Source organism: Streptomyces sp. NPDC058683, assembly GCF_042716195.1.
GTDB lineage: Bacteria > Actinomycetota > Actinomycetes > Streptomycetales > Streptomycetaceae > Streptomyces.
Genome location: NZ_JBHXSK010000043.1, coordinates 1 through 57671 on the forward strand (window position 1 = coordinate 1; position 57671 = coordinate 57671).

The 57671-nt window shown below is 71.1% G+C and carries 44 protein-coding genes and 3 pseudogenes; 23 read left to right on the forward strand and 24 right to left on the reverse strand.

Features of this window, described 5'->3' with window-relative positions:
• The 3 genes from ACFWXC_RS37540 to ACFWXC_RS37550 form a co-directional block, all read left to right on the forward strand.
• The coding region (locus ACFWXC_RS37540; RefSeq protein WP_384485971.1) for an SDR family NAD(P)-dependent oxidoreductase at nucleotides 1-5760 on the forward strand (5760 nt) is incomplete at its 5' end.
• Nucleotides 5757-7148: an MFS transporter gene (locus ACFWXC_RS37545; RefSeq protein ID WP_384485973.1), complete on the forward strand. Its 1392-nt coding sequence runs from the start codon at nucleotides 5757-5759 to the stop codon at nucleotides 7146-7148. The genes ACFWXC_RS37540 and ACFWXC_RS37545, both read left to right, overlap by 4 nt.
• A gap of 55 nt (nucleotides 7149-7203) precedes the next feature.
• Nucleotides 7204-8742 carry a cytochrome P450 gene (locus ACFWXC_RS37550; RefSeq protein ID WP_384485975.1) on the forward strand — a complete coding sequence of 513 codons (1539 nt, stop codon included), beginning with the start codon at nucleotides 7204-7206 and terminating at the stop codon, nucleotides 8740-8742.
• Nucleotides 8743-8930: 188 nt separating this feature from the next.
• Here ACFWXC_RS37550 and ACFWXC_RS37555 read toward each other — a convergent pair whose 3' ends face one another.
• Together ACFWXC_RS37555 and ACFWXC_RS37560 are read right to left on the reverse strand one after the other, a co-directional pair.
• Entirely contained in the window at nucleotides 8931-9320 is a 390-nt protein-coding gene (locus tag ACFWXC_RS37555; RefSeq protein ID WP_384485977.1) for a nuclear transport factor 2 family protein, read from the reverse strand.
• 87 nt (nucleotides 9321-9407) lie between these two features.
• Nucleotides 9408-9953, reverse strand: a complete 546-nt coding sequence (locus ACFWXC_RS37560; RefSeq protein WP_384485979.1) for a hypothetical protein — start codon at nucleotides 9951-9953, stop codon at nucleotides 9408-9410.
• A gap of 1040 nt (nucleotides 9954-10993) precedes the next feature.
• Here ACFWXC_RS37560 and ACFWXC_RS37565 point away from each other — a divergent pair.
• Nucleotides 10994-12169 (forward strand): acyltransferase, encoded by a 1176-nt coding sequence (locus tag ACFWXC_RS37565; protein ID WP_384485981.1) that lies wholly within the window; start codon nucleotides 10994-10996, stop codon nucleotides 12167-12169.
• Nucleotides 12170-12243: 74 nt separating this feature from the next.
• Here the strand turns inward: ACFWXC_RS37565 and ACFWXC_RS37570 are convergent, their stop codons facing one another.
• The 6 genes and pseudogenes from ACFWXC_RS37570 to ACFWXC_RS37595 form a co-directional block, all read right to left on the reverse strand.
• A complete protein-coding gene (locus ACFWXC_RS37570) occupies nucleotides 12244-12726 on the reverse strand; it encodes a GNAT family N-acetyltransferase (RefSeq protein WP_384485983.1) in 483 nt (160 codons plus the stop codon).
• Nucleotides 12727-12792: 66 nt separating this feature from the next.
• Nucleotides 12793-13377 (reverse strand): annotated as a pseudogene (locus tag ACFWXC_RS37575) (transposase family protein); the annotation flags it as partial.
• Nucleotides 13378-13441: 64 nt separating this feature from the next.
• On the reverse strand, nucleotides 13442-13978 hold the full coding sequence (locus ACFWXC_RS37580; protein WP_384485985.1) for a VOC family protein: 537 nt from the start codon (nucleotides 13976-13978) through the stop codon (nucleotides 13442-13444).
• Between the two features lie 110 nt (nucleotides 13979-14088).
• Nucleotides 14089-14361: a GNAT family N-acetyltransferase gene (locus tag ACFWXC_RS37585; protein ID WP_384486129.1), complete on the reverse strand. Its 273-nt coding sequence runs from the start codon at nucleotides 14359-14361 to the stop codon at nucleotides 14089-14091.
• 57 nt (nucleotides 14362-14418) lie between these two features.
• The gene (locus ACFWXC_RS37590; protein WP_384485987.1) at nucleotides 14419-15348 is read right to left on the reverse strand and encodes an ADP-ribosylglycohydrolase family protein; all 930 of its coding nucleotides are present in this window, start codon (nucleotides 15346-15348) and stop codon (nucleotides 14419-14421) included.
• A 252-nt stretch (nucleotides 15349-15600) separates the two neighbouring features.
• Nucleotides 15601-16230 carry a TetR/AcrR family transcriptional regulator gene (locus ACFWXC_RS37595; RefSeq protein ID WP_384485989.1) on the reverse strand — a complete coding sequence of 210 codons (630 nt, stop codon included), beginning with the start codon at nucleotides 16228-16230 and terminating at the stop codon, nucleotides 15601-15603.
• Between the two features lie 108 nt (nucleotides 16231-16338).
• Between ACFWXC_RS37595 and ACFWXC_RS37600 the strand changes: the two genes are divergently transcribed.
• The 3 genes and pseudogenes from ACFWXC_RS37600 (at nucleotide 16339) to ACFWXC_RS37610 (ending at nucleotide 19285) form a co-directional block, all read left to right on the forward strand.
• A complete protein-coding gene (locus ACFWXC_RS37600) occupies nucleotides 16339-17334 on the forward strand; it encodes an NADP-dependent oxidoreductase (protein WP_384485991.1) in 996 nt (331 codons plus the stop codon).
• 284 nt (nucleotides 17335-17618) lie between these two features.
• A pseudogene (locus ACFWXC_RS37605) lies at nucleotides 17619-17905 on the forward strand (transposase); the annotation flags it as partial.
• 474 nt (nucleotides 17906-18379) lie between these two features.
• Nucleotides 18380-19285 (forward strand): oxidoreductase, encoded by a 906-nt coding sequence (locus ACFWXC_RS37610; protein WP_384485993.1) that lies wholly within the window; start codon nucleotides 18380-18382, stop codon nucleotides 19283-19285.
• Between the two features lie 95 nt (nucleotides 19286-19380).
• Here the strand turns inward: ACFWXC_RS37610 and ACFWXC_RS37615 are convergent, their stop codons facing one another.
• Nucleotides 19381-20325 (reverse strand): LysR family transcriptional regulator, encoded by a 945-nt coding sequence (locus ACFWXC_RS37615; RefSeq protein WP_384485995.1) that lies wholly within the window; start codon nucleotides 20323-20325, stop codon nucleotides 19381-19383.
• A gap of 100 nt (nucleotides 20326-20425) precedes the next feature.
• Here ACFWXC_RS37615 and ACFWXC_RS37620 point away from each other — a divergent pair, with 100 nt between their 5' ends.
• Entirely contained in the window at nucleotides 20426-21448 is a 1023-nt protein-coding gene (locus tag ACFWXC_RS37620; RefSeq protein WP_384485997.1) for an NADP-dependent oxidoreductase, read from the forward strand.
• Nucleotides 21449-22173: 725 nt separating this feature from the next.
• Complete coding sequence (locus ACFWXC_RS37625) at nucleotides 22174-22884, forward strand: hypothetical protein (RefSeq protein ID WP_384485999.1); 711 nt, start codon at nucleotides 22174-22176, stop codon at nucleotides 22882-22884.
• A 171-nt stretch (nucleotides 22885-23055) separates the two neighbouring features.
• Here ACFWXC_RS37625 and ACFWXC_RS37630 read toward each other — a convergent pair whose 3' ends face one another.
• From ACFWXC_RS37630 to ACFWXC_RS37655, 6 genes are all read right to left on the reverse strand, one after another.
• Entirely contained in the window at nucleotides 23056-24276 is a 1221-nt protein-coding gene (locus ACFWXC_RS37630) for a metallophosphoesterase (protein WP_384486001.1), read from the reverse strand.
• A gap of 405 nt (nucleotides 24277-24681) precedes the next feature.
• Nucleotides 24682-25095 carry a cytidine deaminase gene (locus ACFWXC_RS37635; RefSeq protein ID WP_384486003.1) on the reverse strand — a complete coding sequence of 138 codons (414 nt, stop codon included), beginning with the start codon at nucleotides 25093-25095 and terminating at the stop codon, nucleotides 24682-24684.
• Between the two features lie 257 nt (nucleotides 25096-25352).
• Nucleotides 25353-25769 carry a DUF2809 domain-containing protein gene (locus tag ACFWXC_RS37640; protein ID WP_384486005.1) on the reverse strand — a complete coding sequence of 139 codons (417 nt, stop codon included), beginning with the start codon at nucleotides 25767-25769 and terminating at the stop codon, nucleotides 25353-25355.
• Nucleotides 25770-26231: 462 nt separating this feature from the next.
• The gene (locus tag ACFWXC_RS37645; protein WP_384486007.1) at nucleotides 26232-26651 is read right to left on the reverse strand and encodes a hypothetical protein; all 420 of its coding nucleotides are present in this window, start codon (nucleotides 26649-26651) and stop codon (nucleotides 26232-26234) included.
• 221 nt (nucleotides 26652-26872) lie between these two features.
• Complete coding sequence (locus tag ACFWXC_RS37650) at nucleotides 26873-27079, reverse strand: hypothetical protein (protein WP_384486009.1); 207 nt, start codon at nucleotides 27077-27079, stop codon at nucleotides 26873-26875.
• 62 nt (nucleotides 27080-27141) lie between these two features.
• Entirely contained in the window at nucleotides 27142-27519 is a 378-nt protein-coding gene (locus ACFWXC_RS37655) for a hypothetical protein (RefSeq protein ID WP_384486011.1), read from the reverse strand.
• A 261-nt stretch (nucleotides 27520-27780) separates the two neighbouring features.
• Here ACFWXC_RS37655 and ACFWXC_RS37660 point away from each other — a divergent pair, with 261 nt between their 5' ends.
• The gene (locus tag ACFWXC_RS37660) at nucleotides 27781-28734 is read left to right on the forward strand and encodes a hypothetical protein (protein ID WP_384486013.1); all 954 of its coding nucleotides are present in this window, start codon (nucleotides 27781-27783) and stop codon (nucleotides 28732-28734) included.
• 1379 nt (nucleotides 28735-30113) lie between these two features.
• Here ACFWXC_RS37660 and ACFWXC_RS37665 read toward each other — a convergent pair.
• Nucleotides 30114-30872, reverse strand: coding sequence for a nuclear transport factor 2 family protein (locus tag ACFWXC_RS37665; protein WP_384486015.1), 759 nt, complete (start codon nucleotides 30870-30872; stop codon nucleotides 30114-30116).
• 96 nt (nucleotides 30873-30968) lie between these two features.
• On the opposite strand from ACFWXC_RS37665, the gene ACFWXC_RS37670 reads away from it, so the two are divergent.
• Nucleotides 30969-31862 (forward strand): AraC family transcriptional regulator, encoded by an 894-nt coding sequence (locus ACFWXC_RS37670; RefSeq protein ID WP_384486017.1) that lies wholly within the window; start codon nucleotides 30969-30971, stop codon nucleotides 31860-31862.
• Between the two features lie 78 nt (nucleotides 31863-31940).
• Here the strand turns inward: ACFWXC_RS37670 and ACFWXC_RS37675 are convergent, their stop codons facing one another.
• Nucleotides 31941-32807, reverse strand: a complete 867-nt coding sequence (locus ACFWXC_RS37675) for an NAD-dependent protein deacetylase of SIR2 family (RefSeq protein WP_384486019.1) — start codon at nucleotides 32805-32807, stop codon at nucleotides 31941-31943.
• Between the two features lie 35 nt (nucleotides 32808-32842).
• Between ACFWXC_RS37675 and ACFWXC_RS37680 the strand changes: the two genes are divergently transcribed.
• Nucleotides 32843-33769 carry a helix-turn-helix domain-containing protein gene (locus ACFWXC_RS37680; RefSeq protein WP_384486021.1) on the forward strand — a complete coding sequence of 309 codons (927 nt, stop codon included), beginning with the start codon at nucleotides 32843-32845 and terminating at the stop codon, nucleotides 33767-33769.
• Here ACFWXC_RS37680 and ACFWXC_RS37685 read toward each other — a convergent pair.
• From ACFWXC_RS37685 to ACFWXC_RS37705, 5 genes are all read right to left on the reverse strand, one after another.
• Nucleotides 33757-35217, reverse strand: a complete 1461-nt coding sequence (locus ACFWXC_RS37685; protein WP_384486023.1) for an aldehyde dehydrogenase family protein — start codon at nucleotides 35215-35217, stop codon at nucleotides 33757-33759. The two genes, ACFWXC_RS37680 and ACFWXC_RS37685, sit on opposite strands and share 13 nt — an antisense overlap.
• An 88-nt stretch (nucleotides 35218-35305) precedes the next feature.
• Nucleotides 35306-36334, reverse strand: coding sequence for a protein-ADP-ribose hydrolase (locus ACFWXC_RS37690; protein WP_384486025.1), 1029 nt, complete (start codon nucleotides 36332-36334; stop codon nucleotides 35306-35308).
• Between the two features lie 22 nt (nucleotides 36335-36356).
• On the reverse strand, nucleotides 36357-36965 hold the full coding sequence (locus ACFWXC_RS37695) for an ester cyclase (protein ID WP_384486027.1): 609 nt from the start codon (nucleotides 36963-36965) through the stop codon (nucleotides 36357-36359).
• Between the two features lie 208 nt (nucleotides 36966-37173).
• Nucleotides 37174-38289 (reverse strand): NAD(P)-dependent alcohol dehydrogenase, encoded by a 1116-nt coding sequence (locus ACFWXC_RS37700; RefSeq protein ID WP_384486029.1) that lies wholly within the window; start codon nucleotides 38287-38289, stop codon nucleotides 37174-37176.
• Between the two features lie 463 nt (nucleotides 38290-38752).
• Nucleotides 38753-41536: an AAA family ATPase gene (locus ACFWXC_RS37705; protein ID WP_384486031.1), complete on the reverse strand. Its 2784-nt coding sequence runs from the start codon at nucleotides 41534-41536 to the stop codon at nucleotides 38753-38755.
• A 159-nt stretch (nucleotides 41537-41695) separates the two neighbouring features.
• On the opposite strand from ACFWXC_RS37705, the gene ACFWXC_RS37710 reads away from it, so the two are divergent.
• The 9 genes from ACFWXC_RS37710 to ACFWXC_RS37750 all read left to right on the forward strand — a co-directional run bounded on the left by ACFWXC_RS37710 (nucleotide 41696) and on the right by ACFWXC_RS37750 (nucleotide 54402).
• Nucleotides 41696-44476, forward strand: coding sequence for an AAA family ATPase (locus ACFWXC_RS37710; protein WP_384486033.1), 2781 nt, complete (start codon nucleotides 41696-41698; stop codon nucleotides 44474-44476).
• A gap of 31 nt (nucleotides 44477-44507) precedes the next feature.
• Nucleotides 44508-45473 carry an alpha/beta hydrolase gene (locus tag ACFWXC_RS37715; protein WP_384486035.1) on the forward strand — a complete coding sequence of 322 codons (966 nt, stop codon included), beginning with the start codon at nucleotides 44508-44510 and terminating at the stop codon, nucleotides 45471-45473.
• Between the two features lie 73 nt (nucleotides 45474-45546).
• Nucleotides 45547-46575: a helix-turn-helix domain-containing protein gene (locus ACFWXC_RS37720; protein WP_384486037.1), complete on the forward strand. Its 1029-nt coding sequence runs from the start codon at nucleotides 45547-45549 to the stop codon at nucleotides 46573-46575.
• Nucleotides 46569-47540 (forward strand): helix-turn-helix domain-containing protein, encoded by a 972-nt coding sequence (locus ACFWXC_RS37725; RefSeq protein WP_384486039.1) that lies wholly within the window; start codon nucleotides 46569-46571, stop codon nucleotides 47538-47540. The genes ACFWXC_RS37720 and ACFWXC_RS37725 overlap by 7 nt, the downstream gene beginning before the upstream one ends.
• Nucleotides 47541-47632: 92 nt before the next feature.
• Nucleotides 47633-48535, forward strand: coding sequence for a glyoxalase (locus ACFWXC_RS37730; protein ID WP_384486041.1), 903 nt, complete (start codon nucleotides 47633-47635; stop codon nucleotides 48533-48535).
• A 21-nt stretch (nucleotides 48536-48556) separates the two neighbouring features.
• Entirely contained in the window at nucleotides 48557-49918 is a 1362-nt protein-coding gene (locus ACFWXC_RS37735; protein WP_384486043.1) for a cytochrome ubiquinol oxidase subunit I, read from the forward strand.
• Nucleotides 49911-51197, forward strand: a complete 1287-nt coding sequence (locus ACFWXC_RS37740) for a cytochrome d ubiquinol oxidase subunit II (protein WP_384486045.1) — start codon at nucleotides 49911-49913, stop codon at nucleotides 51195-51197. Before ACFWXC_RS37735 ends, ACFWXC_RS37740 begins: the two co-directional genes overlap by 8 nt.
• Nucleotides 51194-52909, forward strand: coding sequence for an ATP-binding cassette domain-containing protein (locus ACFWXC_RS37745; RefSeq protein ID WP_384486046.1), 1716 nt, complete (start codon nucleotides 51194-51196; stop codon nucleotides 52907-52909). The genes ACFWXC_RS37740 and ACFWXC_RS37745 overlap by 4 nt, the downstream gene beginning before the upstream one ends.
• Entirely contained in the window at nucleotides 52906-54402 is a 1497-nt protein-coding gene (locus ACFWXC_RS37750) for an ATP-binding cassette domain-containing protein (RefSeq protein ID WP_384486048.1), read from the forward strand. Before ACFWXC_RS37745 ends, ACFWXC_RS37750 begins: the two co-directional genes overlap by 4 nt.
• Nucleotides 54403-54511: 109 nt before the next feature.
• On the opposite strand, the gene ACFWXC_RS37755 is transcribed toward ACFWXC_RS37750, so the two are convergent.
• Nucleotides 54512-55015 (reverse strand): MaoC family dehydratase, encoded by a 504-nt coding sequence (locus ACFWXC_RS37755; RefSeq protein WP_384486050.1) that lies wholly within the window; start codon nucleotides 55013-55015, stop codon nucleotides 54512-54514.
• 28 nt (nucleotides 55016-55043) lie between these two features.
• Nucleotides 55044-56015, reverse strand: a complete 972-nt coding sequence (locus tag ACFWXC_RS37760) for a hypothetical protein (RefSeq protein WP_384486052.1) — start codon at nucleotides 56013-56015, stop codon at nucleotides 55044-55046.
• A 121-nt stretch (nucleotides 56016-56136) separates the two neighbouring features.
• On the opposite strand from ACFWXC_RS37760, the pseudogene ACFWXC_RS37765 reads away from it, so the two are divergent.
• Together ACFWXC_RS37765 and ACFWXC_RS37770 are read left to right on the forward strand one after the other, a co-directional pair.
• Nucleotides 56137-56908, forward strand: a pseudogene (locus ACFWXC_RS37765) (CE1758 family FMN-dependent luciferase-like monooxygenase); the annotation flags it as partial.
• On the forward strand, nucleotides 56905-57552 hold the full coding sequence (locus ACFWXC_RS37770; protein WP_384486054.1) for an FMN reductase: 648 nt from the start codon (nucleotides 56905-56907) through the stop codon (nucleotides 57550-57552). The pseudogene ACFWXC_RS37765 and the gene ACFWXC_RS37770, both read left to right, overlap by 4 nt.
• Nucleotides 57553-57671: the final 119 nt, after the last annotated feature.

Genomic DNA, 57671 nt, shown 5'->3' on the forward strand with positions numbered 1-57671 from the left:
TCGGGTCGGGTTGCTTACAGTCTGGGGCTTGAGGGTCCGGCGGTGTCGGTGGATACCGCGTGTTCGTCGTCGCTGGTGGCCATGCACATGGCGTCCCAGGCACTCCGCTCGGGCGAATGCTCGCTTGCGCTGGTGGGCGGCGTGACGGTGATGGCAGGTCCGTTCCTGCTGATGGAGTTCAGTCGGCAGCGTGGGCTGTCGCCCGACGGACGCTGTAAGTCGTACGCGGCCGGAGCGGACGGTACCGGATTCTCCGACGGCCTCGGACTTGTCGTCCTGGAGCGGTTGTCGGATGCGCGTCGCAACGGTCATCGGATTCTTGGTGTTGTCCGGGGCAGTGCGGTGAATCAGGACGGTGCGAGTAATGGTCTGACGGCGCCGAACGGTCCTTCGCAGGAGCGGGTGATTCGGCAGGCGCTCGCCAACGCCGGGTTGAGCCCTGCCGATGTCGATGCGGTGGAGGGTCATGGCACGGGCACGAAGCTGGGTGACCCGATCGAGGCTCAGGCGTTGTTGGCGACGTATGGGCAGGAGCGGGCTGAGAACGATCCGCTGCGGTTGGGGTCCATCAAGTCGAACATCGGGCATACGTCGGCGGCGGCTGGTGTCGCCGGTGTGATCAAGATGGTCATGGCGATGCGGCACGAGAAGTTGCCTGCCACGTTGAACGTTGATGCGCCGTCGCCGCATGTTGACTGGGAGGCCGGCCAGGTCAAGCTGCTGACGGAGGCGGAGGAGTGGCCTGCGGGTGAGCGGCCGCGACGTGCTGGAGTGTCCTCCTTCGGAGTCAGCGGCACGAACGCCCACCTCATTCTGGAAGAGGCTCCAGAAGGTCCTGCGGAGTCGGCCGCGGAAGTGAGCGTGCTAGGCCGGCCGGCTGCGGTGCTGCTGTCGGCCAAGGGTGAAATGGCGCTGCGGGAGCAGGCCGAACGGCTGCACACCCACCTCCAGGACCACCGCGACCTCGGTCTCCTCGATGTTGCTTTCTCGACGGCGATGACCCGGGCGCAACTGGATCGGCGCGCCGCGGTAGTGGCGTCCGACCGGGACGGGTTGCTGGCTGGACTTGCCGCTCTGGCCGGCGGTGAAATCGCGGCCGGGGTGCTGGAAGGGCGTGTGGGTGCGGGGCGTACGGCGTTCTTGTTCACGGGGCAGGGGGCGCAGCGGGCCCGGATGGGTGTGGAACTCGCCGGCGTCTATCCGGAGTTCGCGCGGGCGTTGGATGAAGTGTGTGCGGAGCTGGATCCGCGGTTGGGTCGTTCGCTGCGGGGTCTGCTGGCCGCCGAGGACGGCTCTGCGGATGCGAAGTTGTTGAATGCGACGGAGTTCACGCAGGCGGCGTTGTTCGCGGTCGAGGTGGCGCTGTTCAGGTTGGTGGAGTCTCTCGGGGTGCGTCCGGATTATCTGATCGGGCATTCGGTGGGTGAGCTGGTGGCTGCCCATGTGGCGGGAGTGCTGTCGCTGGCGGATGCCTGTGCCCTGGTGGTGGCGCGTGGCCGGTTGATGGGTGCGTTGCCTGCCGGTGGTGGGATGGCTGCGGTGCAGGCGACGGAGGAGGAGGTGGCCGGGGAGCTGGCCGGGTTCGAGGACCGGCTGGGGATCGCGGCCGTCAACGGTCCCCGCTCGGTCGTGGTCTCCGGGGATCTGGACGCGCTCGATGAGTGGTTGCCGCGGTGGCAGGGCCGTAAGACGAGCCGGCTGCGGGTGAGTCACGCCTTCCACTCGCATCGGATGGAGCCGATGCTGGCAGAGTTCCGTGCCATAGCCGAGGGACTGACGTTCAGCGCTCCCCGGATCCCGGTGGTGTCGAACGTAACCGGTGCTCTGGTGTCGGCGGAGCTGGCCGACCCCGGCTACTGGGTGGATCACGTCCGGCAGGCCGTGCGGTTCACGGACGGGGTTCGTACCCTCCAGGCCGAGGGTGTGACCCGGTTCCTGGAACTCGGTCCGGATGGCGTGCTGACGGCGTTGGCGCGTCAGTCGCTGGATGAGGACACCACGGCGCTGTTCGCGACCGCATTGCGCGCCCGTAAGCCGGAGGGGGAGACGCTCGCCGCGTTTCTCGCGCAGGCGCACACAGCCGGTGTGCCGGTGGATTGGTCGGCGTTCTACGCGGGCACGGGCGCCCGGCGCGTCCCCCTGCCGACCTACGCCTTCCAACGCGAGCGGTACTGGTTGACCCCCGGCGCCGGAGTCGGTGACGCGGCTGCTGCCGGACTTGGCAGGCTCGACCACCCACTGCTCGCTGCCGCTGTCCAGGTGGGGGAGCGGGACGAGTGGCTGTTCACCGGGCGCATGTCGCAGGACAGTGCGCCCTGGGTGCAGGACCACGTCGTGCTCGGCATGGTGATCGTGCCTGGCACCGCGCTGGTCGAACTGGCCGTCGCGGCCGGGCAGCACGCAGGCAGCCCAGTGCTCGAAGAGATCGTCATGGAGGCGCCGCTGATCTTTGAGGACAGCGCGGCGGTGCAGTTGCAGGTCACTGTTGGCGAGCCCGATGAGGACGGCCGCCGTGCGGTCGCGCTCTACTCCCGCCCGGAGAAGCGGGGTGAGGGCGAGCGGTCCGAGGCGGTGTGTCACGCGCGGGGCATGCTCGTGCCGGAGACGCAGCCGTTGGCCTCGGTGCTGCCGGTGGAGTGGCCGCCGCCGGGTGCCGAGCCGGTTGCTGCCGAGGCGTTGTACGCGCGTCTGGCGGACGCCGGATACGACTACGGGCCGGTGTTCCAGGGGCTGCGGGCGGCCTGGCGCGATGGTAAGCACATCTACGCCGAGGTCGCGCTTCCCGAGGAACACGCCGAGTCCGCCCGGGGCTTCGGTATCCACCCGGCACTCTTCGACGCCTCACTCCACGGCGGACTCGACTGGCTCGACAATGGGGAGGAGGGGTTCTCGGCAGGGCTGCCCTTCTCCTGGTCCGGCATTCGGCTCGGGAACGGCGGTGCCTCGCGGGTACGGGTGCGGATCGGATCCGCGGGCGAATCAGCGCTGCGGATCGACATCGCCGACGAGCAGGGCGAGCCGGTTGCGAGCGTAGGGAAGCTGGCCTTCCGCCCTGTCGACCAGGCGCAGCTCGCGAGTGTCCAGAGGCCGGGGAACAGTTCGTTGTTCACGGTGGACTGGACCACCCTCCCCACACCGCCCGCGACTCCCGTAAAGATCGCGGTGTTGGGTGAGGCGGGGCACGCCGATCTGGACGTGCTGGAGGGGGCGTTGGTCGATGGTGCCCCGGTGCCGGATCTGGTGCTGGCCGAGGTGGAAGGGGCGGCGGGTACTCCGTTGACCGTGGCCACAGGGATGCTGGGGCTGCTGCAGCGGTGGCTGGCGAGTGACCGGTTGGCTGATGCGCGGCTGGTGGTGGTGACGAGGAACGCGATCGCCGTCGGTGATGAGGTTCCTGATCTGGTGCTGGCGCCGGTGTGGGGTTTGGTGCGTAGTGCGCAGTCGGAGCATCCGGGCCGGATCACACTGGTCGACCTCGACGGTGACGGTGACGTGCCCGACTGGAGCGCGCTGGCTGCTCTCGACGAGCCTCAACTCGCTGTCCGTCAGGGCAGGTTCCTGGCGCCGAGGCTGTCCCGGGCGTCCTCGGCCCTGGTCGAGGCCCCGGTACTGGACCCCGGCGGCACGGTCCTGATCACCGGAGGCACCGGCGGACTGGGCGCGGTCTTCGCCCGGCATCTGGCCGAACACCACGGCGCCAGGCGGCTGCTGCTGGTGAGCCGGCGCGGCCCGGACGCCCCCGGAGCCACCGAGCTCGTACACCACCTGGCGGGGTTGGGTTGCGAGGCCCGTGCCGTGGCCTGTGACGTGTCCGACCGCGGCCAGTTGGCTGCCTTGATCGGCTCCCTCGCCCATCCGCTCACGGCTGTGGTTCATGCGGCCGGTGTCCTGGACGACGGTGTGATCACCTCCCTCACCCCCGCGCAGCTCGAACGCGTCATGCGGCCCAAGGTGGACGCGGCCCTGCACCTGCATGAGCTGACTGCGGACATGGACCTGTCGGCGTTCGTGCTGTTCTCCTCCGTCGCCGCTCTGATCGGCAGCCCTGGCCAGGGCAACTACGCGGCGGCCAATGCCGTGCTCGACGCGCTGGCCGCGCAGCGTCGTGCTGCCGGCCTGCCGGCGACCTCGCTGGCCTGGGGTCTGTGGGCGGACGCGACGGGGATGACCGGGGAGCTGGACGAGGCGGAGCTGGCGCGGTTGGAGCGGATGGGGGTCGGCGCGCTGCCGACCGCCCTCGGCCTGGAGCTGTTCGACGAAGCCCGGCGGCGCGACGCGGCCCTGCTCGTGCCGGTGCAGTTGGACCTCGCTGCCCTGCGCGCGCAGGCCCGATCGGGCCTGCTGCCGCCACTTCTGCGCGGCCTGGTCCGTGTGCCGGCACGACGTACGGACGGGACGGCCGGTGGTTCGCTCGCGCAGCGGCTGGCCGACGTCCCGCGGACGGGCTGGGAGCGGGTCGCGGTCGATCTCGTGCGCGGTCAGGTGGCGGCCGTACTCGGCCATGCCACACCCGAGGCGATCGAACCCGAACGCGCCTTCAAGGAGCTGGGCTTCGACTCGCTCGCCGCCGTGGACCTGCGGAACCGGCTTACCCAGGCAACCGGTGTACGGCTCCCGTCCACGCTCGTCTTCGACCATCCGTCGCCCGCCGCCGTCGCACGGTTCCTGCTGACGGAGGTCGGCGAGGCACCGGCCCGTGGCGCGGCGCACCAGAAGTCCGCGGTGGCCGCACCCGTCGATCCCGTGGCCGGCGGAACGCTCAGTGCGCTGTTGCGCCACGCCCACGCCGCGGGTTCGATCGTCGCGGCGGTACCGCTGCTGACCGAGGCGTCCAGGTTCCGGCCGTCCTTCGCGTCGGCCGCCGAACTCGGCGGCAGCGACGGGTACGTCGTACAACTCGCCCAGGCCAGTGGTGGCAGAGGGCTGCCGAAGCTCGTCTGTGTGCCGTCCTTCGTGGTCGGTTCCGGTCCGCACCAGTTCATGCGGTTCGCCGACCACTTCGACGGGGAACGGGACGTATACGTCTGTTCGCTGCCGGGATTCCGCGGCGACGAAGCCGCGCCGGGGTCCTGGAACGCCGCGATCGAGGTCCTCGCGGACGCGATCCGGCGGACCGTCGGCAACGACCCGTTCGTCCTGGTCGGGTACTCGATCGGCGGTGTCATCGCGCACTCCCTCGCCGCCCGGTTCGAGAACGAGGGCGTGACGCCTGCGGGCGTGGTCATGATCGACACACCCACGCCCGAGGGCGAGGAGGAGACCAACCGGGTCTTCTCCCTGGTGATGACGGAAATCCTTGAGCGCGATCACGAGGCCATCGCCATCGACGACGCCAACTGGCTCGCCATGGGCACCTACATGCGCCTCCTCGCCGAGCACGACGCAGCCCGGATCACCGCCCGCTCCCTCCTGATCCGCGCGGGCGAACCGCTCGGCCGGCGGAGTGAGAGCGGCGGAGCAGACGCGCGCGGCGGAGCAGACGTAAGCGGCGGAGCGGATGTAAGCGGCGAAGAAGATGCGAGCCGTGAAGGGGACGCGAGCCGTCAAGGGGACGCGAGCCGTCAAGGGGACGCGAGCCGTCAAGGGGACGCGAGCCGCGAACGAGAAGCGAGCCGCGAGGGAGATGTCGGCGCGGCCGACGGCTGGCCCGCTTGGGAGGTGGGCGACGACCAAGTGGTGATCGCCGCCGACCATTTCGAGCTGATCGAGTCCGCGGCATCCGCGACCGCGGACGCAACTGAGAGGTGGCTTGACGCATGAGTTCGACCGCGCCCCGGCGAGGACTGCAGATCGCCGTGGTCCTCACCGGCGTCTTCGTGTCGTCGCTGGATCTGTTCATCGTGAACATCGCGTTCCCGGACCTGGGCCGCTCGTTCCCGTCGGCGACCCTGAGCGATCTGTCGTGGGTGCTCAGCGCGTACGCGATCACCTTCGCGGCCCTGCTCATGCCGGCCGGCCGCTGGGCCGACCGCTCCGGACGCAAGAAGGCGTATCTGAGCGGCCTCGTGGTGTTCACGGTGGCGTCGGCCGCCTGCGCGGCCGCGCCCTCGCTGGGGCTGCTGGTCGCCGCGCGGGTTCTGCAGGCGATCGGCGGCGCCATGATGCTGCCGAGTTCGCTCGGTCTGATGCTGCCGCTCTTCCCACCGGAGCGGCGCGGTGCGGCGATCGGGCTGTGGTCGGCGATGGGCGGCGCGGCCGCGGCGGCGGGCCCGCCCATCGGCGGGCTGCTCGTGGAGGCCGACTGGCGCTGGGTGTTCCTCGTCAACCTCCCCATCGGCGTCGCCACGGTGTTCCTCGGCTGGTGGATGCTGCAGGAGATTCGGGAGGAGTCGCGTCAGGTTCCCGACGCGCTCGGCGCTCTGGTGCTCGCCGGGACCATCGCGGCGGTCGTCGCGGCGATCGTGCAGGGCGAGGACTGGGGGTGGGGCGGGGCCCGGGTGCTGGGCCTGTTCGCTCTGGGCCTGCTGGGTGCCTGGTACAGCCTGCGGCGTGCCTTCCGGCATCCCACGCCCGTCATCGAGCCGGCCATCCTGCGGCTGCGGGCCGTGGCCTTCGCCGACCTCGCGACGCTGCTGTTCTTCGCCGGGTTCGGAGCGATGATCCTCGGGTCGACGCTGTTCCTGACGGAGGTCTGGCACCATTCGGTGCTGCGGGCCGGCCTGGAGATCACACCCGGTCCGGTGATGGCCGCCGTCTTCGCCGTTCCCGGTGGCCTGCTCACGACCCGGTACGGGGCGCGTGTCGTCGGCCTGGCCGGCAGTGTGCTGTTCGCGGTCGGCGGCGTCTGGTGGGGGGTGGCGACCGGCGGCACCCCGGACTACGTCGCCGACTTCCTCCCGGCGGGCATCATCGCGGGGATCGGCTCCGGTCTGGTGCTGCCGAGTCTGTCCGGGGCGGCCACGCTGCCGCTGCCGCCCGAACGCTTCGCCACCGGCACCGCGATGCTCTCGATGTGCCGTCAGGTCGGGCTCGCGCTGGGTGTCGCCGCCGTCGCGGCCGTGCTCGGTGCCCGGCCGGACGTCTCCGCCTTCCACACCACGTGGCTGTTCATGGCGGCGTGCGGGCTCGCGGGCGGAGTCACGTTGCTGGCGATCGGCGCCGAACGGCGCCCGGTGGCGGCGTACACGCTCGCTGAGGCACGCGAATGAGAGGGCCCGAGGAACGTCCGCGGCCTGAACCGACCATATGGTGTTCGAGAAAAGGATGACAGAGATGGATGTGTCCAAGTCGAGTTCGGGCCAGGCCGGTCAGCCCGAGGCGGAGGGCTGCCCGGTCGACCACACCGCGCTCGCCGCGGCCTCCGCAACCTCCGGGGCTACCGGAGCCTCCGAGGCTTCCGGCGCCGAGCGTCCGGCCGAGCCGGCCGCCCCGCACCAGCGGGCCGCCATGCCGGCCACCGCGCTGCCGGGGCCGCGGATCCCCGCGCCGTTGCAGATCATCAAGTACTGGAAGCGCCCGGCCGATTACGTGGAGCGCTGCCAGGACCAGTACGGCGGCCGGTTCGCGCTGCGCATCCGCGTGCCGCCCAAACCGCTGTACGTGCTCTCGGACCCCGAGGACATCAAGCAGATGTTTCTGGCGCCCGCCGATGTCCTGCACACCGGCACCGGCTCCTCCACCATCGAGAAATTCACCGGCCAGTCGGGTCTCGCCTGGCTGGACGAGGACGAGCACAAGGTCCGGCGCAAGCTCCTCATGCCGAGCTTCCACGGCAAGGCGCTCCAGCGCGTCGGGACCTCGATCGACGAGATGGCCGTACGAGAGGTGGCGTTGTGGCCGCGCGGCCGCGACATGCCGCTGCACCCGCACATCCATCGCTTCACCCTGCATGTGATCCGTGAGGTGATCTTCGGGTCCAAGGTGCCGCGGCAGTGGGACGAGCTGATCGAGGTGCTGATCGGGATGATGCGGTTCAACAACCGTATCGGCTCGGCCATGATGATCCACAAGATGCCGCCCGCGGCGGTCAAGGTGCTCAGGGCCATACGGCCGCTGGGCTTCCACGACTTCCTCACGCTCCGGGAGCGAGCGGACGCACTGATCGCCGAGGCCGTCGACGAGCGCCGCGCCTCGGGCGATCCCGGCGACGACATGCTCGCGGTGATGCTCGGCATCACCCATGAGGACGGCTCGCCGCTGACGCACCGGGAACTGCGCGACGAGATGATGACCATCTTCCTTGCCGGCACCGAGACGACGGCCGCTGCCATCGCCTGGTCGTTCGAGTTCCTGAGCCGGGAGCCGGCGGCGCTGGAGAAGCTGGTCGCCGAGATCGACGCCGGCGAGGGCGACGAGTACCTGACGGCGACGGTCCACGAGGTGCTGCGGATGAAGCCGTCGATTCCGCAGATCATCCCCCGTACGGTCATGAAGCCGATCGAGATCGGCGGTGTGCGCTTCGAGCCCGGGATGCTCCTGTGGGCGAGCGCGTACCTGATGAACCGCGATCCGTCCCTCTACCCGGAGCCGCAGGCGTTTCGCCCCGAGCGGTTCCTGGGGACCAAGCCCGGTGTCTACACCTGGATCCCGTTCGGAGGCGGGCGGATCCGCTGCCTCGGAGACAAGATCGCGCTTCTGGAGATGAAGGCCGTACTCCGCGAGGTGCTGTCGCAGTGCGAACTGCACCGCCGGGATCCGCGTCCGGAGGGGACCCGAAGCCGCAGCGTCTCCGCGCTGCCGGAGCGGGGGGCGATGCTGGAACTACGGCCCCGGGTGCGGGAGGCGAGCCTGAGCGCCGGCTGAGTCCGGACGGCGAAAGGGCCGCGGGGATGCCTCACCATCCCCGCGGCCCGCTGTCTTTTCACGTCATGTCACGACCAAGGCTCTCGGCCACGACCAAGGCTCTCGGCCACGACCAAGGCTCTCGGCCACGGCCACGGCTCTCGGCCACGGCCCGGGCCCTCGACGGGAGCGGCCGGGCCGGGACCCGGTCAGGCCGGGATGTTGATCCCGGCTGCCGCGAACTGCGCGATCATCGCCTCACGCAACGCCAGGGTCGCGGTGAACGGGCGGACCATCACCACGAGTTCACTGACCGCGCCGGACTCGTCGACGTGGAAGAAGTTGCTTCCCTCGATCTTCTTGTCGCCGACGTGCGCGTGGAAGAGGAGAGAGTGGTCGACGCCGTCCTCGGAGACGATGTCACGCACGAAGACGACGTCTTCGAGCACCTGCCCCACCGCGCGCAGGATCGGGGCGACGGCTTCACGGCCCTCGAAGGCCTTGAACACGACAGGGCTGCGGAACACCACGTCGTCGGCGAGCAGCGCCACGGCTGCGTCCATGTCTGTGGTTTCGAGGGCGGCGCGGAACGGATGCACAGTCGGACCTCCTGCTGGACAGCAACGAGTGCGGATGACGCGCCCACCCGAGTGGACGCGCCTCACGCTATCCCCGCCCCCTGGCCGTCACCCGAGAGTCGTCCTAAAGCTGCCAGCAGCCATGCACATGTTCAGCGACAACGCTTCTCGCACCGCACGTTCCACCCGGCCGCACGGAAGAAGCCCGGCTTCTTCGGCGAGTACGAGAACACGGTCCGCGCGGGCCTTCGCCCGGTATCGCATGCACCCGCACCCCGCGGCGGTCGTTCGCCGGCCGTCCGCGAGGTAACGGCAACGAGCGCCTGCGGCGGCGCCCTGCGCCCCCGCTCGCAGGACCTCGATGGTGACGCCGGCCTGGTCAGCGTCCCTGAACAGTCGCGCCAGTTCTCCCGGCTGGTCCCCGACCACGACGGTCCCCGCCTCGAACTGCTCGGGCCGCACCCCGTGCTTGCCGGAGAACCGCCTGCTCCCCTGCTGCCCGGCCCGCAGCATGCTCTCCACGCTCTCCGCACCACAGCGCCGCTTGGCCTCGTCCGTCGTGGCGATGGACCGCAGTCCCGCGACCATCCGCTCCAGATCGGCCCCCACCTCATCGAGTAGGCCGGCCGTCGCGATCCGGGTGAGGTCGCGCACCCCACCCCGGACCCGCCGAGCTCACCGCCCGCTCCCCGGCGCCGCACAGCGCACCAACTCCAAGGTCGTTTGAGGTTCTCCGTGTCCGTGTCCGTGCCCGCCATCGGGTGGCCCCCGATGCAGCGCGAGGTGTCGCTGCCCAGGGCGATGGCGTCGTGCTGCGGCTCCGCCGTCACGCTCGCCACGTTCGGTGAAGTGCTGGACCAGCCGTCTCTGAACACCTCCGCGTGCAGGGGAAGTTGACGACCGGAGCCTGCCAATCCGCCCCGTACCACCCGTAGTACTTGAGAGCTACCCGGATGGCTCGCTCTGAGGAGGGACGCCGACTATGGGGTGGGATGCGTAGTTTCCATGGCGGAAGTACTTCAGACCTCCGGCATGGAAGGAACCCCCTCAGTCATGGCGTCCCGCCTCCGTCCGAGCCGTCCGAGCCGTCCGAGCCGTCCGCGCCGCGCCCTGCTCGCGGTGCTCGTAAGAGCCTCGGTCGCCTCGGTCGCCGTTCCGATCTCGGGCGCTGCCGGCCGGCGGACGCACCGGCGCCCGCCCCGACGGTGCAGGGACTGCCGCGCGCCGCGACAGACGCGGTGCTGGCCGAGTGGTACACGGCGACCCGCGCCGACGCGGAGGCCGCCGCGCGGGTGGCAGACGACCACGGCTACCGGACCCCGGCCCCCGTGAGCCTCGCGGCGACCACGCCGAATCGAGCCGAGGGCGCCGTGCCCGGACTGCGCTCTTTCGTGAGTTCCGTTCCGAACCCGACGGGGACAAAGGGCAGTTAGAGCTGGATGTTCGGTACGTCCGCGCCCCAGTCGCCGCCGCTGCGGCCCGCCCAGACAGCGGCCTCGGTGTGCAGCGCGGCGGCGTTGCCGTAACCGGTGCCCGAGCTGCCGTACGTGGCCGGCCGGAAACACCTTGGTGCCGAACTCCGGCGAGACCGGGGCCACAGCGACCATCTGCAGCGGGGGGTCGCTGTCGCTGAGGAACATCGCCCGCTTCGTCGCGGGCGACGACTTGTGCACACAGCCGACGGGGGACACGTCATGCGTGAACTGATCAGGCGGATCGATTCCGCCACTCCTGCGGACCGGGACCGGGCCGTCGACGCGTTACGGGCCATGGCCATTCTGGGGGTGGTCCTCGGCCACTGGATGGTGACCGCGCTGGTCGTGGACAGCGGCGTGGTGCACGGCGACAGCCCGCTCCACCACATGCCCGGGTTCACGCCCGTCTCCTGGGTGTTCCAGACGCTCGCCGTGTTCTTCCTGGTGGGCGGTCAAGTGGGCGCGCAGGGCTACACCGCCGCCCGGGCCAGGGGCACTACATACAGGCAGTGGCTCGGCGTCCGCATGATGCGGCTGTTCCGGCCGGCCGCCGTGCTGCTGGCCGTGTGGACGCTGGCTGTGCTGGTGATGCTCGCCGTCGGTGTGGACGGGGTGACCGTGTACACCCTGTGCAAGCGGGTGCTGTCGCCCTTGTGGTTCCTGGTCGTCTTCGCGGGCCTGACGGCCGCGACTCCGCTGGTGGCGAAGGTGCACCCGGTGTGGCCGCTCGCGATCGTACTGGCCGTCGACGTGAACCGGTTCGCCCTGCACGGCCCCGGTTGGATCAACGCGGCGAACGTCGCCGCCGGCTGGCTGGTCCCGTACTGCCTCGGCGCCGCCTGGGCCCGGGGCCGGCTCAAGAGCCGTGTGACGGGCTGGGCGCTGCTGCTCGGCGGCACCGCCGCCACCGCGGGACTGATCCTGTGGGGCGGCTACCCGGCGTCGATGGTCGGCGTGCCCGGCGAGCGGGTCTCCAACCTGGACCCGCCCACCCTCGCGGCGGTGGCCTTCGGGCTGGCCCAGTGCGGTGCCGCCCTGGTGCTGCTCGGCCCGATACGGCGGGTGCTCGCGCGGCCCGCCGTCTGGGCCGTAGTGGCGCTGGCGAACCTCTCCGCGATGACCATATTCCTGTGGCACCAGACGGCGATGATGACCGTCACGACCCTCGGACTGCTCGCCGGCGACCCCCTCCCCGGCCTGCACACCGTGCCCGACAGCCTCGGCTGGGTCTGGGCCAGGCTGGCGTGGCTGCCCGTGTTCGCCCTCGCCCTGATGCTGTGCTGGGCCGCGTTCCACACCTACGAGCACGGACGACGGCGGCAGCACCGCGGCGGAGCGGGCCGCGTGGTGCACCAACGGCGTCCCGAGCCGTCGGCGCCGGCCCCCCGTGTCTAGGGTGCCGCGGAACCCCCGCAGGACCTCCGGACAGGCGATGCCCGGCCTCGGGCACGACAGGTCATACGGTGCCTCTAGATTCTCTTGCGCAGAGACATCGAGGCCACTTCGTATCCATTACGGCGGTACAGGGCAATTGCCGCCTCGTTGTCCCCGACGACATTCAGGCCCAACGCCGTCTTGCCCTCGCTGGCGATGAGTTCCTCAGCGGCCGCAAGGATGGCGGATCCGTACCCGAGACGCCTGAATGGCCTGAAGACATTGATGTCGTACAACCACGCGGAGCTCGCGCTACCCGAAGCCTGGTTGGGATCCGGGCCGACCCATGCGTTCCCCACTGCCTCGCCGGCTTCGTTCTCCGCCATCAGGAGATGGTGACCGGGCGTGTCGAGCCCATCGGGCAGGAACCTGGCCGTACCGTGCTGGACCCGCTCTCGCGCGACTTCTTCCGGCAGGACCTTGCTGAGTACACGCACCGACTCAGCCTCGCGGTGCTCAGTCGCGGCACCATACTCCGCCGGAGTCATCTTCCGCAGGATCACCTGTTGCGCGATCATGCAGCCATCCTCGATCAGTTACTTGCAACAGCACCAGTCAGTTTCGGGGCGCCGGCCCGGCAAGGGTTAGTTGATGCGGCCTGGGTCGACGGCCTGAACGAGGTCCGTGATGCGGGTGGCCAAGCAACAGATCTTGCGGAGAAGTCGCCAGTGCTTGAGGCAGGACTTGAGGGGGGCGACGGCTTGCTCGACGAGCGCTCGGATCTTGGCGTCAGATCAATTGACGGCCCACTGCCCTGCCGGAAGTGTCTCCCACCGGCCGCGGTAGGGAACACGGACGTGCCTCCGGCACCCTGGTAACCCTTGTCGGTCCAGCAGTTGACGCTGGCCTCGGCAAGCGCGTCGACGATGCCGTGCGCGCGGGCCGCACGGACGTCATGGACGGCCCCGGGCAGGGCTGGAGGGACCCACGGCCAGGCGGCCGGCCGGATCTGCGATCACCTGCACGTTCATCCCGTGTCTCTTGTGCTTGCCCGAGTAGAAGGGCCGGTCGGCGGCGATCCGGTCGATCGGCAGCAACGTCCCGTCCAGCAGGACGAACGCCTTCACCGACGCCGTCCGGACTGCCTTGGCGAGTGTCAGGGCGAGGGCGGCCAGGACCTCAACCGCCTCGGTGACGTAGCGGTAGGCAGTAGTAGTTCCCACGCCGAACCAGGTGCCGAAGCAGGATGAAAACGCCCCTCGGCTACCAGCTTGGCGCATGCGAACCCCGACCTCATGGGCTCGTCGTCCTGACGGGTGCACTGCTGCGCCCGCAGTGCCGACCGCTGAGCTCGGCGTCGAGAGTCTCCTGAGCCACGCGCATGGCCTCGGCGTACGCGGGGTCCTGCAGCCGCTTCCACATGTCGTCCTCAGAGACGTCCTCAACGCAGCTGACCATCCACCAGATGTTGCCGAAGGGATCCTTGATTCGCCCTCCGCGTCGGCCGAAGGCGTCATCCGCCAAAGCGGTGACAACCTGGCCGCCGGCTGCGACGGCTTGTGAGAACGCTTCGTCCGCGTCGGCGACGAATACGCGCAGCAGGCTCGGCATGGTGGGCCAGTCCGCGTGCCGGTCGAAGGCCAGCACAACGGTGTCGCCGACTCGGATCTCACCGTGACCGATCAAGCCGTCCTCGGTCGGAACCCGCCCGAGTTCCTCGCCCCCGAAGGCCTCGGTGACGAAGTCGAGGAAAGCCCCCGTGTCGTCGGTGACGACCCAGGGCGCAACGGTCGTGTAGCCCTCCGGCGCGACGTTGGTCTGCTCGAGCATCGCGGTCCTTTCGCTGATGTTGGTGGCAAGCAGCGAATGTAGGCGTGAGTTAGGTCAGCTCCTGTCCTAGACAGCAGGGAGCTTGAGTCGCCACCAGTGTTGGAAAACGCTTATAGAGCCGGCCGGTTCGCTGCTGCACGATCTGGCTGAGAAGTGAGGTCCACCGTCCGGGCGCCGGCTCCCCGAGTGATCCGCAAGGCCTCCTGGGTCAAGACCGCTGTGACTCCCTGGCCCCTCGCCGCAGTGTCGACAACCACCTCCTCGACGCGGCCCCTCACCTCGGACGGCAGCGGCAACAGCACCAAAGCCAGGGTTTCGACGATCGCCTCGCAATCGACGGACTTGGCTGCCCAGGTGTCGTCAACCCGCGCGCAGCCGAGGATGAGGAAGGCTTCTCTTCACTCTCGGAAGCGCACTGATCTGCTGGAGACGCCTTGAACTCATCCCGGTTGAGATTCTTGCTCCGACACGAGTGGTGGCAGCGGTTCACGAGCTGCGTGCCAGGCAAGGGGGAGGGCGGCGACGCCTGTGCGAGCGGCGATCACCCCGCCCGCGATAGCGCAGGTGGTGTCGATGTCACCGCGCCCGGCGACCGTGAACCACAGGCCCTCGTGCAGGTCGTCGAGACGCCCTGCCGCGCACCACAGGGCGTAGGGGACGGTGTCAGGCCCGGACATCCTGTATCCGGAGCCCAGAACCTCCGCGGCGTGCCGGACCGAGGTGTGCTCCGGCATCCGGGCCGCGATCCGCACTCCAGACCGGACGTCGCTGTCGGGGAGTCGTTCGGCGACTGCCTGAAGGAAGTCCGGGCGTGCCGGGGCGGGCCCGCCCCGGCTGCGTGTTGCCAACGCTGCGGCAAGGGCGACCGCCACCGCCGCCGCGATCGCCTCCGGGTGGTGGTGTGAAACCGCGCTCTGGCAGGCGGCCTGCTCGGCGACGACGTCGAGGTCGGCGGCGTGCCAGGCGCCGAGCGGGGCGGCGCGCATGGCCGCGCCGTTGCCCCAGGAGCCCTGGCCGCCGAACTGTCCGGCGACCACCTCCCGCCAGGGCTCGCCCGCGCCGATCCGACGGAGCACGTCATGCATCGAGGCTCCGTAGCCGCGATGCGTGTCCTCGGCGTAGGCCTCGGCGAGGCGTAGGGCGAGGCGGTCCTGGTCCACGATGCCGCTCCCCTCGGCGAGTTCGCGGACGAGAACAAGCGCCTGGGCGGTGTCATCACTCCACCGCCACAGCGGCTCCGGGGGCAGCGTCCGCGCCTCCAAGGCTGCCGAACCGTCCCGGCGCAGGATGCCGAACCAGCGGTCACCGAAGGCGTCACCGAAGGCGAGCCCCTGCAACGAATCCAGCGCAGCCGCGGGAAGATTGATCATCGGAGCGGACCTGGCAGTCCCTGATCGCCCGCTGTTGTACCGGGCAGGTCACAAGGCTGGCGCGTGGAGCTGGAATCCACCGGTTCCGCCATCGGCAAATCCACGAAATGGCTCTCGACAAATCCACGAACAGACGCTCGACGACACCGACGAAGCGTTCCTTCCTCTTGGACGCGCACTCTCCTGCTGGCAGCGCTTGTTTTCATTCCGATAGGAGTTCCGAGAGGGCGCTAATTCTGTTTGGGCGCCTCGTCAGGAGCGCGAACCGAGCAGCGCGATCGATGCGCGAACCGCCGTTTCCGAGACATCGCTGATCCGCCCGCCGTCCTCGACCGTGGTGGCCGCCAGTTCGCGCAGCCCGCCGAGCAGCATGAGCGCGAGTTCACGCGGGACCGGGCCGATGCCGGCGGCGCGCATCGGCCCGGTGTCGCAGAGTGTCTGGATCATGCCGACGAAGGCTTGTGTCATGTCCTGTCGACAGGTCGGCACGCTGAGCGAGGGCACTTCGCGGATCCAGCTCAACGCGATGGCGGGCTGGGACTCGGCAAAGTCGATCCAGGCCTCGATCGCCTGGCGCACCTGGTCCTGCCACGGCGAGTTCGGGTCGACCGCGGCCGGGATCCGCCGGAGCATCTCGTCGTTCACGGCGGCGAGCAGCGCGACGAAGCACTCCTCCTTGCTCGCGAAGTGCTCGTAGAAGGTCCGGCGTGAGGTGCGCGCGTGGCGGACGATGTCGGCGACCGTGGTTTCCCGGTAACCGACCTCGACGATCGAGGCGGTCATGGCGTCGAGCAGTCGCCGGCGGAACCCGCTCGGATCATCGTCGGTGGGCGCAGTTCGCCGCACGCGGCTCTGGTCTCCCGTGGTCGTCACCGCGATCATGCCTCCCTCGGCTCGGTCCTTGCAGCAAATGGTACACCGGCGTACCGTGACACTGGTACGTTTGCGTACCACGCCGTCCGGTGTGGACCTGACAGAGGTGGAAGTGCGATGCAAGGCTACGTATTGACGCGCTACAAGCGCCCGATGGAGCTGCGGGAGGTTCCCAAGCCGGAGGCGGGCGACGGTGAGGTGCTTATCCGCGTGCGTGCCGCAGGGCTGAACCCGGTGGATTACAAGATCCGTGACGGGGCGGCGCGGCTGTTCTACCGATATGACCTGCCGGTGGTGGCGGGAAACGAGCTGGCCGGAGTGGTGGAGGCAGTCGGCACCGGGGTCACGCGGTTCGCGGTCGGGGATCGGGTGTTCTCGAGGGTGGATCATCACAAGATGGGCGCCTTCGCCGAATACGCCGTCGTCGCAGAGGACATGGTGGGGAGGATGCCCGAGTCGCTGGACTTCGACGAGGCGGCCGCGTTGCCGCTGGCCGGGCTGACCGCGCTGCAAGGCCTGCGCGACAAGTTGGCGGTCACCGCAGGCGATCGACTGTTCATCACCGGCGGCGCGGGCGGTGTCGGTACGCTCGCCATCCAACTCGCCGTCTGGATGGGGGTGACGGTGGCTACAACCGCGTCGCCCCGGGGCGAGAAGCTGGTGCGCTCGCTCGGTGCCGAGACGGTCATCGACTATCAGGCGCAGAAGTTCAGGGAAGTCCTGCGCGACTACGATGGCGCGTTCGACCTGGTGGGCGGCCAGGATCTGAGGGAGTGCTTCGATGTCCTCAAGCCGGGGGCCAAGACGGTCTCCATCGCGGGCGTTCCCGAGCCGAAGATGGTCCGCGAGGACGTCGGCCTCGGCTCGCTGTGGGCGGCCGGCGCCTGGGCGCTCAGCACCAAGATCCGTCGTCTGGCCCGGCGCAAGGGGACCAGCTACCAGCTGATGCTCATGCACCCCAGCGGCGACGACCTCGACTTGCTGGCTCACCTGACCGACGAGGGTCACCTCAAGCCGGTGATCGACCGTGTTCTCCCGTTCCAGCAGATCCCCGATGCACTCGCCCACGTCGAACAGGGTCGCGCCAAGGGAAAGGTCGTCGTTCGGCTCTAACCGGTCCCAGGCGGCGGACGGAACGGGAGGGAGGGTCTTTGCCTCGGATCCTGGACACGTCTTGTGCGGCTGGTGTCGGGTTAGTCGATGGCGTGTCGAGCGTGTTCGCGCTCGTCTGCCAGAACCGGACGGGCTGTCAGTGGCGCTGTTTGATTCATGATCTGGCCCCCTGGTCGGCGGCGTTCTAGTACTTCACGTTGTGGCGCCAGAACGGGCTCGACCAGCGGATCCAGGAACTCCTGCGCTGCCAGGCACGAGAGAAAGCCCGTCGATTGGTTGGCTGGGTGGACGCCCATGAAGTGAGCCGTGTGCGGGCGACGTTGGCGTCATACGCCCGTGGCGGATGTGTTCGCCTCGGTGTCGCGGAAGGACCAGCGGGCCAAGAGCGACTGCCACCTGCGTGGGCCCATGCTGGACTGCCGCCGTAAGTCCTCCAGGCCGTGGGTCGGTCGTCGCGGACCCGCAGTACTGCGGGGCGTTGGGCAAACGGGCGAACTGCCAGGTCTCGGTCAGCGTCCGCGCCGCGACCGACGACGCCTCCTGCCCGCTGGAGTGGCGGCTGTTCCTGCCCTAAGGGTGGGCGTCGGACACCGGCCGCCGGGCCATCCCGCGCCGGCGTGGGTACTCCGTTCTGTCCACGTCCGGCGCATATGACGTAAAGGGCCGATAGGGATGGGCGGGTGAACTCGTCAGGTTGTACCCCGGCACCGGTTGGAACGACTCCGAACCGCTCCGCCTCACCCACAGCTCAGGCAGGTCGCGTTCCGTCTCGCTCGTCTGAGCTCCGTCCGACCGGCGGGGTGGTGGTGATCGCCTTGCCCGGTCGCGCTGAACGCGGCCGCCTTCGTCTGCCGCCTCGGCAGGACAGCGGCACAAGGTCTGAGCTTCGTCGACCGACGTTCTCTTGTCAGGTCCAACGGCTTTGCGGCGACGGTTGGTTCCGGATACGGATGTGACGTTTCGCCCAGCTCATTGGCCTGTCGCAGCGCACCGTGACGACTCCATACTCCAGGACCTGACGAGAACCGACGGGTGAAGGAGCACGGTGAGCGCAGCGGCGGCAGCAGGGACCTGGAAGCTCGGGGACCTGGAGGTGAATCGCGTCGGCTACGGCGCGATGCGGCTGACGGGCAACGGGATGATGGGGAACTCCGACGGCACGCCGATCGACCGCGATGTCGCCGTCGGCCTGCTGCACAGCGCCTTCGAGCAGGGGGTGAACCATGTCGACACGGCCGCCTTCTACTTCTCGCCGCTGCGGTCCGCCAACGAGCTCATCAACCGCGCCCTCTCGTCCTGGCACGGCGACGTGGTCGTGGTGACCAAAGTGGGCCCGGCGCGCGATCCCTCCGGGGAGTGGCTCTACCGGGCCCGCCCCGACCAGCTGCGCGGCCAGGTCGAGGAGAACCTGCGCCAGCTCGGCCGGGACCATCTGGACGTGGTGAACCTGCGCGCCGGAGGCCCCCGCACGGCCTCGATCGCCGAGCACTTCGGCGCCCTCGCCGAGCTGCGCGAGGCCGGCCTGGTCCGGCACCTCGGGCTCTCCGCTGTCCTGCCCGAGCACGTGGCCGAGGCCCGGACGATCGCGCCCGTGGTCTGTGTGCAGAACTCCTACGGCCTGGACTGGCGCCGCGCTGACGAGAGCGGGCTGGTGGACCTGTGCGGGCAGCAGGGCATCGCCTTCGTCCCGTTCTTCGCGGTCTCCGGCCTGCGGCGCGAGGCAGCCGCGGTCCAGGAGCACGACGCGCGCGTGCGCTCCGTCGCCGACGCCCACCATGCGACGCCGGCCCAGGTACGGCTCGCCTGGACCCTCCACCGGGGTCCGCACGTGCTGGCCATTCCCGGCACCACGAACCCGGCACACCTCGCGGAGAACATCGCCGCCGGCTCCTTGCAACTGACCGAAGAGGAATTGGCCCTCCTCGACAAGCCGGACGAGGGCACCGTCTGAGCCTCCGCTCGCGATGCCCGGTGAACTTCCCCAGTTCGCCGAGAACCGGACCGAGTGGGGCGAGGAGTGTGGCCGACACCGTCTACGGCTGGCGATCACCTGCGGGTCACGCGCTCGACCTGATCAACCTCGCCGCTGAGCAGGCTCACACTCTGGGGGACTGTGGCCCGCAGTTCCCTCACCAAGGCGCGTACGACGGCGGATCCGGCCAGTTCGGAGGTGGTGACATAGCCGACCTGGCGTGTCGGGCGGTTGGGGCCGAGATCAGTGATGCGGATCGAGGTCGGTCCTCCGGCCAGGGAGAGCGCAGGCATGATCGCCATTCCATGACCTGCGCTCACCAAGGAGAGCACCGCTCCGTCGTCCTCGGCCTCGACGGTGGCCTTCGGGATCCAGTCCTGTGCGGCCCACCAGTCGCGGGTGTACGAGCCACAGTTTTCGGCCCAGTCGACCAGCGGCAGCGAGCGCGGTACGGCGTGACCGGGCGCGTGCACCAGGGCGTACGGCTCCTCGAAGAGTGCGCTCGCGACCAGTCCCGGTGGAAGCGGCGCGGAGCCGCCCAGCGTGGCGATGCCTATGTCGGCTTTCCCGTCGGCCACTTCGCCGACGGTGCCGCGCCCCACCTCGCGTACGATCCGCACCCGCGGCTCGATGGTGGGATGCCGGGCGCGCAGCCGCTGGAGCACGGGCGGCAGCAGGTGCAGGGCCGCGCTGCGGAAGGCCGCGATCCGTAGCGGTCCTTCCGCCGCGTCGGGCCGGGCCGCACCGCGTGCCTCAGCGGTCAGGACGTCCAGCAGGCGCAGGATGTGGCGGGCGTGCGCGACGGCCTTCTCCCCGGCAGGCGTGGGGCGGGCGCCGGTGCGGCCGCGTTCGAAGAGGACGGCACCGATCTTGCGCTCGCTGCCGCGAACCGAGTGGGAGACCGCGGACTGCGTCAGACCGAGTGTCTCGGCCGCGGCCGAGAAGCCGCCGGTGTCCGCGGTCGCCACCAGGACGCGCAGTTCGTGCGGGGCGAGATCGGATTCGGTCGTGCGGGCCACGGGGCGCTCACCTCAACGTATGAGAAGTGCTCATGGAACGGCGTGTCACATGAGCCGAACCGGCTGCCCACCAGGCGCATTCCCGCCCTACGGTCCGGTCATGAACGAGACCACGCTCACCGTGCACCAGACCGCCCGCCCCCACGGCTTCCCCACCGCCGAGCACTTCGCCTTCATCGAGTCCACGCTTCCCGAACCCGCAGCCGGCAGCGCGCTCGTGGAAAACCTCTACTGGTCCGTCGACCCCTACCACCGCGAGATGATGGACGACGTGCCCGGCGGCTTCGCGCTCGGCGCACCGCTGGAGGGGCGCACCATCGGGCGGGTCGTCGCCTCGCGCACGCCTCGGCTGGCCGAAGGCGAGATCGTGTTCCACCGGCGGGGCTGGCGCACGCACTCAGTGGTCACGCCCGAGGAGATCCGGCGGCTGCCCCGCTTCGACGGGGTGCCCCTGACCGCATACCTGAGCATCCTCGGCGGCACCGGTCTGACCGCCTATGTGGGCCTGACCCGGATCGCCCGGCTCCAGCAGGGCGAGGACCTGTTCGTGTCGGCCGCCGCGGGCGGGGTCGGCACCGCGACCGGGCGGTTCGCGCGGCTGCTCGGCGCCAAACGGCTCGTGGGCAGTGCAGGTTCGGCGGCGAAGGCCGGCCATCTCACGCGGAAGGTCGGCTATGACGCCGCCTTCGACTACCACGAGGGGCCCGCCGCCGAACTGCTCGGCAAGGCCGCGCCGGACGGCATCGACGTGTTCGTCGACAACGTCGGCGGCCGGCAACTGGCGGCGGCAGTAGGAGCGTTGCGCGAGTTCGGACGCATCGTCCGCATCGGCACGATCAGCCAGTACAACACCCCCGACGCGTCACCGCCACGCTTCAACTACGCGGACATCGTGGGAAAGAGCATCCGTATGGAGGGCTTCTTGGTCAGCAACTACCGTGACATGCAGGACGAGTTGTACGAGTTCGCGATACCGCATCTGCAGAGCGGCCGGCTCGCTCTGGACGAGACGGTCGTTGACGGGTTCGAGCACATCGTCGACGCGTTCCTGGGAATGCTGCACGGCCAGAACACCGGCAAGATCATCGTCCGAGACCGCACGCAAAGCCAGTCCGTGCACTGACACTAAAGCCGGCATTGCGGTGCGGCGCACTCTCTCGCGCTCTTCCTGCCCCGCCGGCAGACACCTTGATCATCAGGGGTCGTGTCACGCAGCCTCGGGATCCGCGCAGGCCGCCAAACCGGGATGATCACGGTCCATCGTCCAGCGCGCCTGTCGAGAATGCTTCCGTCCCGGGTGCTCACCGAACTTCCCCACCCGCTTGAGGACTTGATCAAGTGAGGATTCGTGTGAACGTCGTGGAGCCCTGCTGGGACGGTCGGAAATCGCGGCCGAACTCGGTCAGCTGTTCGTGGTCCTCGGCGGCGTCACTCCCAACCACCTGATCGAGGCGAGCAACTGCGCTGTTCACGGGCCAGTGGAGGGCCGCTCTTCAGCGGTGGAACGGCCCTGGCGAACCCGATGGCCCCGCTCCGCGTCGAAGATGTGAACACGGGGCTGGCGTCAGGAATCGAGAAGCCCGTGCGCGCCATGTTCCAGCAGGGAATCTGTCGTCGGCCACATTCCGGGGGAACGTCTTGAGCATGCAAGCGAAGCGCCTTCTCGGTCTGATTCTCGTGCTCTTCCTGGGGGCCTGCCTCCTTGCCGGGTGCGGTGGCGGTTCGCGAGCCGACGATGGCCGGACAAACAGTCAGTCGCCGCAGAAGCAGGAGGAGCGCGCCCGTCAAGTCGCCGCTGCCTGGCGGGGGTCCGCGTCTGCCGCTGCATGGAGTCAGGGGTACTACCCCATGGCCGACGCGGTACAGGTGCCGGATTCCGGTTGGCACAGTCAGGCGGACGAGCGGGCTTACGAGACCAGGAACTTCGTGCTGCAGGGCAGTTTGCCCGCCGCGACCTCCGAGCAGGGGAAGGTCGAATGGACGAGTGGGAGGGCTCTGGCCCGCCCGCTGCTGGGGGCGAAGAAGGCATACCAGTCGTTCGCCCTCAACCGCAGTAAGGGCCCCCGGCTGACCGTGACGGGGGCGAAGCTCGGCAGAACGACCATCACCACGAGCCGGGGAACAGCCACCGTTCCCGCTTGGCTGTTCACGCTGGAGGGCTACGACACGCCGCTCAAGCGTGTCGCCGTCACTCCGTCAAAGCTTCCCCAGTCTCCGATCGCACAGGCTCGGCAAGGGTCTGCAGGCGGCCTCAGGAGTGTCCCCGGGTTTGCCGGAACAGCAACGGACGGGCGATCCATCACTGTGAAGGCCACTCACGGAGCGTGCGACGACGGCCCCGTCGTCAAAGCACTGGAAACGGACGAGAATGTCGTACTCTACGCCTCCGTCACGGGAGCACGGAGCGGTCCCTGCAGCGCCGATCTGATCGAACAGAACGTCAAAGCAGAGCTGCGGAAACCGCTCGAGGACCGCATTCTCCTCGACGCCTTCACCGGCCGTCCAGTGCCATACGGAGAGCCTGGCGGGCTGTCGCCGAGCTGCGTCACGTGTCGCTGACCTGCGTAAAGCGTGGCCACGTATGGCTCGTCGGAGCCGTCGGAGCCGTCGGAGCCGTCGGCCCGGGAATGGTCCGGATCTTGTCCTCAGCGAGACGGGCCTGGTCATCTGCCGACGCCACGCCCCTCGGCTCGTGGACCGCTCCAAGCGGATGTGTTGGCCCGCCCAGCGCTACGGCGAGGTGGGCAGGTTCGGGGATCGGAGCACGAGCAGGGTGATCTCGCTGGGGGCGAAGATGCGGAACGGCGGGCCCCAGAAGCCGGTGCCGCGGCTGGTGTAGAGGAGGGTGCGGGTGCCGTGCTGGCTGAGGCCGGCGAGGGCGGGCTGGTCGATGCGGACCAGGTGGTGGAAGGGCCAGATCTGGCCGCCGTGGGTGTGGCCGGAGAGCTGGAGGTCGATGCCGTCGGCTGCCGCCCGGTCGACGAACTTGGGCTGGTGTGCCAGGAGCAGGACGGGCAGGTCGGGGTCGGCGCCGTGCAGGGCTCCTGCGAGGTGGGCGCGGTGGCCTGCCAGGCCGGAGGACTCGGCGGTGACGTCGTCCACGCCGGCGACCACGAGGGTGTCGCCTCCGCGTTCGAGCAGCAGGTGGCTGTTGCGCAGTGGCTCCCAGCCCAGTTCGTCCATGAGGTCGACCCAGCCCTGGGCCTCGCTGTAGTACTCGTGGTTGCCGGTGACGTAGACCCGGGCCCGGGTGGCCCGCACGGTACCGAGCGGGACGGCCTGGGCGCGGCGGCGTTCGGCGGTGCCGTCCGCGATGTCGCCGGTGTGGCAGACCAGGTCGGCTTCCAGGGTGTTCACCGTCTCGCAGACCCGTGTCGACCAGCGAGCGCGATCGAGGGGGCCGTAGTGGGTGTCGGTGATGAGGACGACGCGGAGGCCGTCCAGCCCGGCACCCAGCCGCGGGAGTTGCACGTCGAGTCGGCGCACGCGCGGCACACGGCGGGCTTCGGCGTATCCCCAGGCGAGCAGCACGGCGGCTACGCCGAGGACGGCCCACGTGACGATTCGGGCCCGGTCCTGGCTCTGGCCGACGCCGGCCACGGTCAGGGCGAGCCGCAGGAGGACGCCGAGCAGAACGGACCAGGTGAACAGGACCCAGCTGGTGCCCAGCAGGGTGTCTCCGACGATCGCCGCCCGGTCCTGCTGGCGCCGGCCGTGGCCGCGCATCATCGCGAGCGGCATACCGAGGAGGCCGAGGGCGAACAGGGCGGTGCCGGCCAGTGTGACGGGCAGCGGCCAGTGCTGGCCGGTGTACAGGAGCACCCAGCAGGGCACGACCCACAGCAGGACGGGGGCGATCAGGGGGATGTACCGCATTAGGCGGAGCAGTCGGCTCCGCTGCGGAGCTCGCACTTCGCTGTCGGCGGATCGGGTGTCGCTGGTGTCGGTCACGCTTCCCCTCTCTGACCAGGCTGCCGTGTCGTGCACTGTATCCGGTCGTCCTCGGGCCGACCGGACGGGCGTTCATGGGTGGTACGGCCCCGTGGGGCGAAGGGTTCTCTGCGGGAGGGCAAGACTCCGCCGTAGACACCTCGACTGGTATGAGCCGTTAACAGGGCGCTCTCCGCGGAGCGCTGTTCATACAGGCTGGGAGCGGCCGTTTGACGCCTTCTCTTGATCGTGGACACCTGGAGACCTGGGACACAATGCCGTTGCTTGAGAGGCACCTTTTGGTCCGTGGTCGGCCCGGGACGGACTCACTCGGAGTCCACGCAGTGGCACAGAGCTCCAGTGCCGCATCAGGCAACGTTCGTCCTGTTGTCGGCGGGCGGTTCCAGCTTGCGCTGAGTGGCGCGGTTACTCGGCGTCGAGTTGGTGGTCGGCCCAGATGTAGCTTTCGGGGAGCAAGTCGGTGATGAGGACGGTTCGGATGCGGTTGTCTTCGCCGACGATGACCTTGAGGGCGGGGAAGTAGTCGAGAAGGACCTGCCGGCAGCGGCCGCACGGGGGGACAACCCCTCGGTCGCGGTCGCCCACGGCGACGATCGTGTCCAGGTCGTAGGTGCCCTGGGCGGCTGCCGCGCCGATGAGGACCAGTTCGGCGCAGGGGCCTCCGGTGAAGTGGTAGGCGTTCACCGCGGTGACGATCCGGCCGTCCCGGGCGCGGGCCGCGGCCGCCATGGTGTGGTTGTCGCCCCGACAGCGAGTGCGGGCGACATGCGCTGCGGCCTCGATGAGTTCGTGGTCGATGGGGAGGGTCTGCGTGGTCATCTTCTCTGCCTTCAACAGGTGTCAGGCGACGTTGGCCCGTGTGACGAGGGTGTGCAAGCGAATATCGGCGGTGTGCTTGTTCCGCCGGACATCCGGTGCGGCGGTGAGACAGTGGTGCGGGCAGCCGATCATGCGGTTGAAGAGGCTTCGCTGGGCTGGGGTGTGCCGGTCACCGGCCTGTCCATGACGGTCGTAGTGGGCCCGGGCGCCGGGTGAAGCGGTCAGAGCAAGTACGGTGCGCGACCCCTGCAGCGGCGCTATGTGCGCCGCTTCGCTGGTTGACCTCGACCTGCGGCGTGGACGAACCAGCCGAGCGCGGCTCCGGCGGCGTACCAGAACAGGTCGGGCGTGTGGAATGTGGAGCCCAGAACGAGGCGGGCGACGACGCTCCGCCGGGACAGCTCCGCGGGCACCGTGCTGAGCTGGAGGAACTCGACCGCCCAGCTGATCCCCAGCGCGACTCCGGCAGCCGTCAGGGGCTTCGCCCGGGGCGTGACCAGGACGACAAGGGCGTAGATGAGGGTGGTGTAGAGCGCGTCCCCGGCGTACTTGGCGATGTCTCCTTCCATCCCGGCCCTGGCCCCAAGCCCCGCGGCAACTGTCAGCCCGGCCGCCCCGCCCGCCATAAGGCGGGTGCGCACCGGGCCGCCGCCGGTCACCGGTGGATCTGTCATGCGGACACCCTCTCACCCGGCCGCGTCGGGGCTCAGCCGCTCTCGTCGTGCTCTCGCGAGCGGCGGCGCTTGGGCCGGGGATGGATACGGCGGCGAGCCATGTACGTGGGGTCGCGCTCGGCGTGGACTGGAAACGGTTCGCCCTGCAGGACACCGGGCGAGAGGGCGACGGCATTCCCGGCCCCCGCCCGGCCGCGGCAACATCGCCCCGTTCACGCTGGGTGTGGCCCGGATGCGGGGCGAGGGCATTCCCGCACAGCTGCTGGAAGCGCCGCGCCGCCGCCGAGCTCACAACCCTTGCGGACCACCGCACCGCCCACGGCCTCGTCCAGGGTCACCACCGCGGCCGTCTTCTTGATCACGCCCGGTCCAACGGCAGCGGTCGCAGTCCGGGACACGGGAGCGGGCCGGGTGACCTACGACCACAGGGCCTCGTCGGTGGCGGGTACCTGTTCTGGTGATTTACCGAGACGCGTCGGGTGAAGAGCTTTCCCAGGTCAGGCGGCCGCGAATCTCTACGTTGCCGGAGACCTCATCCGGCAACCGGGCAACGAGTGTGCCCGTCACCTTGCCGCCGGCGGCCATGTTTCCGTACCTGCACTTGGTGGCCGCAGCACCGATTTCACAGCCTGCGCTCGCCTGAGTGACCGTCAGCTTCGGTGTGATCGTGTGGGTCATCACGATGTTGCGGATGCCCGCGTCTCCGCGGTTGGTGACGGTCCAATCCCAGGTGACGGTGTCGCCTTGTTCGGAGATCTCGGGCGCAGAGTAGACGAACTCAACCCCCGATCCGGCTGCAGACGCGGACGCGGGAGGCGCCATGGCGCCGGGCCCGATCAGGGCGATAACGGTGAGTACGAGGGGCCAAATCCTGGATCGCATTGCTGCCTGCTCTCGAGAGGAGGGCGCACCAGCGCCGGCACGTCACGCTCCTAACCGCGCGGGCCCACCTGAAGAAACGCTCTGGCACCTGTCGATGACTTGCCGGGTGATCCAGGGCGTCTTCGCACCTTGCTGCGACTGGTCGAGACAGATGTCATCTGGTCGCTCGATCAGTCAGGCGGGCCTCGCGTGGGCTGCTCGTGGCCGCCGCACGCCCGGGGCTACATCTTGTGCACCTCGACCGAGAAGCCGCGGGCGAGGACGCTGTTGAGGTGTTCGGCGTGTGCGCCGAGCCACTGCTCGGTAGGGATGCCGGGGGCGCTGATTCCGAGGAGTACGTAGTCGTCGGCGTCGGCGGTGCTCTGGCCGCATATGCAGCACAAGAGGCGCTGGAACATGGTGTCTGCGGGGCTTGTGGCGCTGGGCATGAGCGGCAGAGTAACGAGCGTGGGGCCGCTCGGCGTGGGGATTTACACCGGTGTCGCCGCCGTCACGGCTCCTTCGGCGCTTCGCGTTTGACGCCCCCGCAGGCCAGTAGCTGTGTCGCGTCCGCATTGAGGAACAGCGTGGAGGTGACGGACCGGCTTGTGACGCACCCGGTGCGCACCGGCTCGTCGCCGTGCTGCCTGAGGATCTGAATGGATTCGTCGAGGCCGAGCGCCGTGTCTCCGTGCCTTTCGATGCTCCTCAGGCGTATCCGGAAGACGCCGACGTGCTGTGAAGCGGGGACCGGCCCGTCCCAGAAGATGACTTCGCCGCCGGCGGCGATGGCGTCGCGTGCAGCGCTGCAGGCACTCGTCTGGTCGGTGAGCAATGCGGCGATGTCGGGCAGGGGAGGGTGTTCGTCCGCCGACGTCGGTACCGGCACCTGCGTCCACAGCAGCGGCGAGTTGCACGACTTGCCGGCGGGCGGTGGCCTCTCAGTCGGCCATTCGGTTCTTCAGTTGGCTGCTGCGGTGCTCAGCACCTCGTGCGACGCCGGCAGCGAGCGGGGGTCGGTACATTCCGCCAGCGGCAGCCGCGTGACCCGTGGGAGGACCCATTCAGGCTCATGGCACGCGGGTGAAGCCTTCACTGGCGCGGTCACGTTCAGCACAATCGGGGGATCGGTCGGCGGAGCTACGGGGGCATGGTGGCGATCAGGGATGACGTTGGCAGGTGGTGGGCTTCTCCGGCGGCACGCGCCATGGTGTTCGTGCTCCTCGCGGCGTTGGTCTTCCATGGCCTGCTGCTTTTCGGGCGTCTCAACTCTCGCGATGACGCCTTCGTCGACCACGGTTTTCGGTCCTGGGCGGCCATGGCGACCTTTTCGTTCGCCGTCTGGATCGCTCTCCTTGGCCGGGGCATCGCGGCTGTCCGGGCTCTGCCCGCATCGTGGCGGCGAGGGCGAAGGTGGTGGTTGGCGTCGCTCGCGTCGTACGCCGTTCTCATGCTGGCCGCGAGCGCAATGCTCGGCGGGGTCACTCAAGGCAATTCCTTCGACGTGCCGATCAGGCACTTCGCGACCGTGATCGGTTTGCTCACCGCGGTCGGCGCAGCGGCCGCGGCTCCGTGGGTGGTCTCGGTCTGGCTGGCACAGGAGAGGGTGCGCGAGGCGGCGGAGCGGGAGACGCCCTCGGATGGTGCGGCAGATCCTGCGGTCATAGCCGCCGCCGTCGCCGACGTCATGGCCGTGTGGCGGGTCATCGAACGAAGTGGACTCGCACTGTCCCTGATCGTGTCGACGTCCGCGTTCAACACTGGAGCCCTGCGTCTCGGGCTCATCGGTTCGGGGGCGGTCGAGCCGGCCGACTTCCCGCCGGTCTTTGTCCTGGGGTACGGCGCTTTCTTCACCGCCGTCCTGGTGGCGGTTCAGCTCCCTCTCGTCCTTGCCTGGCGAGCGCGGGCGTTCACGCTCGTCGAGCGGGCACTGCCCGCACCCGATTCAGGGCTCCTTGGCGAGGACCTCTTCGCAGCCAGGTCCCGGATGGAAGCGCAGCTCCATGTGGACGCCAGGTTCTTGAGGAACCCAATTGCTGTGCTGAGCGTTGCGTCGCCCTTCGCGACCGCTCTCGTCACCGTACTCGTGCCCAACGGTGCGTGACCGAGGATGCCTCACAGGCGTCCCTACAGCTCCCGCAGCGGCCAACTACGACGCTCAGAATGGCCAACCGGGGCGGGTTGTGACCGCGCTTCCGTGATGACTATGGCTGGAGGAGGATGCGGGCTCTGAGAAGAGTGAACGAGGCTCGGCCGTACATCTGCCTCTCGACTGTTTTGATTCGCCAGGTGGCTGCGGCGGTGTCGGAGCATGTCTGTGAACTCTCGTGCGAGTTCGCAGGCCGAAGCGTTCTCCGGGCAGGCGCCCTGTGCGGTTTCCAGTCGTGCCTTGTCCGAGGGGCTGAGTGTCTCCTGTGGGCGCATGATCCATGAGGTGATGTGGCGAGGGATGGGGGTCGTTGCCCTGGTTGGGATCGCGGTGCCCTTCCGGATGGTCGCCGCGTAGCGGTTCAGGACGTGATATCCGCCGGTGCAGCCGAGGGTGAGCAATTCGCGATAGAGCTGCACCGAATGACGAGAAGGACGTCTGTCAGGCGTCTTGCCTGTTCAGGCGCCCTTTGTGCTGTTCCTGGAAGAAGCCCAGCTTCTTTGGCGAGTAAGACGCCAGAAGATTCTTCGTCTGCTGGTGGTACAGCGGCAACGTAATCGCTGACCTGCGCGCATGGCGGCTATGGGCAACTCGTCGGAGTCGCTGGCCCGGGAATGGTCCGGATCTTGGTTTGCGCGGGGCGGCCGCCTGGCGGTAGGCAACGGTCGGGCTCTGCGGCAACTGCTCGGACTTCCGGCTGGGCAGTGGCACCGTTGGCCAACACTGCCCTGCACGCTGGCTACCGCAGGGCGATGTCCGGTGGCCGCAGGCGGTGGCCAAGCGCTCTGACGGGACGGTCCCACGTGGCACAGGTCGTAACGACCGGCCGAGGGCGTCCAGCCGGCCCAGCGCGCGCACGAAACAGCAGGTCAGCGCCTTCAGGGTCCAGAGGGTCCGCCTGGTTGGTGACAGCTGTGCGATAGCCGGTGACACCCTCCGCCCGGCCGACCTGCCGGTCCCCGAACCCGGCCCGGGACAGGTCCGTGTCCGTGTGGAGGCGTGCGGGCTGAACCCGGTGGGAGAGGTCGCCGAACTCTTCGAGTTCGATGAGGTCGACTCGGCGCTGTACCGAGAGCAGGGCGAAGGGGAAGGTCCCCGTGAAGAAACCCGGGTCGCCGCCCGACGGTCAGGTGGACGACGTGCCCTTCGGCGAATTGGACTCCTCTGCACGCGGACACGAAAGACTGCAGCAACGTGGCCTCCCGATACTCGGTCGGGATCGCGCCCCCGAGCTGCCAAGAGGCCCTGCTGCCAGGCGCCGGCTCGCGCGCGACGGCCCGGTCAGGAACTCTTTTCGACCAGGCCGACCCCGCGATCGACAAGCGGATGGCGTCTCAGAACAGGCCGTTGGAGTGCGGCAGTTCGGCCGGGACGGGAGCGATGACGTCCCAGTGCTCGACTATCTTGCCGTCAACGACACGGAACAGGTCCCAGTAGGCGACCGGCACTCCGAACTCGCCCTCCGACTGCAGGAGCACGAGGTCGCCCTCGGCCACGACCTTGTGGATGTTCTTGTAGACCAGGTTCTTGCCCTGCGCGGCCCACTTGGCCGCGGCGGCGCCGAAGCCGTCCAGGCCGTCGGCCGCCTCCGGGTTGTGCTGGCGGTAGGTCTCGGTGGAGATGTAGGCGGTGAGCACCGAGTAGTCGGCGCCCTTGAGGACCTTCTCCGCGAACTCGGCGACCAGCTCGCGGTTGGCCTCGGTCCGCTCCGGGGCGGCCGGCTCGGCCGGGCCGTCGGTCTGCGAGCGGCCGGAAGCGGTCGCCGTCACGACCGGCGTCAGCGCGTCCCAGTGCTCGGCGAGCCTGCCGTCGGCGTCCACGCGGAACAGGTCGAAGGCGACCAGGGGCTCGGGGCCGAAGCCGTGGTACGTGCCGTGCAGCGCGACCAGGTCGCCGTCGGCGATCACCCGGGCGCCCTCGTAGCGGAAGCCGTCCGGCAGGCCGGCCACCAACTGCCGCAGCGCCTCCGGGCCGTCCGCCGCGAGGCTGCTGTGCTGACGGTAGTCGGCGGCCACCCAGCGGTCCACCGCGCTCGGGTCCTTGTCCCCGAACAGCTCACCGGCCGCCTTGAGGACGATCTCCTTGTTGCTCATGGCACCTCTCCTATCTGCGCTTTCCGGCGACACCTTGCCCGCCGGACTGCATCCACTCTCGCGGCCGGCCCGCGCGGGCACACGGTAGAGTCAGGCATGGCTATGGTCGAAACGGGACAAGCACCGGTGATCGAGCGGGGTTACCGCAACCCGGCCCGGCCGGATCTGCGGATGGAGGCGCTCACCTTCACGGACCTCGCTCGCCGACTGCCGGGCGAGGAGTTCAGGCGTGTGCACCGGCTCGACTTCCATCACCTCACCCTGGTCCACGGAGGCGAGGCGACCGGAATGGTCGACTTCGTCGACGTGCCGCTTCGGCCGGGCACGCTGCTGTACATCCGGCCCGGTCAGGTACAGCGCCTGCCGACGACGTCCGGCAACGCCCCGGCGGACCTGGACGCCACCGTCGTACTGTTCACCCCGGACTTCCCGCCCCGGTCTCCCGCGACCGCCCGCGTGACGGACGACGCGTTCGGCCCGGCCCACTGGCCACTCGGCCCGGCCGACCACGACCGCCTCCGCCGTGCCCTGGCCGACCTCGCCGCCGAGTACACCGACCTCCCCGAGCAGGACCCCGAGATCACGAAGGAACTGCTGCGTCAGCTGCTCGCGGCCCTGCTGCTGCGCATCGCCCGTCTCCCTGCCTCCGACGGCCGCGCACAGGCGGTCACGGAGGAGCCGTACCGTCTTTTCCGGCATGAGCTGGAGCGATCCTTCGCGGTCCTGCGCCAGGCCCACGAATACGCGGCCCGGCTCGGCTATTCCCTCAAGACCCTCAACCGCGCCTGTCAGCGGGCCACCGGTCGCACCGCGAGGCAACTCATCGACGCCCGGGTCATGCTGGAGGCGAAACGTCTGCTCGCCCACACCGACCTGCCCGTCGCCGCCGTCAGCGCCCGGCTCGGCTTCTCCGAACCCACCAACTTCAGCAAGTTCTTCACCCGGGAGACCGGCCTGACCCCGGGCACCTTCCGCGACACCCAGCGCTGACCGGCCGTCACCCCTCCGGCCGCCAGGGCGCGAGCTCGGCACCGGTCACCGCTCTCTCCTCCTCGGCGGCCCCGTCCTTCAGGGGACGAGTGCGTCAAGGAGGCGACCGGCCCCGAAGGGCAGGGACAGCGCGCGATCGCCGAGGTCGGCGGGGACGTCGGGATGATCGGGGTTCACCCGCACGAGCCGGGCCTGCCGGGTGTCGCGTACCAGGTTCTCCATCGGCCGGCGGATCACGCCCGGGGTGTTGAAGCCGGCGCCGATCTCCAGAACGAGCAGTCTGCCGTCCGCGGGCGCCCGGTCGAGCCAGCGGACCAGGTGCTGCCCGGCGGGGAGGTAGGAGTCGTCGACGAATTCGGGGCCGACCCGGACATTGGGGAAGACGGCGGCACCGCAGCGGGGGCACCGCGGCAGCACGGCCGGGTCGGTCACCCGGCCGCTCTCACGGTCGTACACCGCGAGGATCCGGTCGAAGTACGGCTTGCCGGCCCAGGTCTCGCGCGTGCAGGGCACCGTGCACTGGAGTCGGCCGTAGTCGCCCTGGGGGGTGAAGATCCGGTCCGCGGCGAAGCCGTTGCGGACGAAGAGTGCGTCGACGTTCGACGTCATGACCCAGTGGTCGCGGTCACCGACCAGTGCCCGCAGCCGCCGGTAGAGCGGGTTGGGGCCCGGACTGTGGCGGATGTCGTCGATGTGGACGGCCCAGTAGCCCCACATCATGTCCGCGGGCAGCGGGGCGCCCAGCAAGTAACGCGACCGCAGCCCCAGCCGGTACAGCGCCGGCAGCAGCTCCTTGAAACGTTCGGCGTCGCCGTAGTCGAAGCCGGCGGCAGCGCTGAGACCCGCTCCGGCCGCGACCAGGACCCGGTCGGCCTCTCCCAGCCAGGAACGCAGCGTCTCGACCGCCTGCGGTGCGGAGGTGTGGGTGTTGCTCGTGGAACTCACGATGCCTGGGGTCCTTCCGGTTAACCTGATGACTGATGATGGTCAAAAACCGACACACTGCCTCGCGGGAGATCCCCGAGCTTCCCTTCACCGCGCCCGCGGGTACGCCCACGGGTGCCGAGGTCATGTCGCTGGCCGAGCTGCGACATCGCGTGTCGCAGCCCGCCCTCGCCCGGCCCCAGCGTCCCGGCTTCCACCAACTGCTCACCCTCGCCTCGGGCGAACTCCGGCAGACCGTGGACTTCACCGGCTACACCCTCCGGCCGGGTTCCTGGCTGTGGGTCCGCCCCGGACGGGTGCAGCAGTGGGGGGACCTCACGAAGGCGCAGGGCACGCTGATCCTGTTCCAGCAGGACATGCTCGACGCCGCCACCGCGACGGCCGCTCGCGTCGACGACCCGTACGTTCCCGTCGTCAGTACCCCGGTCGCCGACGAAGCGCGGGCACTGGACCTGGCCGCCGACCACCTGAGGCACGAGTTCCAGGCGCTCGGTCACCTGCCGCTGGAAGTGCACATGGCGGCCCTGCGCCACCTGCTGGCGGTTCTGGTGCTGCGTCTGGCCCACCTGACGGTGCCGGCCGACAGCCCCACGCCGGAACCGGACGAGATCTATCTGCGTTTCCGTGACGTCGTCGAGCAGCACTTCACCCGCACCCGCCGCGTGGAGGACTACGCCCGGATGCTCGGCTATTCGGCACGCACGCTGGCCCGGGCCACGCTGAACAGCGTCGGGCTGAGCGCGAAGGAGTTCGTCGACCGCCGCGTCGTACTGGAGGCCAAACGGCTGCTGGCGCACAGCGACCAGACCGCCGCCCGGATCTCCGACCAACTCGGCTTCGTGAATCCCTCCCAGTTCAACAAGTACTTCCTGCACCGGGTCGGCCGGTCCCCGATCGACTTCCGCGACGAGGTCCGAGGGCGCCGGGCCCCTCATGAACCGACGGGCGGTCAGAACGGATAGCGGGCCTGCTGGGTGGCGATGGTCACCCAACGGGTGTTGGAGAAGGCCTCGATGCCCCACCGACCGCCGAACCGGCCGTAACCGGACGCCTTGACGCCACCGAAGGGCGCCTGCGGCTCGTCGGCCACGGACTGGTCGTTGATGTGCACGATCCCGGTGCGGACGCCTCGGGCGACGATCAGGCCGTGTGTCGCGTTCTCGGTGATGATGCCGCAGGTCAGACCGTTGTCGGTGTCGTTCGCGAGCGCTACGGCGGTGTCGTCGTCGGAGAATGTCCCGACCACGCACAACGGGCCGAAGGCCTCCGCGTAGGAGAGCTCGGCGCGCCTGGGCACGTCGGTGAGCACGGTCGCCGGATGCACGGCACCCTCCGGCCGGCCGCCGCCCGTGAGCACGGTGGCGCCCTCCGCGACCGCGTCCCGGACCAGACCGGCTACGCGCTCCGCGGCGGACGCGCTGACCAGCGGGCCCACGACCGTTTCCGGGTGGCCGGGGTCACCGGCCCGGAGCGCGGCGACCTTCGCGGTGAACTTCTCCTTGAACTCCTCGGCGAGCGAGGCGTGCACCAGGACGCGGTCGGCCGACATGCAGATCTGGCCCGAGTTCATGAACACGCTGAAGGTGACGGCGTCGACGGCGTAGTCGACGTCGGCGTCGTCGAGGACGATCACCGCGTTCTTGCCGCCCAGTTCGAGGACAGCCGGTTTCACATGGTCGGCCGCGTGCCTGCCGATGATGCGGCCGACGTGCGTGGAGCCGGTGAAGTTCACGGCACGCACCCGGGGATCCGCGATCAGCGTCTCCGCGATCAGGGCGGCGTCCTCGCGGTCGTTGGTCACGACGTTGAGAACGCCGTCGGGCAGACCCGCCTCGCGGAGCACGTCGGCGATGAGCAGCCCGCAGGCGATGGGCGCGTCCTCGCTCGGCTTGACGACCACCGTGTTGCCCGCGGCCAGGGGACCCGCGACGGCCCGCACCCCGAGGATGACCGGAGCGTTCCACGGCGCGAACGCCGCCACCACGCCGAGTGGTTCGCGTACGGCGAGCCCCAGTACGCCCTCCTCCTGGGCGCTGAGCACCTCACCGCGCGGCGCGGTGACCGCGGCGGCGGCCTCGCGCAGGATGTCGGCCCCCAGGCGCGCGTTGAAGTGCGCCCAGGGACGCGTTCCGCCCGCCTCGCGGGCCATGGTCTCGACGACCTGCCCGGTCCTGGACTCCAGCAGGTCGGCGGCTTTCAGGAAGATCGCCCGGCGGACGAACGGGGCAAGAGCGGCCCACTGTGCGAAAGCCGCGTCGGCGGCGTCCACGGCACGCGTCACGTCCTCCGGGCCGGCCGCGGGAACGGTCGCGTACACCTCGCCCGTGTAGGGGTCGATGTCCGTGCTGGTACGGCCGGAGAGCGCGGGTACGTCCTTGCCGTCGATCAGCATGTCGCGGATGAGGGGCATGGGGAGTGTCCTTCGGTACGGGAGGTACGGGGCAGTCGCGGGCGGCCGGGGAGGCCAAGTCGCGGCCGACAACCCGTCAGGGCGCGGGTCACACGGCTGTGCCGAGTGCTCTTCGGTAGGCCGACTCGTCGTCGGCGTCGAACACGGTGAACACGATCCGGTCGAACCGGTCGGGGTACGCGTCGAGCCAGTCGGCGACGGTGTTCAGGGCGATCCGGGCGGCCTCGTCCTTGGGGTACCCGAAGACCCCGGTGCTCACGGCACAGAAGGCCAGGGTGCGGACGGTCTCCACTTCGGCGGCGAGGTCGAGGCAGGACCGGTAGGAGGAGGCCAGCGCCGCCGCGTCACCGGTACGGGGCCTGCCGTCGGTGATCGGGCCGACGGTGTGCAGGACGTAACGGGCGGGCAGGTGATACCCCCGGGTGATCTTGGCGGTTCCCGTCGGCTCGGGGGCACCCTGCAGACTCATGACGGTCTCGCAGTCGTCCCGCAGCCGAGGTCCTGCGGCGTTGTGGATGGCGTTGTCGATGCAGGGATGCAGCGGTTGGAAGCAGCCGAGCAGGGCGCTGTTCGCGGCATTGACGATCGCGTCCGCGGCGAGCGTGGTGATGTCCCCCCGCCACAGCGTGGTGTGTCGGACGGCCCGGAAGGAGCTTCGGGGCAACTCCTGCTCGATCGTGGGCAGTTGGTGGACCGCGATGGTGGGCCGCCGGTGGCGTTCCGCACCGAGTACGGCGTCGAGCACCTTGGTGGCGTCGTCGGGCAGCGGACCGGGAGGACGGACCGTCAGCAGGGCGCGCAGCAGCCGCCGGGTGGTGGCTGAGTCGGTGGCGCCGAGATCGAGCAGGGAACCGGCGTGCAGGCCGAGCTGGACCACGGCCGGGTCGCCGCTGAGCATGCGCAGCGCGGCACGCACGCGGTCGTCCAGCCGGTCGGCGGGCGCCGGGGCCGCCGACGGACGGAACGGCTCGTCGAGGGCGATCGCCTCGCGGTAGGCGGCCGGCGGAAGCGCCGGGGGCGGGACGCTCCGCTCGGCGAAGCCGTGGGACGGGAACAGCGAGTTGGCCATGGCAGCAGGCTCCGCCGAGATGGTCGTGGAAGGTTCCGGAACGGACATCGCGGAAGTGTTCTGCGGGGAGTCAGGCGAGCCCGATCTGCTGGTTGAAGGTCTGGTTGTCCCAGAAGAGGAACTCCTCGTCCATGACACCGTGCTTGTTCCAGAGCCCGACGGTGACCATGTTGATCGCGAAGCTCTTGCCCGTCGGCTGGACGAAACCGCCCGTCCCGTCCGGCATGGGCCTGGAGAACGTGCCCCTCAGCACTCCGGTGACCGCGGTCAGTTCGCCCTTGGCGATGCGGAGCGGGTGTTCGCTGACACGGGTGTCCGGCGCCCAGACGAACTGCGCCTTCAGATCGGCGAGATGACGCTCGATGCCGTCCGTGTAGTGGCCGTCGGGCCAGTGCACACGGATGTTCCGGGCGTGGCTCTCACCGAGGCGGTCCCACTCCTGGCCGGAGTAGACCTGGAAGTCGAGCTCGTCGAAGGTCTTGAGATTGCGGCACTCGACGGCGGTGAGGTGTGCGGGCCACAGCGACTCCGCCTCCGGGGTCGAGGCCGGGTCGCCGAGCAGGTCCGGGTGGCGTTCGGCCGCGGCCGCCAGGTCCGTACCGCCGGCGACCGCGGTCAGGGTCAGCGCACCGAGCGTGGCCGCACTGGTGTTGCGCAGGAGAGAGCGACGATCCAACATTTTCGGTTCCTTGATCGGGGAAAGGCCGGAGACAAACCTGCCGATGACGACGTCGGCAGCCGGATGCGATGTGTTCAAACTAAGTCGCCACTGCCGGGCCTGTCGGTTCGTATCCTGACTTCTTATGGTCAGAAGGCGACATTCGGTGGGCGGGAAGCAGCCCAGTGCGGCGGAGGCCGGAGCCGTCCCGGGGCGCCGCGCAGCGTCGTCAGCTGGGGATGCGCAGCACCGGCTTCACCACTTTGCCGCGGGCCGCGTCGGCGGCGGCATCGTTGATCCGGTCAGGCGGGTAGAAGCGGATCATCCGGTCGAACGGCAGGCGCCCCGCACGGTAAAGCCCGACCAGGGACGGTACGAAGCCGAGCAGATCGCTGTCGCCCTCGGTGACACCCCGGACGACGCGGCCATTGAGCAGGAAGTTGACGTCGAAGGTGCCGTCGGTGGCGACCGGCGGAGCCCCGACCACGGCCACGGTCCCCCGAACGGCGAGCGAGTCCGTGGCCTGCCGCAGCAGAGCGGGAACGCCACTGCTCTCCAGCGCATGGGTCACGCCCCGGCCCGCCGTGATCTCCGTCAGCCGGGCGGCGACGTCCTCCTCCTTGCCGTTGACCACATCGGTCGCCCCCAACTCACGGGCGAGGTCGAGGCGCGAGGGCACGATGTCCACGGCGATGACGCGGGCGGCCGAGGTCAGCGCGGCTGCCATGACCGCGGACAGACCCACCGCCCCCGCGCCGAAGACGGCCACCGTGTCTCCCGGGCCGGGGCGCAGTTCGTTGAGTACGGCGCCCGCGCCGGTCTGTATTCCGCAGCCGATGGGTGCGAGCAGCGCCAACTCGTCCTCGTCGGCGGCCTCGACCGGTACGACACTGCGCTCGTCGACCACGGCGTGGTGGGCGAACGAGGACTGGCCGAAGAAGCGTCCGCCCAGCGGGGTGCCGTCGACGCCGTGGATCGGCGTACTGCCGTCGGGCCGGGCGCCGGCGAAATTGCGTGCGATGAACGTGTCGCAGTAGCCGGGATGACCGTGCTCGCAGGCACCGCACCGGCCGCAGGAACTGAACGACAGCAGCACCTTGTCACCGGCGCCGACCCGGGTGACGTCGGAGCCGACCGCTTCCACGACACCGGCTCCCTCGTGGCCGAGGACGGCGGGCAGTGGGGTGTGGAGCTTCTCGTCCCGGACGGCGAGGTCGGTATGGCAGATGCCCGCGGCCACGATGCGTACCAGGACCTCGTCCGGCCGGGGGTCCTGCAGCCGGACCTCCTCCCAGCCGAACGTCCCCGTGCCCGGGCGGACCACCGCTGCTCGCGTCTCGGTCATGGTCGTGCCTTCCTGCCTGTCGGTGGGTGAAGCGGGCGGAGCGGCCCTGGCCTTCGGGCGGACGACGGCCGCCTCGCCGAGGGGGCGTGGGATGTGGCACGTGGGTTCGGGACCGGTCGGGTCGCCGGTTTCTCCGGCGGCCGGTCGACCGGGTGAGGATCACGGCGGCGACGTCGCCCTGAGCGACGAACGGCAGTCCCCGCGCCGCGCTCTCAACCTATGAGCCGAGTCATCGAGGAAAGCGGCGCAATCGCGACGAGGCATGGTCAGAATCCGACAGCATGGGCTGACGGGGGCCGCCTGAGCGGCGGATGTCATCGGCGACGGCCACCACGTCGTCGCGGCGCCGAGCCGAAGACGGTCGCACGGCCGAAGGGGTCGCCGAAGGGGCGGACCGCACTTCACGTGGCGTGAGCCGCCCCCGCATACCTGGCCGGGACCGTGGTACGGCCCCGGCGCCCGGTCACTCCCGCCCCTCCTGCATGAGGGCGTCGCGGAGTTGTGCCCTGGCCGTGATGCCGAGTTTGGGGAAGACCTTGTGCAGGTGGTAGCCGACCGTACGGGGGGAGAGGTAGAGGCGGGCCGCGATGTCGCGGTTGGTCAGGCCCTGGGCGGCCAGTTCGGCGATCTGGCGTTCCTGAGGGGTCAGTTCGCCGGCGGGAGCGGTGGCCGTCGCCGCCCCCGCCGCCCGCAGTTCCGCCGCCGTGCGTTCGGTCCAGGGGCGGGCGTCGAGGCGTTGGAAGCACTCCAGTGCCGCGTTGAGGTGCGGGCGGGCCTCGGCGCTGCGCCGGCGCCGGCGCAGCCACTCGCCGAAGTCGAGGTGGGTGAGGGCCTTTTCGAAGGGCCAGCAGTCGGTGGCGGGGTCGGCGAGGGCGGCGCGGAAGTGGTGTTCGGCGTCGCCGGTGCCGGCCAGCAGCGCGGTGGCCCGGTGGAGTACGGCGGCCAGCCTGGGGGAGGGGTCGGGTTTCAGGCCGTGCACCACGGCGTCCACCACCGTGCGCGCGTCGTCCGCCCGCCCGGCGCGGACCGCCGCGGCGGCCAGGTCACCCAGGTAGTAGAGGGAGGCGTGGTAGTGGACGGGGACGGGGCGGAAGTCCCGGGTGAAGGTCGCGCGCAGCTGCTCGTAGGCGTCGGCGTGGTCGCCGGCCACGAACGCGGCCATGCCCACGGCGTGCCGGTGGCGGACCTGAAGGCTCAGGGACCTGCGCAGGTCCACGCCCCGTACGGCCTCCGTCGCCCGCGTCCGCGCCGCCGCGTGGTCGCCGCGCAGCGCGCGCAGCGTGGCCCGCAGGACGCGGGCGCCCACGGTCACGTTGTCGGCGCCTGCCTCCGTCGCCATCCAGAACGCCTCGTCCGCGGCGTCCTCGGCCGCCGTCCACGAGCCGTTCTCGAACAGGGTGAGGGCGAGCGCCTGGGCCACGGTCGCGTTCGTGCCCGCGCTGCCGGCGCGCCGCAGGAGGTCCATGGTCCGGCCGAGGAGGCGTACGGCCTGCTCGGTCTCGTCCAGGATCCAGGCCGTGCCGCCCAGCGCCGTGAGGTTCCCGAGGGATTCCTCCTGTGCCAGGGCGGCCAGTCCGTCCTCCAGGAGCCTCATGAGACGCGGCCGTTCGCGATGGGGGTCGATGACGGCCTGGGCCCAGGCGCAGTCGGCGGGATGGCCGTCCTCGTCGATCAGGGCGCTGATCCGGCGGAGTTCCGTGCGGTAGTAGGACGCCCCGGAGTTGTAGACGGATGTCGCGGCGGTGCTCAGCGCGCCGAGGGCCAGGTCCGGGGCCGAGGCGGCGGCGGATTCGGCGACGCCCAGCAGGAGGGCCAGCGCGTCCTTGTGGCGGAGTGTGACCCCGAGGGCCCAGCCGCCCAGCAGCGAGGCCTCGGCACGCAGCCGGGGATCCTCGGTCAGATCGCCGACCCGGCCGCTCATCTCGCCGACCCACTGCGGGTGACCGGCGAACATGGCCGACTGCGCGGCCGTCAACAGGCGCCGGGCACGCAGCTCCGGTGCCGGGGTCAGCTCGGCCGCGCGTTCCAGCGCGGTCGCGGCGGCCGCGTAACCGCCCCGGCCACGGGCGCGTTCGGCGCTCTCGGCCAGGGCGTCGGCGACCTCCGCGTCCTGACCGGTCGCCGCGGCGGCCAGTTGCCAGGCGCGGCGGTCCGGCTCCTCGGCCAGCGCGGCGGCCAGCGTGAGATGGGCCTGCCGGCGCTCCTGGAAGGAGGCCGCGTGGTAGACGGCCGAGCGGACCAGCGGGTGACGTAGCAGCACTCGGCCGCTCTCCACCCGCACCAGGCCGACGCGCTCGGCCGGGTCCAGCGCCCGGACGACGTCCAGCGCCGGGGCGGCACGGACCAGGTCCGTCAGGTCCGCCGTGCCCGCCGCGGCCACCAGGAGCAGGGCCTCCCGGGTGGGTGCGGGCAGGCCGGGCAGGTCGGCGGCGAACAGGTTCTCCAGGCGCGCGGTGAGCGGCAGGGCGGTACCCCCGGCACCTCCGGAACTGCCGGAGCCCCAGGCACCCGCGGTCCGGCCCCGGGCCAGGGCGCGGGGCAGCTCGATCAGGGCCAGCGGATTGCCGGCCGCCTGCCGGAGGATCTCCGCCCGGGCCTTGCCCCGGGGCGGGTCCGGCTGGGCGTCCAGGAGCCGCCCAGCCGCGGTACGGCTCAGCGGGCCCACGGTCACCTGCGGAAAGTCCCGGTCGAAGCGGGCCGGCACGCTCTCCTCACGGGCGGCCAGCAGCAGCGCCACCGGCCTGCCCTCCAGCCGCCGGGCGAGAAAGGCCAGTACGTCCACCGAGCCGAGGTCCAGCCACTGGGCGTCGTCCACCAGCAGGAGCAGCGGCCCGCGTGCGGCGGCCTCGGCGATGAGCGCGAACACGCTGACGCATAGGGACAGTTGGTCGAGGCGCAGTTCGTACTCCGCCGCCTCCGGCCCGAAGGCGCGGTCCAGGGCCTCCCGTTGCCCTGCGGGCAGACCGTCCCCGGGCAGCAACGGATGCAGAAGCTGGTGCACACCCGACAGCCCGAGGCCCGCCTCGCCCTCGCTGCCGCGCACCCGCAGGATCCCGAGGCCCCGGGCCCGCCCGCGCTCCGCCGTCCAGTCGACGAGCGTGCTCTTGCCCGCTCCCGGCTCCCCGGTCAGCACCAGCACCTGCGGGCCGCCGCCGTCCACCGCTCCGAGCAGACGGTCGAGGCGGGCCAGCTCGGCGGCCCGGCCCAGGATGCCCGGATCGGCGGGACGGTCGGTGTCGGCGTGCATGAACGGTCCTTGTCGTCGAGCCCTTGATGCCGTCATCCTGCCAGCGACGACCGACCCGGCCGGAACGGCGGGCGACTGGTCATCCGACAGAAGCGTTCCCGTGCGGTGTCCGCGATGATGTGCCCTGGCCAGGGAGAACGCCACCGCGGGAGTACATGAATGACGGTCCAGCCACCCCAGCAGTCCACGACCGGCGACGAGGCCACCGTCCTGGGCCGGGACGGCGAGATCGAGCGGATCCTGCGGTGCGTGACGCGCGAGCCCGGCACTCCCCAGACCCTGCTGGTCCTCGGGGAGGAGGGGATCGGGCGTACCGCGGTGCTCGGGCACGTCCGGGAACGGGCCACCGCCGACGGCGTGCTCGTGCTGTCCGCGCAGGGCTGGGCCGAGGACCCGCGGCATGCGCACGCCTGTCTGCACCAGCTGCTGACGTCGGCGGTGCGGGGCGAACCGGCCGCCCTGTCCGCCGCGCACCACCGGGTGCTGACGGCCGTACTGCGAGAGGACGGCGGACCGGACGAGGCGGAGCTGCACGCGGCGGTGACGGCGCTGCTGGACCGGCTCGCCGCGTCCCGGCCGGTGCTGGTGTGCGTGGACGACGCCGACCTGTGCGACCGGGCCTTCCTGGAGGCGCTGTTCGCCGCGGCCCGGCTGCTGGTCGGCCGCGCGGTGACGATGCTGCTCGCCGCCCGCCACGAGGCGGCCCTGCCCAGCCCGCCGCCCGGCACCGAAACCCTGTGCCTGGGCCCGCTGGACGACGTGGCGGCCGCCGCGCTTCTCGACCGGCAGCCGACGACGCCCACCGGCAGGCACCGGCTGGAGATCCTGGCGGCGGCCGAGGGCAACCCGCTGGCCCTGGTCGAACTGGGCCGCGGCGCGCCCGGACCCGCCGGAGCACTGCGGCGCGCGCCCGCGAAGCACGTCTTCGGCGGACGACTCGACGCGCTGCCCGCCGACACGCGCCAGGCCCTGCTGTACGCGGCGGCCGCCGGGCCCGGCGAACCCGTCGCCGCCGTCATGGCGGCCCTGGACACCGGCGACCTGACGGTGTGGGCGCCGGCGGAGGCGGCCGGACTCGTCACGCTGGTCGAGGACCGGTTCGTCTTCCGGCATCCGCTTGCACGGTCGGCCGCGTATCTGGGGCGCCCGGCGGGCGAGCGCCAGGAGGCCCACCGTGACCTCGCCAAGGCCGCCGTGCTGCCCGAGGTCAGGGCCCGGCACCTGGCCGCCACCACCGTGGAGACCAACGCGTTCGTCGCCGCCGCGCTGGAGGCCTCCGCCTGGCGGCGCGGGGACGCGGCACAGGCCGCGTACGCCCTGGAGCAGGCGGCCCGGCTCAGCCCAGGGCGCCCGGAACGTGCCCGCCGGCTGACCGAGGCCCTGACGGCGGCGCACGCGGTGGGTGACCCCGGCTGGGTGCGGGAGCTGTACGCCCGGGTCGTCCGGGAAACCGACGATCCGGAGTTCGTCTGCGCCGCGGCCGGTGCCCTGGCCTCCACGCTCTCCCAGGAGTCCGCCCAGCGCGAGGCCTTCGAGCTGCTGGCCGACGTCTCGGAGCTGTTCCCCGTGGTCGACCGGACCCTCGCGCTCGCGCTCGCGGGCCTGGCGGCGGGCATCGCCTCCCAGTCCGGTCTGCCGGAGCACACGGCGGCCCTGGCCACGCTGCTCGACCGGGCCCGGCAGGCCGAGGGGCCCGAGCGGTGGTGCCCCGACGCGGCCGGACCACTGGTCCGCCTGGACACCCCCCACGCCCGGCGGGCACTGGACGCGCTGGTCACCGCGGTGGCCCGGCCGCAGTCCGCCACCGGCTCGCTGTCCGGCCTCGGCCGGCCGCACGGCGCCTCACCCGTCGACCCGGCCGCGCCGGCCGCCCGGGCGGTCCTGGCCGCGGTGGCCCACCATGCGGACGAGGCGGACGTGGACCTGGGGCAGTCGCGCACGGCCGACGACCGGCTCCGGACCGCCCGCGCCTTCGGTCTGCGCGGCTGGTCGGTCCTCGCCCTCGTGGACACCCTCGTGGCCATCGGGCGTTTCCCGGAGGCCGAGACCGTGATCCAGGACGCCATGACCGAGGCCGCGGTGCTGCGCCTGCCCCGCCTCCAGGCCGATCTGGAGGCACAGGCCCTGACCGTGCGGGCGCTCCGGGGAACCCTGCCGGCGGCACCCCGGCTCACCTCCACCGTCTGGCGCGCCGTCTGCCTGGACGAGAACCGGGCCACCCACGCCCGGTTGCTGCGCGGCCGCGGACTCGCCGCCCTCGCGCAAGGAGACATGGAAGGCGCCTGGCGGCAGCTGCGCGACCTGTTCACCGCCGAAGGCGCGCCCCTGCACCCCTTCCTGTCGGCGCGGAGCATCGCCGAACTCGCGGTCACCGCCCAGCGCACCGGCAGATCGGCCCAGGCCCTGCCGATCCTGGAGCGGGTCCGGGCGGAGCAGGGCGAGCGCCCGAGCACCAGGATGACGCTGCTCCTGCACCATGCCACCGCCATGGTCGGCCCGGACAGCGAGGCCGAGGAACACTTCCAGCTCGCGCTCGTCAACCACGGGGCGAACCGGTGGCCGTGGGAATGCGGCCACGTCCGCCTCAACTACGCCGTCTGGCTGCGCCGTTGCCGCCGTACCCTGGAGGCGCGCCAGCAGCTCACCACGGTCCTGGAGACCGCCGAACGCCTCGGCGCCGGCGCCCTCGCGGCCGCCGCCCACCGCGAACTGCGCGCCAGCGGTGCCGCGCCCGCCCCCGAGGACGACGGCCCGCTGGAGCAGCTGACGGCACAGCAGCGGCAGATCGTCCAGCTCGCCGCACGCGGTCTGTCGAACCGCGAGATCGGCGAGCGGCTCTTCCTCTCGCCGCGCACCGTAGGCTCGCATCTGTACAACGTGTACCCCAAGCTCGGCGTCAGCAGCCGCCATCAGCTTCGTGACCTGGTACAGGGCCGGTGAGGGGGCCGGCGGACCGGCCGGAGGAGGGTTCATGAGGCCCGGACAACCGGGTACGGCCGTGGTCCTCGACCGCGTGGTGCAGCACCTGGTCAGCGCCTCCGCCGCGCCGCCCGCCCTCGACGATCTGGGCCCGGACGCGGCACGGCGGGCGCTGCGGGAGACCCAGGCCGACCGGTTCGAGGACTTCGACGTGGACGCGGTCTTCCGCGTGGCACCGGTCGGCCCGTCGCGGCTGCTCGGCTTCTGGACCGTCCGCCCGGCCGGGGTGCCCGGCCCGCTCCCGACCCTGCTGTACCTGCACGGCGGCCGGTGGGCGCTCGGCGACGCCCAGACCCACGCCCGTCTCATCAGCGAACTCGTCACCGGCGCGGGCGTGTGCGCCGTGGTCCCCGAGTACAGTCGCGCCCCCGAGGCCCGCTACCCGGTGGCCCTGGAGGAGTGCTACGCCCTGCTGGCCTGGGCGGTCTCGCACGCCGGCGAACTCGCGCTGGATCCGGACCGGTTGGCAGTGGCGGGGGACTGCGCCGGGGCCACACTGGCGGCCGCGGTGACGATGCTGGTGAAGAACCGGCAGGGACCGCGGATCGACGCGCAACTGCTCTACTACCCGCTCACCGACGCCCGCTGCGACAGCCCCTCGCAACAGCAGTTCGCCACCGGTTACCTGCTCACGCGCCGGGCGCTGCGCACCTACTGGGAGCGGTACGTCGCCGACCCGGCACGGCGGGCCGAACCCACCGCGGCACCGCTGCGGGCGCGCCCGGAGGAGCTGGCGGGACTGCCGCCGGCCCTGGTCGTCACCGCCGAGGCCGACGTGGCCCGCGACGAGGGCGAGGAGTACGCGCGACGGCTGGCCGAGGCCGGCGTCGAGGCGCTGTCCGTGCGGTTCCTCGGCACGATCCACGACTTCGTGGCGCTGCACGCCCTGGCCGACAGCGCGCCCACCAGGGCGGCGATTCTCACCGGATGCGCCTTTCTGCGTGCCCGTTCGAGGTGACGGGCGCCGGAGAGACCGAGGACCAGTCGGCCGACTGATGCGTCCACCGGCGCCGCCACGACAGGCTGACGGCATGCCAACAGCGATCAACTCCTACGAGGAGGGACGCCGGCGTCCGACCGGCTCGGCAAGAGGGCGAACCAGGGTGCTGACCACGCACTCGGTTCCGCCGGACGAGAGCCTGGAGTACTGGCACGACGCAGTGTTCGACACCCTGGTGGGGATGGACATCGCCGCCGAAGGCCGTACCTACGACGCGACCCTGCGCACCGACCGTCTCGGGGACCTGCAGATCACCACGGTGGAAGCCGATCCCGGCCACGTCCACCGGGCACCGCGCTTCATCGCCCGCGGCGACGGACGCGAGGTCTTCGTGGCCGTGCAGAGCGCCGGCCGGGCCCAGGTCGAACAGGACGGCCGTACCACCGAGTTGCGGACCGGCGACATCGGGTTCTTCGAGACTCTCCGCCCCTTCCGTACCACCTTCCCGGAACGCTTCCGGCTGAAGATCTTCGCGGTCCCGCGCCCGCTGCTGGAACTCCCGGAGGCCGACGTGCGGCGGCTCACCGGCCGCGCGATCCGCCCGAGCGGCGGGCTCCCCGCCCTGCTCGCGCCCTTGTTGGAGCGGCTGGCGGACACCTCCGAGTCGTACACGACACCGACCGCCGAGCGACTGGCCGAGAGCGTCATCGACCTGGTGGCCGCCACGGCGGCGGACCAGCTGGGGGCGGACCCCGCCGAACTGCCGGGCGCCGACGGTGTCCTGCTGCTGCGCGTCAAGACGTACATCCGCTGGCACCTGTCGGACCACGGACTGAACCCGTCCGTCATCGCCGGGGTGCACGGCATCTCGGTCCGCTATCTGCACCGGATGTTCGAGGCCGAGGGCAGCACCGTGTGCCAGTGGATCCGCGAGCAGCGCCTGTGGGAGTGCCGTAAGGAGCTCGCCGCGCGGCCGCCGGGCTCCGTGAGCCTGGGTCAGGTCGCCCGGCGCTGGGGGTTCGCCAGCGCCGCCGGGTTCGGCAAGGCCTTCCGCAACTCCTTCGGGCTGTCGCCGACGGACTGGCTGGACCGGGTGCGGGCGGGCGGGCCGACGTGCTGACGGCGGTGTCCTGCGCCGTCCGGGACCTGGCACCCGGCGACCGCCTCGCCGCCTGGCAGCGCGTCCTCTCGCGGACCTTCGTGGATGTCGAGGTCACCGTGGAGTCCGACCGCCCGTGGACCGGCGAAGTGGCCGCCGAACGTCTCGGCACCCTCCAGATCGCCACCGAGGAGTTCGGCCCCGGAACGATTCTGCGCGGCGCCCGCTCAGTGGCCGCCGACCCGCGCACCCACATCCTGGTACGCCGGCAACTGGAGGGCACCGCCCTGCTGCTCCAGGACGGCCGCACCGCCGAACTCGGCCCCGGCGACCTGGCCTTTTACGACGCCCGGCGCCCGTTCCGGATCGTGCTCCCCGAGCGGCAGCGGGCCCGGGTCCTCATGCTGCCCCGCGCCCTGCTGCGCCTGGAGGAACGGCAACTGCACGCCCTCACGGCCACCGTGGTGGACGGCGCCGACGGGGGAGCCGCGGGCCTGCTGCTGCCCCTGCTCGACGGACTCGTCGACGAGGTCTCCCGTCCCGGCCTGCCCCGACGTGAACAACTGGCCCGTACCGTCGCGGAGATCCTCGCCACCGTGGCCCTCGCACGCATCGGCGGACAGCCCGAGTCGGCCCTGTGGGAGAGGATCACCGCGTCCGTCCGGACCCGGCTCGGCGAACCCGGACTCGCCCCGCAGGACATCGCCGACCAGCACGCCATCTCGCTGCGCTATCTGCACCGGCTCTTCCAGCGCCAGGGCACCACCGTGGGCGCCTGGGTGCGCACCCGCCGTCTGGAGGCGGCCCACGAGGAGCTGGCCGGGCCCGGCGCCGCCCACCGGTCGATCGCCGCGGTGGCCGCCCGCTGGGGCTTCACCAGTGCCTCGCACTTCAGCCGGGCCTTCCGGGAGACATACGGGGTGTCACCGGCACAGTGGCGGCGGTCGGCGGGCGGAGGGAAAGTGAGAGCGCGGGCTGTTCCCTGACGGCCCACACCCGGGACGCTCTGGGACTGATCGCACCTGCCCGCGCCGCCTACCTTTCGGACCACCGGGGTTTCCCGCAGAAAGGGGCGAGCATGAAGCGCACGGCGATGGCACGGACACTCCCCGCGTTGCTGGTGGCATTGAGCGTGGTGGGAGCCGGGGCGCCGTCCCCGGCCCCGAGCACCGTCCGCGCCTCGACCACCGCGGTCGGCCCTCAGTACGACTCCACACACGTCTATGTCACCCCCGGCAAGGAGGACGCCTTCGTCGACAGCTGGCTGGCGACCTTCGGCGGGACCCACACCACGAAGGTCGTCACCGACGTCACGCCGACGCCCAGCAAGGCCGAGTCGGAACTGGTGCTCTCGCCCGTCGGCACGCTGTCCGTCTTCGACTTCAAGACGCCCGTCCCCTATCCGTTCGGCGCCGAACGGACGGGCTGGCTCATGAGCGACTTCGACCGCGGCGTCCGGCTGGCCCGGCACAGCGGTGCGGACGTCGTCGTGGCGCCGTTCGACGACCCGATCGGCAAGGACACGGTCATCCAGTTCCCGGGCGGGATCAACGCCCAGCTGTACTGGCACACCAAGGCCCCGTCGTACCCGCCCCTGGAGACCGTGCCGGACAACCGCGTCTATCTGACACCGGACTCGGTGACCGACTTCCTCCACTCCTATCAGCGCTTCACCGGCGGCCGGATCGTCTCCGACGACCGCGCGGCGGACGGCGGTGACCTCGGACTGCCCGGGAAGACCTACCGCCGTATCGCCCTCCGCTCCCCGTTCGGCAACACGGTCGTCAGCGTCACGGACGGCCACCTGCCCTACCCGTTCGGACGGGAGACCACCGGCTACTCGGTCAAGGACCTCACGGCGACCCTGCGCAAGGCCGGGACGGCGGGCGCGACGGTGCTTTGGGGACCGACCGCGGGTTCGGCGATGGTGCAGTTCCCCGGCGGTTACGTCGCCGAACTGCACCAGGGCAGCGACCTCTGATCACCCCTCCTGGAGCCCACCTTGGCCTCGTCCTCCGTCGTGGAACTGTCCCGCTGGCAGTTCGCGATCACGGCGATCTTCCACATGACCTTCCCGGCGCTCACCGTCGGCCTGTCCCTGCTGCTCGCGGTCGCGTACACCGTGTACGTCCGCACCGGCAACCCGCTCTACCTGCAGATCTTCCGCTTCTGGAAGAAGATCTTCGCCGTCGGCTTCGGCCTCGGCGTGGTCGCCGGCACCGTGATGACCTTCGAGTTCGGCCTCAACTGGGGCATCTACGCGCACGCCGTCGGCCCGGTCATCGGCGTCACCATCGGCATGGAGGTGATCACCGCCTTCTTCCTGGAGGCCGGTTTCATCGGGATCATGCTGTACGGCGACGGCCGGGTGAAGCCCCGCACCATGGCCCTCGCCTCCTGGATGGTCGCCGCGGGCACCCTGCTCTCCACCACCTGGATCCTCTCCGCCAACAGCTGGATGCAGGACCCGGCCGGATACACGGAGGCCGACGGCCAGTTCCAGGTCACCGACTGGTGGCAGGTGCTCCTCAACCCGGCGTTCGGCTACCGCTTCCCGCACATGCTGATCGCCGTCCTGATCTCCGCGTCCTGGTTCGTCGCCGGCATCAGCGCCTGGTACCTGGTCAAACGCCGGGCATCCGCGCTGCCGTTCGCCCGGCGCACCCTCTCCGTGGCCCTGGGCGTGCTCGCGATCCTGATGCCCGTCCAGCTCTACGTCGGTGACGCCACCGCCGTCTTCATGGGCGGGCACCAGCCCGCCAAGCTCCAGGCGTTCGAGGGCAACTGGAAGACCGACAACAACGGCTACAACCTCGTCGTCATCCCCGACACGGACAAAGGGAAGAACGACTTCCGTATCGAGATACCCCACCTCGGCGCCGTCATCGGCCACGATCTGACCGGCCAGGCCAAGGTCCCGGGCCTGCTGCAGACCCCGCCGGACGAACGCCCCAACATGTGGAGCGCCTTCTACGGCTTCCGGGCGATGTACTTCACCGCCCTCGCCATGTTCGCCACCGCCTTCGCCGGACTGGTCCTGCGCCTGCGCGGCCGCCTGTTCACCTCCCCGCGCTTCCTGCGCTGGCTGGTGTGGATGACCCCCGCCGGGATCATCGCCATCACCGGCGGCTGGATCACCGCCGAGACCGGCCGCCAGCCCTGGGTGGTCTACGGCAAGCTGCGCACCGCCGACGCCGTCTCCCACCTGACCCTCACCGAGGCGGCCCTCAGCCTCACCGGGTTCGTCCTCCTCTACGCGACCCTGCTCATCATCTGGATCCGCTACATCGTCCGCACCGTCAAGGCCGGTCCGGAACCGGTCGCGGACCTGCGAACTCCCGCTCCGGAGGCCTCCGTTGCCTGAGTACCTGACCTACGCCCTGGTCCTGCTCTCGCTCGGGGCCTACGTCGTCCTGGACGGCTACGACCTCGGCGTCGGCATGCTGAGCCTCTTCGACCGCGACGAGCGGCGCCGCCGCGAGTACAACGAACTGATCGCCACCGCCTGGGACGCCAACGAGAGCTGGATCATCCTGGCCGGCGTGGCCCTGTGGGCCGGGCTGCCCGGGGCGTACGCGACCGTCCTGCCCGGGGTGTACCCGCCGCTGATCGTCATGCTGTTCGCGGTGATCCTGCGCGGTATGGGCCTGGAGTTCCAGAGCGCGTCCGGCACGTACCGGCGCGGCTGGGGACTCCTCTTCGGCGGGGCCTCCCTCGTCGTGACCCTCTGCCAGGGCCTGGTGATCGGCGCGGTCCTGTCCGGACTCCCGCAGCGGGACGGCCACTTCACGGGCGACGCCCTCGCCTGGCTCACCCCCTACGGCGTGCTGTGCGCGCTCGGCCTGGTCTGCGTGTACCTGCTGGCGGGTGCCGCCTGGCTCCAGGACAAGACGGAGGGCACGGCCCATGAGCGGGCGGGCCGGCTCGGCCGTCCGCTGCTCGCTGCGACCGTCGTGGCCGCGCTGGTTCTCGGCTTCGGCCTGGAGGTCGCCGACCCGCAGCACTTCCACTTCGAACAGACTCTGCGCGCCACGCTCTTCGGCCTCGCCGTGGCCGCCGCCGCGGTCTGCGGCGCGGTGGCCTGGTACGGCTTCGGACGGCGGCCGGACTGGCGGCCGTTCGCGGCGGTGCTGGGCGCCGAGGGTGCGGGGCTGATGGCGCTGGTGGCGGCCACGGTACCGGTCGTCGTACCGCCGTCGCTCACCCTGCACGAGGCGTCCAGCCCGCACGGTTCGCAGGTGTTCCTCGTGGTCGGGGTCGGGCTGTGCATGCCGTTCGTGCTGGCCTACAACATCTACGCCTGGTGGGTCTTCCGGGGGAAGTTCCGGGAGCCCGAGCGGCAGCCGCCGACCACGACGGCACCGGCCGACGGATCGGCCGACGGATCGGCCGACGGATCGGCCGATCCGTTCGTGCCCAGGCCGGAGTCCCGGGTCGTCGTCATCGTCCGCCGGACTCTGCTGACGCTGCTGGGCATCCTGCTGGCGGCCGTATCCCAGGACATCTTCGGCGGCGAGTCCACGTGGGTCGATCCGCTCGGTATCGCCCTGCTGTCCGGCACCGCGCTCGTCGCCTGGATCCTCGGCGACCGCCGGGACGGGCGGCTCGGCGAGTACGACCTGCCCGGCGGCGAGCGCCCGTGACCGACACCGCGGCCCTGGTGGCGGAGCTCGCCGACGGCGACGGCGCGGACGAGGGGGTCCCGATGCGCCGGCTGCGGGCCTGGGCGCGGATCGGCGAACCGGAACTGCGCCGGGCGGGCACCCTGCGCGGCCTCGCCCAGCTCGGCACCGTGATCTGGGCGGCCGGCCTCGGCTGGGCCGCTCAACGGGGGCTCGCCGCCCAGCAGGTGCACACCGCGCCGGCGTCCGTCGCACCGGCCGCCGCGGTCGTGGTCGCTGGCCTGGCGCTGCGCGCCGTGCTGCTGGCGGCGGGCGACCGGGCGGCGGCGACGGGCGCCGCCCGGGTACGGTCCGCGCTGCGCGCCCGCGTCCTGCGCGCGGCACTCCCGGGGCGGGCACCGCGCGGGGGACTCGCGGACGTCGCCTACGCCGAGGCCCTGGACGCCGAGGTGGCCCGCCTCGACGACTGGCTCACCGACTACGTCCCGGCCCGCCGCGCCATGCTGCTCGGCAGCGGTGCCGTCCTCGCCGCCATCGCCCTGCGCAGCTGGTTCGTGGCCCTCCTGCTGGTGCTGGCCACCCCGCTGCTGCCGGTCAACCTCAAGGTCATCGGGATGGGCACGAAGGCGGCCGTGCAGGCCCAGCTCGGTGCCGTCCGCACCCTGCACGGCCGGCTCCTGGACCAGCTGCGCGGACTGCCGACCCTGGTCGGACTCGGCGCGCAGGAGCAGGCCGCGCGGGCCCTGCGCCGGGACGACGAGGAACTCGCCCGCCGCACCACCCTCGTCCTGCGGGTGGCCTTCCTGTCCACCGCCTGGGTGGAACTGCTCATCACGGGCACCCTTGCGGTCGTCGCCACCTACTGCGGCCTGGTGCTCCTGGACTACCTGCGGCTGCCCGGCGTGCCCGACCACATGAGCCTGGCCACGGCCCTGTTCGTCCTCACCCTCACCCCCGCCTACTTCGCGCCCGCCCGCGAACTGGCCCGCGGCTACCACGCCCGCGCCCAGGCGGCGGCCGCGGCCGACCTGCTCGCCGGGGCGATGCGGGGTGCGGTGCCCGAACGCGGTTCCCGACCGGCCGCCCGCGGCGCCGCGCCCCTGTGCGTCCGCCTCCGCGAGGTGTCCGTAGTCCATCCCGGACGGGCGCGGCCCGCCCTGTACCGGGTCGAACTCGACATCCGGGCGGGGGAGTTCGTAGTCGTGACCGGACCCAGTGGCGCCGGCAAGTCCACGCTCCTGTCCGTGGCGGCGGGCCTGCTGGTGCCCGACCGGGGCAGTGCCCGGCACGGGGCCGAGGGGGCAACTCCCGCGCACGTGGCCTGGGTCGGCCAACCGGGCTTCCTTCTCCCCGGGAGCGTGCGCGAGAACCTCCGACTCGCCCGACCGAAAGCCGATGATTCCGAACTCCGGGCCGCCTTCGAGGAGTTGGGCTTCGGCCGGCTCTTGGCCGCGCTGCCCGACGGCCTCGGCACACCCGTCGGCGAACGCGGCTTCGGCCTCTCCTCCGGGCAGTCGCAACAACTGGTCTTCGTGCGCGCCTTGTTGCGGGACGCGCCGCTGCTCTGCCTGGACGAGCCGACGGCTCATCTCGACCCGGACGCCGAGACGGCCGTAGCGGACGCACTGAGCCGCCTGGCCCGGCACCGGACCGTCCTGCTGGCCACCCACAGCCCGGCCCTCCTTCCCCTCGGGGACCGGGTGATCACCCTGGAGCAGGGACGGCTCGTATGACTCTGCGATTGCTGAGAGCGGCGGTACGACGGCGCGACCTGCTGTACGGCCTGCTCCTCGCCGCGGCGGCCGAACTGTCCGCCGCGACCCTGCTCGGGGTGTCCGGCTGGTTCCTCACGGCGTGTGCCCTGGTCACGGTGCGGGCCGACACCATGTGGTCGTGGATGTACCCGTCCGGCGCCGTCCGCGCCCTCGCCCTGTCCCGCACCGGGCTGCGCTACGCGGAGCGCCTGGTCAGCCACCGTGTCCTGCTCGACGCCACGGTGGCGCTCCGGGACCGGCTGGTGCGCGGCGCCGCGGCCCTGCCGACGCGGCAGTTGCGCGCGCTGCGGGACGGGGCCCTGCTGAGCCGGCTCACGGACGACGTCACGACCGTCGGCGCGCTTCCCGCCGACGTCCTGGCCCCCCTGGCGAGTACGGCGGTGACGGCGGTGGTCGTGACCGGGCTGCTGTGGCACGCCGACGCGTGGCTGGGCGCGGCGGAGTTGCTGGTGTTCCTGCTCGCCGCCGCGACCGCCGCGGCGGCGTACCGACGCACGCAGGACGCGGTACGGCGGTCGGCGCGGGAGCAGGCCGTCGTACGGACCGAACTCCTCGGCGCACGGGACGCGTTGCCCGAACTGATCTGTCTGGACGCGGTGACGCCGGCCCGGGCCCGGATCGCGAAGGCGATGGAGCGCGCCCATCGCGCGGACGAGGACACCCGACGGGCTCTGCGGGCCGGGCAGTTGTCCCTCCGCCTGCTCGGCTCGCTCGGTCAGTGTCTCGTGCTGGTCCTCGCCCTGGACCTCGCGGCGACGGCCCAGTCCGTGTCCGCCGCGATCGGTGCGGTCCTGCTGATCGCCGCCGGCCACGAGCTGGTCGAGCGACTGCCGAGGATTCTGCCGGCGTACGGCAGGGCGCGCGCGGCGGCGCAGCGGCTGGCCCCGCTGAACACCGTCCCTGCTCCGCCGGCCGGGGAGGCGCCGGTGACCCTCGATGCCGAGCCCGGCACCACCACCCTGGTGACCGGACCCAACGGCAGCGGGAAAAGCACGCTGCTGGGCCGGCTGGCGGGCCGCGGGACACCGCAGGCGCTCACCCTGGTCGAGGCCGAGGACTGGCTCGCCGACGCGACCGTCGCCGAGAACCTGCGGCTGGCCGCCCCGGACGCGGGCCCGGAACGGCTCGCCGAGGTGCTGGCCCTGGTCGCCCTGGACGACATCCCGCCGGACTTCGCGGTGGGCCCGAACGGCGGCAGGCTCTCCCAGGGCCAGCGCCGCCGGCTCGCGCTCGCGCGGGCCGTGCTGCGCGATCCGCCGGTCCTGCTGCTGGACGAGCCGACCGCCGGACTCGACCGGGCCACCGCCCGCCGCGTCCTGGGCGCCGTCCGCTCCGCCCTTCCCGCCACCGCTTTCGTGATCGCACTGCCCGACCGCGACCACGACCTCCTGCCCTTTCCGGTTGACGGCCGGATCGAACTGACGGCCCGAGTGACGATGGAGCACGTATGACCGACGAGGCGGCGATGCACGTGATCCCCGAATCCGAGGGCTTCTGAGGCGACACATGTGGGCGCGGGGACGGTTTCCGTCCCCGCGCCCACGCCGTTGCCGGGAGCGCCTAGCGGCGCAGCAGGTACTTGTGCTGCCCGGACAGGACCAGTTCGCCCCGCTGGTTGTGCACCGTGGCCGCGGTGGTGACGATCCCGGTGTCGCCACCGTCCTCGGCGGGTTCGAGGGCGGTGATGGTCAGCGCGGGGTACAGGGTGTCCCCGGAGTGCACCTCCCCGGTGAAGGTGCAGGACAGCTCCAGGAAGCTGACGAAGACCTCACCGATGACGTGCGGGAACAGGGTCGCGCCGGGTGCGGTGAAGGCGAGGACCTGCAGGCCGTGCACCACGGGGGCGCTGTGGCCGTGCCGGCGGGCCCACTCGGCGTCGTAGTGGACCGGGTGGTTGTCGGCGGACACGGTCTGGAACGCCGCCGAGTGGGCGTCGGTCAGGGTGCGGCTGGGGGCGCGGAACACCTCGCCGACCTTCAGCTCGTCGAAGGTCCGGGCGGGAACGACGAGGAACTGCTCGGGGTCGAATGGGGTGGTGCCGGAAGCGGGTCGGGGGGAGCTCATGGGACGTCCTCGGTCGGGTCGGATCGGGTCAGTGGGAGAACGGGCGGTGGCGGCGGGTGGTGAGGAGGTTGGGGTCCTGCTGCGTGAGGTAGGCGGCGTCGGCCACGTACACCACGCTTCCCCGGACGGCGATGGACGTGGGGTTCTGTAGGCCGTCGGTGTGGTCGAGGACGACGCTGTTGCCGCCGTTCCCGGACACCAGGGCCACCTCGTTGCCGGCGTTGAGCGCGGCGAGGAGCTGGTCGCCGTGGCCCGTGAACGCGAAGTCGTCGATGCCGGTCAGGTCCGTCGCCGCGGTGCGGATCGTGCCCGGGGTGCCGTCGTGGCGGACCGGGATGCGCAGCAGGGTTCCGTGGTCGAGGTTGCTCACCCACACGGCTCCGTCGTGCACCTTGACGCCGTTGGCTCCCAGGAAGCCGGCCGGGGCGAGGGCGGAGCCGGTCGCCCACACCTCGGGGGTGCCGCCGGCGGCGGGTATCCGCCAGATCCTGCCGAGCACCGAGTCGGCGGCGTACAGCTGACCGGTCGACCGGTCGAGGGCCAGGCCGTTGGGCAGCGTGTCGGCGGGCAGCGCCGCGATGCGCTCCGGGCTGCCGCCGGGACGCAGCCGCCAGACGCCGGTGAGGTCGTCGGTGCCGGTGGCGTAGAGGAAGTAGAGCGTGTGGGCGCGGCCCTGGACGATGCCGCCGAGGAAGGGCGGCCCGAGCACGGGCGTCCGGGCGTCCGCCGGCGGCGCGGGCAGCGTCGCGAGGACGCGGACCGCGCCGGTCCGCTCGATCACCGCGACCTGGCGCGAGAAGGCGAAGGTGACCGCGGCGGCACCGTCCGGAAGCAGGGTGAGGTTCTCGGGCTGCTGTCCTGCGCCGAGGTCGAGGTGGGCGACGAAGGACGGCGACGTCAGCGGCGGCCGGGCCGCGAGGGCCAGGTCCGTACTCGTGATCGTGGCGGCGAGCGCCGTGGTACCCACCACGGCGGCGGCAAGAACTCTGCGAAGCTGCATGGCCCCGACCGTAGGCACGCACGGCCCGGCGACATGCCTCGTGGCGCACGGCGTCGCGCCGCGGAGCGTCAGGGCCCGGCGGCAGGACGCCGGCGGGTTCGTCGCGGTGCGCGCACGGTCGGTCGACCTGATGCTGGGCCGTGGCAACACCGGCCCCGTCTACCCGTGGTTCGGGCAGGACATCCGGCGGGGCCTCGACCGCCAAGGAGAACTACGCGCTGCTGCGCCGCCTGTGGCGCGAGGACGTCGTCGACTGGGAGGGGACCTTCCGCACCCCGCTCCAGGGGTTCACCTCCACCCCGCGGCCGCTGGACGGGGTCCCACCCTTCGTCTGGCACGGCTCCATCCGGTCCCCGGAGATAGCCGAGCAGGCGGCCTTCTACGGCGACGGCTTCTTCCACAACAACATCTTCTGGCCGGCCGACCACACCCGGCGCATGGTCCAGCTGTACCGGCGGAGGTACGCCTTCCACGGCCACGGTCGGCCCGAGGAGGCGATCGTCGGTCTCGGCGGCCAGGTGTTCATGTGGAAGAACTCCCAGGACGCCGTGCGGGAGTTCCGCCCCTACTTCGACAACGCGCCCGTGTACGGGCACGGGCCGTCCCTGGAGGACTTCACCGAGCAGACCCCGCTGACCGTGGGCTCCCCTCAGCAGGTCATCGAGCGGACGCTGACCTTCCGCGAGTCGGTCGGCGACTACCAGCGGCAGCTGTTCCTGATGGACCACGCCGGGCTGCCGCTGAAGACCGTGCTGGAGCAGATCGACATCCTGGGTGAGGAGGTCGTACCCGTCCTGCGCAAGGAGTTCGCGGCCGGGCGGCCGGCGGACGTGCCCGCGGCACCGACCCACGCCTCCCTGGTCGCCGCCGCCCGGCAGGAGGCCGCCGCATGAGTCGCACCGCCCCGGCCGGAGGCCGCCCGGTGCGGCTCGTCGCCGTGTCGGCGGGACTGAGCACCCCGTCCGGCACCCGCCTGCTCGCGGACCGGCTCGCCGAGGCGGTCCACGGCGAACTCGGACCGCAGGGGTACGAAGTGGAGAGCCGCGTCGTCGAGTTGCGCGAACTGGCCGTCGCCATCGCCAACAACCTCGTCACCGGATTCCCGCCGCCTCCGCTGGCCGCCGCGATCGACGCGGTGACGGCTGCCGACGGCCTGATCGCCGTGACCCCGGTGTTCAGCGCCTCCTACAGCGGCTTGTTCAAGTCGTTCTTCGACCTGATCGACCCCGGCGCCCTCACCGGCAGGCCGGTCCTCGTCGCCGCGACGGGCGGGACCGCCAGGCACTCTCTGGTCCTGGAGCACTCGCTGCGCCCGCTCTTCGCCTACCTGCGCGCCGTCGTCGTACCGACCGCCGTGTACGCGGCGTCCGAGGACTGGGGGACCGGCGGCGGCGCGTACGCCGACGGGCTGCCCACGCGCATCCGCCGGGCCGGCGGCGAACTGGGCGCCCTGATGGCCGCCCGGCCGGCGGATCCGGAGCCCGGGGACGAGATCAGCACCCTCGAACGGCAGCTGTCCGACCTGCGGTTCGACTGAGAAGAGCATGCTTCGGGTGATGTGCCGCAGCAGCGCCGCGACGGCGGCCGGGGGCTCGCCGGAGCGCCCCGCTTCGGCCGGGCGGCGATCTCCGCCGCATCCTGGGGAGGCCGACGGCG

Excerpts from the sequence above, each read along its gene's own strand:
- ACFWXC_RS37545 (WP_384485973.1), top strand. The coding sequence starts at position 5,757 with ATGAGTTCGACCGCGCCCCGGCGAGGACTGCAGATCGCCGTGGTCCTC.
- ACFWXC_RS37550 (WP_384485975.1), top strand. The coding sequence starts at position 7,204 with ATGACAGAGATGGATGTGTCCAAGTCGAGTTCGGGCCAGGCCGGTCAG.
- ACFWXC_RS37565 (WP_384485981.1), top strand. The coding sequence starts at position 10,994 with ATGCGTGAACTGATCAGGCGGATCGATTCCGCCACTCCTGCGGACCGG.
- ACFWXC_RS37570 (WP_384485983.1), bottom strand. The coding sequence starts at position 12,726 with ATGATCGCGCAACAGGTGATCCTGCGGAAGATGACTCCGGCGGAGTAT.
- ACFWXC_RS37580 (WP_384485985.1), bottom strand. The coding sequence starts at position 13,978 with ATGCTCGAGCAGACCAACGTCGCGCCGGAGGGCTACACGACCGTTGCG.
- ACFWXC_RS37590 (WP_384485987.1), bottom strand. The coding sequence starts at position 15,348 with ATGATCAATCTTCCCGCGGCTGCGCTGGATTCGTTGCAGGGGCTCGCC.
- ACFWXC_RS37595 (WP_384485989.1), bottom strand. The coding sequence starts at position 16,230 with ATGATCGCGGTGACGACCACGGGAGACCAGAGCCGCGTGCGGCGAACT.
- ACFWXC_RS37600 (WP_384485991.1), top strand. The coding sequence starts at position 16,339 with ATGCAAGGCTACGTATTGACGCGCTACAAGCGCCCGATGGAGCTGCGG.
- ACFWXC_RS37620 (WP_384485997.1), top strand. The coding sequence starts at position 20,426 with ATGAACGAGACCACGCTCACCGTGCACCAGACCGCCCGCCCCCACGGC.
- ACFWXC_RS37625 (WP_384485999.1), top strand. The coding sequence starts at position 22,174 with ATGGCCGACGCGGTACAGGTGCCGGATTCCGGTTGGCACAGTCAGGCG.
- ACFWXC_RS37635 (WP_384486003.1), bottom strand. The coding sequence starts at position 25,095 with ATGACCACGCAGACCCTCCCCATCGACCACGAACTCATCGAGGCCGCA.
- ACFWXC_RS37640 (WP_384486005.1), bottom strand. The coding sequence starts at position 25,769 with ATGACAGATCCACCGGTGACCGGCGGCGGCCCGGTGCGCACCCGCCTT.
- ACFWXC_RS37645 (WP_384486007.1), bottom strand. The coding sequence starts at position 26,651 with ATGCGATCCAGGATTTGGCCCCTCGTACTCACCGTTATCGCCCTGATC.
- ACFWXC_RS37650 (WP_384486009.1), bottom strand. The coding sequence starts at position 27,079 with ATGCCCAGCGCCACAAGCCCCGCAGACACCATGTTCCAGCGCCTCTTG.
- ACFWXC_RS37660 (WP_384486013.1), top strand. The coding sequence starts at position 27,781 with ATGGTGGCGATCAGGGATGACGTTGGCAGGTGGTGGGCTTCTCCGGCG.
- ACFWXC_RS37665 (WP_384486015.1), bottom strand. The coding sequence starts at position 30,872 with ATGAGCAACAAGGAGATCGTCCTCAAGGCGGCCGGTGAGCTGTTCGGG.
- ACFWXC_RS37670 (WP_384486017.1), top strand. The coding sequence starts at position 30,969 with ATGGCTATGGTCGAAACGGGACAAGCACCGGTGATCGAGCGGGGTTAC.
- ACFWXC_RS37680 (WP_384486021.1), top strand. The coding sequence starts at position 32,843 with ATGATGGTCAAAAACCGACACACTGCCTCGCGGGAGATCCCCGAGCTT.
- ACFWXC_RS37685 (WP_384486023.1), bottom strand. The coding sequence starts at position 35,217 with ATGCCCCTCATCCGCGACATGCTGATCGACGGCAAGGACGTACCCGCG.
- ACFWXC_RS37690 (WP_384486025.1), bottom strand. The coding sequence starts at position 36,334 with ATGTCCGTTCCGGAACCTTCCACGACCATCTCGGCGGAGCCTGCTGCC.
- ACFWXC_RS37695 (WP_384486027.1), bottom strand. The coding sequence starts at position 36,965 with ATGTTGGATCGTCGCTCTCTCCTGCGCAACACCAGTGCGGCCACGCTC.
- ACFWXC_RS37700 (WP_384486029.1), bottom strand. The coding sequence starts at position 38,289 with ATGACCGAGACGCGAGCAGCGGTGGTCCGCCCGGGCACGGGGACGTTC.
- ACFWXC_RS37705 (WP_384486031.1), bottom strand. The coding sequence starts at position 41,536 with ATGCACGCCGACACCGACCGTCCCGCCGATCCGGGCATCCTGGGCCGG.
- ACFWXC_RS37710 (WP_384486033.1), top strand. The coding sequence starts at position 41,696 with ATGACGGTCCAGCCACCCCAGCAGTCCACGACCGGCGACGAGGCCACC.
- ACFWXC_RS37715 (WP_384486035.1), top strand. The coding sequence starts at position 44,508 with ATGAGGCCCGGACAACCGGGTACGGCCGTGGTCCTCGACCGCGTGGTG.
- ACFWXC_RS37720 (WP_384486037.1), top strand. The coding sequence starts at position 45,547 with ATGCCAACAGCGATCAACTCCTACGAGGAGGGACGCCGGCGTCCGACC.
- ACFWXC_RS37730 (WP_384486041.1), top strand. The coding sequence starts at position 47,633 with ATGAAGCGCACGGCGATGGCACGGACACTCCCCGCGTTGCTGGTGGCA.
- ACFWXC_RS37750 (WP_384486048.1), top strand. The coding sequence starts at position 52,906 with ATGACTCTGCGATTGCTGAGAGCGGCGGTACGACGGCGCGACCTGCTG.
- ACFWXC_RS37755 (WP_384486050.1), bottom strand. The coding sequence starts at position 55,015 with ATGAGCTCCCCCCGACCCGCTTCCGGCACCACCCCATTCGACCCCGAG.
- ACFWXC_RS37760 (WP_384486052.1), bottom strand. The coding sequence starts at position 56,015 with ATGCAGCTTCGCAGAGTTCTTGCCGCCGCCGTGGTGGGTACCACGGCG.
- ACFWXC_RS37770 (WP_384486054.1), top strand. The coding sequence starts at position 56,905 with ATGAGTCGCACCGCCCCGGCCGGAGGCCGCCCGGTGCGGCTCGTCGCC.